We start from the raw sequence: 57,671 nt of genomic DNA, 5'->3' as shown, positions 1-57,671 counted from the left end.
TTCCAAGCCGAATTCGAAGCCGAGGTGCTTTCGAGCGGAGGTGATCGAAGAGCCGATGTGTTGTTGACATATGCCAGCGGCGCTAGAGTTGCGATAGAAGTTCAACATACACCAATTCTTTATGATGCAATCGAGCGGCGAACCAGCGCCTACATAGCGGCCGGTGTGCCAGTGATATGGGTTAGTATTTTGTCCAAGAAGATGAGGGAAAATGCCACCACAGTTTCCAGTGGTTTGCATATTAAGCAGCATGTTATTCGGCCTTGGGAAAAATGGGCGCACGCATTTTATTTCAAGAATCTTTGGTTTATTGACCCCGACGAGAAGACTTTATGGCGAGGTGTATTTTCCGACCACCATACCGAGGTGCCGGTTTCATCTTGGTATAATGAGTACGGCGAAGAGCAAACGGTCGGCGGATACTCGCGAATATCAAAAAAGTGGAAAACTTTGGACCTTAACGGACCAAAGTTGTTAAGCGATGTCGAAATTTCATTTAGCTTCCGTAACGCGTGGAAATCCAAAGCGTTCAGTCTACCGGAAGGACGACTTGCAAACTTCAGATAGGCTGACGGCATTCGCGGCCTTCAACCAGTCAAACCCCCGGACTAATCACCGAAATAGCTTCGGCGCTGTCAGGCCCGCCAGCATCAGCATCCTCGGCTTCATCACTCTCGTCAATCTTCGCTGCGCCGACAACATGTTCATTGTCGCCAACGTTGAACAAACGCACGCCTGCGGTGCCACGGCCTAGGACGCGCAAGCTGTCCAGTGGCATGCGGATCAGCTTTGCCTGGTCCGTGACGAGCATCAGCTGATCCCCCTTGGTTGCAGGGAAGCTGGCGACAACGGGGCCGTTGCGTTCGATATTGTCGATATTGGTGATACCCTGACCACCACGACCGGTGCGGCGATATCCATAAGCCGATGACAATTTGCCATAGCCATTGGCGCATACGGTTAGGATGAACTGTTCACGCTCCGCCATCTCCGCGATGCGTTCTGCCGACATTGTGGGCTCGCCTTCCTTTTCGGGCTTCCACGGCGCAAAACGCAGATAATCTTCGCGCTCTTCGGGCGAAGTGCCCACGCGCTGAAGGATGGATAGCGAGATAACCTCGTCACCCTTGGCGAGCTTCATGGCGCGAACACCTGTTGAAGCGCGGCTTTGGAATTCGCGAATGTCGTCCGCGGCAAAGCGGATCGCCTTGCCGTTGCGGCTTGCCAGCAAGACGTCGTCTTCGGCGCTTAACAACTCAACACCGATCAGCTTGTCATCGGCATCTTCGCCTTCGAACTTCATGGCGATTTTGCCGTTGCTTGGGACATTGGCAAATGCGTCCATGCTGTTACGGCGGGCATAGCCCTTGGCCGTGGCAAATACGACGCTGAGGCCGCCCCATTCGGCTTCGTCCTCAGGCAGCGTCAAAACGTTGGAAATGACTTCGCCTTCGCCCAATGGCAGCAGGTTGACCATGGGCCGACCGCGGGTCGACGGGCCGCCTTCGGGCAGCTTCCAAACCTTTAAGCGATAGACCTTACCAATGTTTGAGAAGAACAATACGGGTGTGTGCGTGCTGGTGACGAACAGTTCGGTGACGGCATCTTCATCCTTGGTCGCCATACCCGCGCGGCCCTTGCCGCCACGGTTTTGGGCGCGGAAAGCGGCCAGTGCGGTCCGTTTGATGTATCCGCCGTGGGTGACGGTGACGACCATTTCCTCACGCTCCATGAGGTCTTCGTCATCAAGACCGTCCCAACTTGCGGTGATTTCGCACAAGCGCGGCGTCGAAAATTCGGCGTCAATGGCGACCAGCTCTTCACGCAGAACCGCGTACAGCTTTACGCGGTCGCCCAAAATTGCGAGATATTCTGCGATACTCTCGGCAAGACCCTGAAGTTCCTTGCCAATTTCATCGCGGCCAAGCGCCGTTAGACGGTGCAGGCGCAGTTCAAGAATGGCGCGAACCTGAAGCTCTGACAATTGATAGCTGTCGCCGGAAATTTCGGTTTCGACCGCTTCCACCAATTTGATGTACGACGCGATTTCGGCGATTGGCCATTTGCGGGCGATCAACGCGGCGCGTGCCTCAGCCGGGCTGGCCGATCCGCGGATGATGCGGACGACTTCGTCCAAATTGGTGACGGCAACGACAAGTCCAAGCAACAAATGCGCACGTTCGCGCGCTTTGTTCAGTTCGAACTTGGTTCTGCGGGTGATAACCTCTTCACGGAAGCGGATGAATGCCTCGATGATGTCGCGCAGGTTGAGAACCTCAGGCCGTCCGCCGCGAATGGCGAGCATATTGGCGGGGAAGCTCGATTGCGCCTGTGTGTGGCGCCACAATTGGTTGAGCACCACATCGGTGGTCGCATCACGCTTCAGATCGATGACGATGCGCACGCCCTTGCGGCTGGATTCATCGCGAATGTCGGAAACACCCTCGATACGCTTGTCCTTCGCGGCTTCGGCGATTTTTTCGACCAGGGCGGATTTGCCGACCTGAAACGGAATGCTGGTCAGGACGATAGAGCGACGATCGCCTTTTCCTTCTTCAATCTCGTGGCGGGCGCGCTGCATGATGGAGCCCTTGCCTTCGCGATAGGCCGAACGTGCGCCGCCGGTGCCAAGGATTAATGGGCCAGTGGGAAAATCAGGGGCAGGGACGATCTCGATCAGCTCATCAATAGAAATGGCCGGATTATCGATATAGGCCAAGCAGGCCTTGATAACTTCGCCGAGATTATGTGGCGGGATGTTGGTGGCCATGCCGACGGCAATACCGCCAGCGCCATTTACCAACAGGTTGGGGAAGCGTGCAGGCAGAACCTGAGGCTCTTCGCGGCTGCCATCATAATTGGGTTGAAAATCGACGGTGTCTTTGTCGAGATCATCCAACAGCGCATTGGCGACCTTGTTCAACCGTGCTTCGGTGTACCGCATCGATGCGGGTGGATCCGGATCCATCGATCCAAAGTTACCCTGACCATCGATCAGCGGCACGCGCATCGACCAATCTTGCGTCATACGGGCAAGTGCGTCGTAAATCGCGCTGTCGCCATGCGGGTGATAGTTGCCCATGACGTCGCCGACAATCTTTGCCGATTTACGATATGGTCGGCCAGCGACAAAGCCGCCTTCCTGGCTTGCGAACAATATGCGGCGGTGAACGGGCTTCAGGCCGTCACGTACGTCCGGCAGGGCGCGGGATACAATGACCGACATCGCATAATCGAGGTAGCTCGACTTCATTTCATCGACGATGTCGACTGGCGAAATGTCCGATGGTTCCATTGTAACTATGTCGTCGCTCACAGCGCGAAAATCCTTATATTTTTTGGGTCACTAAGCCATAGACCCAAGTCGGTCATATGGCCACAAGCGACTGCCCAAATAGGGGTGTTTTCTACAGCTTATCCACAGATTCACGCCCACTGGGCTATCACGGGGCGACGACGCTGCCGTCATAAGCGAAAATCTGGCCGCTTTGCTCAGGCTTTAGGCCTGCAAGCACGCCAAGCATGTCCGCAGCAGCGCGGGCAGGGACGAAGCGTTCATGCGCCGGATTGCCCTTAAATGGCGCGCTCAACTGCGTCTCGACGGTGCCGGGATGCAGGGCAACCACAATAGATTGCGCATTTTTGCGCTGCCATTCGATCGCAATGTTCCGGATGAACATATTGAGCGCGGATTTCGACGCGCGATAGCTATGCCATCCGCCAAGGCGATTGTCCGAGATGCTGCCCACGCGGGCGGAGAGCGCCGCAAAGCAGATTGGGCCTTGCTTGGCCATGATCGGCAGAAAATGTTTCGCCACCAATGCGGGGCCAACCGCATTGATGCGGTAATTCTCCATCATCCATTCGGGATCAAGCTCGCGCAGGCTTTTTTCCGGCCCCTTATTGGCGGTATGCAGCAACCCTGTGGCCACGATGACCAATTGCAGCGCTGTGCCTGCCAAATCGCTTGCTGCGGCGGCTATGCTTGCCTCATCCAAAATGTCGATTGCTGGCGCGCTTGCGCGATGCAGCCGAATGACGCGGTCATATTGATCGCCCGCGTCCAAAGCATCGGCAAGTGCCGCACCAATGCCCCCACGTGCGCCAATTATCACTGCTGTGCGTTCTGGCACTTGAATTTTCCTCTGGTTCGTTCAACGGGAATTCATGCGACTGCGCTATGTCAATTGCACCGAAGATGGCAAGGTCCTATACACGACGTTAACCGAAGCACACGGCAATACATCTATAATCCCGGAGAGTTAAATGAAGCTGGTTTCAAAATTTGCCCTTGCACTTTCATTGTTCGCAGTAACCGCTGCGCCTGCTTTTGCGCAGTCTGATGAAAAGCCAAAGAAGGAAAAGAAAGAAAAGAAGGGGAAGGAAGCCACGCCTGCCGCTCCCAAGAGAAATTATTCCAAGCCGTTCATCGCGGCTTATATGCCCGTCGCCAATCTTTTGAACAAAACCAAGGATGCAGCGGCAGCGAAGGCTGAATTTCCGAAAATTCTGGCTGCCATTGCCAATGATGATGATCGTTATGAAGCCGGCATTTTGGCCGTCAACATCGGCGTTTCTGCAAAAGACACGGCTTTGCAGGATCAAGGTATCGATCTGTTGCTCGCATCCGCAACGACGCCTGTGGAAATGAAGCAGGCATATACGTTCCGCAAGGGCGCGATTGCTTATGATGGCAAGCGGTTTGCCGACGCTGAAAAGAGCATGATTGATGCGTACAACCTTGGTTACCGCGCCAACAATATCGAGTTTCTGATTTCCAACGCCATGTCGCAGCAGAATAAAGATGCTGACGCTATCGTTTGGATCGGCAAGGCGATTGCAGCGAGCAAGGCGGCCGGACCGGTCAACAAATCCTATGTCATTCGCGCCGCCAACCTTTCGGCAAAAGCGAGGGATTTTGCCGGTGCCGCGAATTTCTACAAGGATTTGGTAATCGCCGAAAATAACCCCGATTATTGGCATGATGCGCTTGCGTTCTTCAATCGTTCGCTCAACACGAACCCTGAAGAGTCCCTTGATCTCATGCGTTTGATGCGCGCGACCAATGGTTTGCGCTTTCAACAAGAATATGCCGAGTATCTCGACAGCTTGAGCTATATTGGTGTGCGTTATCCGGCAGAGGCTGTGTCTGTATTGGACGAAGGCTTTGCAAAGGGCGTCATCTCGCGGAACAACGTGACCTTCAGCGAGCGTTATAACGAGGCGAAGGCACGTTTGGCCGAAGATACCCGTACATTGGCGGGAACGATCGCTCCTGCAAAAGCGAGCCCTAGAGCGATGTTGGCGACGCTGACCGGTGACTCATTCTTCTCGCACAAGGATTATAAGACCGCCAAGGATCTGTACGAGACAGCCTTAAGCAAAGGTCCCGTGCTGGATAAGGATGGCGGAAACCAGACCGACCGCACCCGTTTCCGCCTCGCCATGTCGAAAGCCATGCTCGGTGATTATGCTGGCGCGAAAGCCGACTTTGCGCAGATTACCGGTGCAAACCGCAAGGCAATTGCCGAATATTGGGTGATATATATCAACCATTTGGAAAAGCCTGCACCAGCAGCGGCGCCTGCGGCAACGCCAGCGACTTAAGCTTTGCGATAATTGATTGAAAAAGGGCCTGAGCAATCGGGCCCTTTTTTTATGGCATCGGTATTGGCACGCCCGGTTCGTCTTTTGCGGTGCGAATGGTCAGCGACGTTTTGACGCTGCTCACATTTGGCGCGGACGTTAGCTGCGATGTCAGAAATTCCTGAAATGACTGCAGGTCGCGCGCGACGATTTTCAGGATGAAGTCAATTTCGCCATTCAGCATATGGCATTCGCGTACATCGGGGAGCGCCCGAACATGCTGCTCAAACGCCTTCAGATCCTCTTCGGCCTGACTTTTTAAGCTGACCATCGCAAATACGGTGATTGTGTAGCCCAACGCGCTGGCATCCACATCTGCGTGATAGGACTTAATCGTGCCCGATTGTTCCAACGCGCGCATACGCCGCAAGCAGGGCGGGGCTGTCAGCCCAACCTTGGATGCAAGCTCCACATTGGTAATGCGACCATCAGCCTGCAATTCCGCCAAAAGCTTCAAATCTATCGCATCTAGGTTCATATTGGCCATGATCTTGTTATTTCCATTTCGATTATGCCCCCGCTTTATAATATAATTATATTATATTGCAATTGTCCCAAAGTGTGACGCCCCAATTTTGTCGCTTTCGCACGTCCTGATATCTGGTTATCCGGCGGCCACAGCACGGATAACATCGCATTGGGAGTTGCCGAATTTGCGCTTTGACGACCGCCTTGAAACCACTTTGCGTCAGGCGGACGATGGCAGCGTTGGCTTATATGCCAAATGGCAACAACTCGTGGATATGTTAGCGGAAAATTCGTCGGACTTTGATCCGGTCACGGTGGAATCCGGATTACAAAAAGTACGGCAGTTGATGGACATCATTCCCGCAACGCTGCGCGAACAATGTGTGCGTGGCTTGTCCGGGCGACTGCGTTCTGCACCTTTGATGTTGCTGCTGTCGGGCGATGTCCCGGCGGTTGCCGCAGCGGCGGTCCGTGGTGCGCGGCTAAGTGACACGGAGTGGGCAGATATCGTCCCCCATATGTCCACCCGTGCGCGCGAATATGTGCGCAACCGCAGGGACATTGGCCCCATGACGCTGCGTGCGCTTCGGCTATTGTCTTCGGCAGATTCCGCGCCCGCTTGCGACAAAAGCGAGGCTGAGACGGTCGCGCCTGCACCACAGGTTTTGCAAATCCGGGACATTGTTGAGCGCATCGAAAAATTGCGGATTGCGCGGGAACAGCATGATCCGGCTGAAACATCTGTTGAACCTTTAATCGAACAGCCCGTTTCCTTTGCCGAACCTATTGACCAAATACGCTTCGAAACCGACCAACATGGCACGATAAGCTGGATTGAGGGCGCGCCTGCGGGGGCGGTTGTCGGCGTGAATATCGCGGAACCCGCTTTTGACGCGGGGGCCGGACCAGATGCGTATGGCGCCGCTGCCTTTCGCCAAAAAATGCCGCTTGAAAATGCGCGCATGCGCCTCTGCGGCGCGCCCGCGATTGCCGGGGACTGGCGGATCAATGCGGTACCGTTTTTTGAACCTGCCAGCGGACGGTTCAACGGCTATCGCGGGATATTGCGTCGCCCCAATCTCGCTGAAGTCGCGCACATACCGGAAGGCGACACGCATGATGCGGAAAACATCCAGCAATTGTTGCACGAACTACGTACGCCGTTGGGCGCCATTATTGGCTTTTCCGAAATTATTGAACAGCAACTCTTTGGACCCGTGACCGAAGAATATCGCACAATTGCGGGAAATATCCTGCACGATGCCCAGCGCCTGCTGTCGGGTTTTGATGATCTTTCAACCGCTGCAAAAATTGAGACCGGAACCTATGTTACGGAGGTCGGTTCAACCGATTGCGATTGGCTTTCGCTTCGGTTGGCAGAGCGGCTCCGCGCGCTGAGCAACGTTTTGCAGGTAACCCTCAATTTGGAGCAGGCGCATCCTGTCCAGCCATTTGCGTTGGATAACCATCTGGCGGAACGTCTTTTCTCACGGCTATTGTCTGCCGTCATCATCGGCTGCGCACCGGGCGAGATCCTGGATGGTCGTTTCCGGACGGAGCCCGGTTTGAATGCGGTTAACCGGTTCGTGCTGACCTTGCCTAAAAAGCTGATCGACATGGACGAGAGCGAACTGTTCGGTTCCGGTCCGCTCGATGATTCTCATGACGCGCCATTACTTGGACTCGGTTTTTCGTTACGCCTGGTGCGGAACCTTGCGCGAAATGTTGGCGGAGATTTGCGTTTTTACAATCAAGCGCTGATCGTGTCGCTTCCCGCCGTCCATGACGGGCTAACCGGATTAAAAGACGAAGAGGGATAATGATATGGCGGAACAGCGATGTTCGGCCGACAAATGATGGCGGAAATTGCAAATGCGCGCCGATTTAAATCTTTTTGGGTGAGATAAAGGCTTGCAAGCGCGCCCAAAGTTCGGCTATCGGCGCGCATGCAGTTGGCGAGCCGGTCAGGGCCTGTAGCTCAGTTGGTTAGAGCTGGCCGCTCATAACGGCTAGGTCGGGGGTTCGAGTCCCTCCGGGCCCACCAGTTTCACTTTTGTGGAATTAGGCAGGCAGCCAGCCGCGCGGACATTGTTATACCAGTGATCCCATGTCGGGGAGTAGCGCAGCCTGGTAGCGCATCTGGTTTGGGACCAGAGGGTCGCAGGTTCGAATCCTGTCTCCCCGACCATTTCTTCGGAAAACTTTCAGAATTTGGCCGTTTGGGCGACCGGTATCGCTTTGCGTTCCGTGTGCTGCGTTGCCCGCGATATGTTGCGATGATTTACTGCGCAGCGCCGCCACTTGAATTGGCCGCGTCAATTTCAGCCTTTGCATCCGCCTCGATAAGCTTCGTTGCTTCTTCCGCGGCTTGTTCGATGGTCAGCTTTTGCTCGGCCAGTTCCTCTTTCTGCGTGTTCGCTGCCGTATCCGCCTCACCCGCCTTGTCTGCTTCGGTTGGGGCCGTGTCACCACAGCCCGCAACCATAAGCATGATGCCTAAGAAAAAGGCGTGTTTCAACGCGCTGCCTCTGGCTTCAATTCGCCGTCATAATTTGCAACGAGCGCCAAGGTCGCAACCCATGCCGCGACGTTTTGGCGCAATTCGGCTTTGTCGATCTTGTCGAGCGTATCATCCGGCGTGTGATGCAGGTCAAAATATTTTGTGCCATCCTGCTGCAGGTCAATGATGCCCAGTTTCTGCGCGGCAATTATCGCGCCAATATCCGCGCCGCCGCCAGCCAGTTCCTTGCGCGGAACCACGCCCAACGGGGCCAATGCCGAAACAATCTGACCGCGAAGCGCCGACGCGCTTTCGGGCAGGCGGAAATCGACGGCCCAGACTTTGCCCGCGCCGAAATCCGATTCCATGGCGAGGGCATGCGGCTCATTGGCGTGCTTCTCGCCATAATCCCGGCCGCCCCAAATGCCGACTTCCTCAGCGCCGGCCCACAACAGGCGCACGGTGCGCTTTGGTTGGCCCATCGATTGCAAATGCTTGGCCGCCGCCCCGATGATCCCGCAACCTGCGGCGTCATCAATGGCGCCAGTCCCAAGGTCCCAGCTATCGAGATGGCAGGCGATGACAATCATGGGAAGTTCGGGGTTAGAACCCTTAACCTCGGCCAGAACATTGCCCGAGGTCTGCATCCCGACATTTTTTGGGGTCAGCTTCAGCTTCATCCGCACCGGCTTGCCGCGTGCGATCATACGCTCCAGATTTTCCGCGTCGGGTATCGACAATGCGCCTGCCGGAATGGGCGTGACGCCGGGATCAAAGTTGGTGTTCCCCGTGTGCGGGTTACGATGATAATCGGTTCCGATTGAACGGATGACGATGGCCGCCGCACCCTTTTTCGCGGCGATGTTCGGTCCGACAAAGCGGGCAGGGCCAAATGCGCCATAGCTGCTGCCGTCCTGCGTTGCTTTCATATTGTGACTGACAAAGGCAATTTTGCCTTTCAAGCTGCCATCGGGCGCTGCGCGCAGATCATCAATCGTCGGGAAATATACGATTTCGGCTTCGAGACCGGCTTCGCCTGTGCTGCCGCTATTGCCCAATGCGGCTATCGCGAGTTTCTGCGGAAAGGGCGCGACGATGGATGCGGCTTCTTCGCCGCGCACCCATGTGGGCATCTGATATTCTTCGATGCGGACATTATCAAATCCGAGTGCCTTCAGCTTGCTGACCGACCAAGTGCGCGCGCGCGCTTCGGCTTCGGTGCCACCCTGCCGCGGGCCGATTTCGGTGGTGAGTCCTTCGACGATTTCATAAGCGAAACTATCACTCTGCAGAGCCTTGTCGCGGATCGATGCGACTGAAGCGCTGTCCGGCGACGCAGGTGCGCCCAGTGCGAGTGATGGCGAAAGGAACAGCGTGGAGGCTGCGGCGAGCAATAGGATGTTTTTCTTCATGCTTGGCAGGCTTAATCGCATCGTGCGGATTTGCAATCCCACCTTGCGGCGAAACGCGCAGATAGCTAGGGAAGCGGCCAAATCAAAAGTAATGCAACACAGGAATTAAAGCCCATGGCAGCCCAATATAGCTTCGTAATGAAGGGAATGACGAAAACCTTCCCCGGCGCAAGCAAACCCGTCCTCAACAACATCAATCTGCAATTCTATCCGGATGCAAAGATTGGCATCGTTGGGCCAAACGGTACGGGTAAATCCACCCTGATGAAAATCATGGCCGGAATGGATACAGAGTTTACCGGCGAAGCATGGCCCGGCGAACATATCCGCGTCGGCTATCTGGCGCAGGAGCCAGAGCTTGACCCGACCAAAACGGTCAAGGAAAATGTCATGGACGGCGTTCGCGCGGTTGCCGACCTTGTGGATCGTTTCAACGAGATTTCGACCATCATGGGCGATCCGCCCGAAGATGCCGACTTTGACGCGCTCATGGAAGAAATGGGCACGCTTCAGGAAAAGATTGATGCCGTCGATGGTTGGTCGCTCGATAGCCAGTTGGAGCTCGCCATGGACGCGCTGCGTTGCCCTCCCGGTGACAGCCCTGTCACCAGCCTTTCGGGTGGTGAAAAGCGCCGTATCGCGCTGACGCGGCTCTTGCTGGAAAAGCCAGACATCCTGCTGCTCGACGAACCGACCAACCACTTGGACGCAGAGTCCGTTGCATGGCTGGAAAAGCATTTGGTCGATTATAAGGGCAACGTCATTCTCGTGACCCACGATCGCTATTTCTTGGATAATGTCGTCAGCTGGATCCTTGAGCTCGATCGCGGTCGTTACTTTGTTTATGAAGGCAATTATTCGACCTATCTCGAAAAGAAGGCGAAGCGTCTGGAGCAGGAATCGCGCGAAGACGCGGGTCGTCAAAAGGCGATTAAGGACGAGCTGGAGTGGATCAGGCAAAGTCCAAAGGCCCGGCAAACCAAATCGAAGGCGCGTATTAAATCGTTTGACCAGCTGGTCGAGGCGCAGGAAAACCGGGCACCCGGCAAGGCGCAGATCGTCATTCAAATCCCTGAGCGTTTGGGCAGCAAGGTTATTGAGGTCAAGAATGTGACCAAGGCCTATGGTGATAAATTGCTCTTTGAAAATCTGTCCTTCACCATTCCGCAGGGCGGCATTGTGGGCGTTATTGGCCCGAACGGTGCGGGTAAATCGACTTTGTTCCGTCTTATCACCGGTCAGGAAGTTCCGGATTCGGGTGAAATCGAAATCGGCGAAACCGTCCGGTTGGGCTTTGTTGACCAGAGCCGCGATGACCTCGACCCCAACAAGAATGTGTGGGAAGAAATTTCCGGCGGCGCCGACTTTATGAAATTGGGCAAGCATGAAACGCCGACCCGCGCTTATGTTGGTGCGTTCAATTTCAAGGGTACTGATCAGCAGAAAAAGGTTGGTCTATTGTCCGGCGGTGAACGCAACCGCGTGCACATGGCGAAGATGTTGAAAGAAGGCGGCAACGTGCTTCTGCTCGATGAACCTACCAACGACTTGGACGTTGAAACATTGTCGGCACTGGAAGAAGCGTTGGAAAGCTTCGCAGGTTGCGCCGTGGTCATCAGCCATGACCGCTTCTTCCTTGACCGTCTTGCAACGCACATTTTGGCGTTTGAAGGCGACAGCCATGTCGAATGGTTTGAAGGCAACTTTGAATCCTATGAAGAAGACAAAATCGCGCGCCTTGGCGACGAAGCCACCCGCCCACATCGTGCAACCTATAAGAAGATGACGCGTTAATGGTTACATGAAGCGCCCCTCCTCTGCAACGCCACTGCAGCAGAGGAGGGGCGCTTTAGCCATTAGGATAGCGTGGCGCGGTTTAGGGAACCAGCCAGCTCCCAAGCCATAGATTTTGGGCCTGATCCCACTGCCATCGTGCACGCCGGTGCCCGGCATTGGCCAGATATAGCCATTCCATGCTGTCGACTTGAAACATCAAAGCCGCAAAATTGCGCCGGTAATCGGCCAATTGTTCTTCTTCCGGTTGTTTGCCTTCAATCCATTCGGGCAAACCTGATGACGGTTGCGCGATTGGCGTGCCGGGCGCCGCTTCGGCCATGTAACAGCGGCGGGCAAATGGCGTTGAACCGGACCATGCCATATCTGCTACATCGCCTTGCGCGGCAATATGCGCTCGACCGGATAGACGGATTTGCGCCTTTGCGGCGGGGTTATAGACCATAACACTGGCGGCCGCCTCTTGCTGCAGTTGCGCGGTTTTGTCCGACCGCGCGTCGGTATGAAAGCGCAAGGTCCGAAGATCACGCGACACCGCGCGCAGGATCATGATGCGCAATTGCGGCGTGCCGTCTGCATCAACGGTCCCGACGGTCGGTGTGTGTGCGGGGCTGTTCCGGTCCTTTACACCGGCTTCAACGACATTCCACGCTTCGTCAAAACTCGCGTCAAGATCGTTATAATAGGCTGGCAAGGCGACCTGATGGGTCATTGTACCTCAAACTGGTCGGTTTGGACATTCAGCACGTGGAGGTTGCCGTCGGCGATACCGAAATAGGCACCATGTAGCTTCAGCTGCCCGGATTGTTCGCGCTCTGCAATGAATGGAAATGTGCGCAGGTTTTTCAAACTCACGCGAATGGCGTCCAGTTCCAAATCATGTTGGGGGTCGTCGGATGCCGAAGCTAAAATCTTTTCGCGGGCAGGGCGGATAATGTCGACCCAGCCATCAATGAAGCTGTGCCCGCCGTGGCCGATATTCGCACCTTCTAACGACGCTTTAATGCCGCCGCACTGGGCGTGACCAAGCACGACAATGTGCCGCACCTCCAGCCCCATTACCCCAAATTCAATCGCCGCCGACACACCATGCAAGCCGCCGCCAATTTCATAAGGCGGAACAAGGCTTGCCACATTGCGCAACGCAAAAACTTGGCCGGGCTTTGTGTCGAACACGGTGGCAGGGTCGACCCTGCTGTCGCAGCAGGAAATGATCATGATGGGCGGCGCCTGACCATCATTTGCGAGTTCGTCATAGCGCGCTTTTTGGCGGACATAGGCATCGGATTTGAAACGGCGATATCCGTCTACCAGCACAGCAAATTCCGGCATTAAAATCTTTCCCCGCGCACAACCTGCACATCGCCGATGGTCAGCAGCATTCCATAGCTGTCGAGCAAAGGCGCAATCGCTTCAATCAATCCGGACGTTTTGGTCTCTGACGCGATGGCCAGCACGATGGTTTTGGCACTCGCGCCCGTGACATCATCCTGCTGCCATGCACCAGCGCGACCACCGCCAGAGTCGACATGGATGACGCTCCAGCCAGATATGTCGACCGCTTTCAATTGCGCGACAACCCGCGGCACAAGCGGCGTATCCACCAGAATTTCGATCCGCTTACGGCTGACAGTTTGAATCATAAATCATCCTATTGCTTTGGCGAATGCCGCAAAAATGCTGATGCCAAAGATGATGTTGAAAGGGAAGGTCACGCCAAGTGACATGCTGAGGTAAATGCCGGGGTCGGCTTTCGGCAGGGCAAGCCGCATCGCTGCCGGCACGGCGATGTAAGAGGCACTGGCTGCCAAGATGCCAAGCGCAGCGGCCGACGCCACGTCAAGACCGACCAATGTTCCAACAATGGTACCAATCGCCCCGTTTAACAAAGGTATGACAATAGCAAGGCTAACCAAGCGAAGGTTCATCTTGCGCGACTGCATGAGCCGCCGTGCGGCGATCAGCCCCATGTCCAGCAGGAACAAGCAAAGCACCCCGCGGAAGCCGGTATCGAACAGTGGCTTGATCGGTGCGAAGCCATCGCTGCCGGCAACAACACCAATGATGAAGCTGCCGACCAAAATCATCACCGAGGCATTGGTGAGCACTTCGTGCCATGGCGTCGCTGATTTTTCGCCCGCGTCCTTGTCGCCACGCCGCGCGAGCATGAGGCCCGAAATAATGGCGGGGGTCTCCATCAATGCAAGAACGGCGACCATATAGCCAGCCGGGCCGAGACCTTGGCCGGTGAGAATTTCCTTTGCGGTCACAAACGTCACCACGCTGACCGAGCCATAATGTGCGGCCACCGCGCCGGCATCGACTTTCGAAAGCCCGCCAAATTGCCGAAGCAAGGCGAATGCGATGACCGGCAAAAGAAAGCTGAGGGCAAGGCCTGCCAAGGCAGCAGCGGCCACTTCGGCAGTGACCCCACTGTTCGCAACCTCAACGCCGCCCTTTAAACCAATGGCGGCCATGAGATAGATGGACATGGCTTTTGCGAAGGCTTCGGGAATGCTGAGGTCGGATTTAAGTGCGGCAGCAATGAAGCCGAGGACGAAAAAGAGAATTACCGGCGACGTCAGTGTGTCGATTATCATCATAACCTCTTTGCGAATTTTGCAACCCATAGCAGGCAAGTTGCAGTTGGCAAGTTGGGGTGCGGCGGCTATTCGCACAACATGAACGTTCCGATATCGATACCCGAGCGCCCCGTGCGCGAACGCAAGCCGGACTGGATCCGCGTCAAAGCGCCTACTGGCGCGGGTTTTAACGAGACCCGCAAATTGATGCGGGACTTGAATTTGAACACCGTGTGCGAAGAGGCGGCTTGCCCAAATATCGGCGAATGTTGGACCAAAAAGCACGCAACGGTGATGATCCTGGGCGATGTGTGCACGCGGGCATGTGCCTTTTGCAACGTCAAAACCGGAATGCCGCGCGCTGTCGATCCGTTAGAACCGGAGCATGTGGCGATTGCTGCCGCGAAAATGGGCCTAGAACATATCGTCATCACTTCGGTTGATCGTGACGATTTACCCGACGGTGGCGCGAGCCAATTTGTGAAGGTGATCGAAGCGCTGCGTCGCAACACGCCCAACACCACAATTGAAATTCTGACACCGGATTTCCGGAACAAGGCACAAGCTGCGGTCGAGGCCATCGTTACGGCGCGGCCCGATGTGTACAATCACAATCTGGAGACGGTTCCGCGGCTTTATCCAACTATCCGGCCAGGTGCGCGTTATTACGCATCGCTTCGCTTGCTGGAGACCGTAAAGCGCCACGACCCCTCCATTTTTACCAAGTCGGGCGTCATGCTTGGCTTAGGTGAAGAGCGGATGGAAGTGCATCAGGTCATGGATGACATGCGCAGCGCAGACATCGACTTCCTGACGATGGGCCAATATTTACAGCCAACGCCCAAGCACACCAAGGTGATGGATTTTGTAACGCCAGCGGCATTTGACGCTTATGCGGCCATTGCTCGTGCCAAGGGCTTCCTTCTGGTTGCAGCCAGCCCGCTCACACGGTCCAGCTATCACGCGGGCGATGATTTTGCGAAAATGCGCGATGCGCGCGCGGCGCAATTGGCCAAAAAGCGGTAACAGCCCCGATGCCGCATCATCACGAACGCCGCCATTTGCCGCATAGTGCGGAACAAATGTACAGTCTGGTGGCCGATGTGGCGCGCTATCCCGAATTTTTGCCGTGGGTCAGCGCCATCCGCATTCGCAAGGATGAAGAGGACGAAATGCTGGCGGACATGATTGTCGGTTTCAAATCGCTTCGGGAAACCTTCAGCAGCCGGGTCGTCAAAACGCCGCATTCGTCGATTGTCGTCGATTATCTTGATGGCCCCATGAAGCATTTGCACAACGCTTGGACCTTTGAAGATGTCGCGGGCGGCGGATCGATTGTGGATTTCACCGTCGATTTTTCATTCCGCAACCGTGTGTTTGAGGCACTAGCCGGACAGTTTTTTGATTCAGCCCTGCGCAAAATGACGACGGCATTCATTGACCGTGCGGACGAACTTTACGGGGCAGGCGGCAGCAAAAGCTCAAGCGCATAAAGCGTTGCAAAGGCGCGGATATCCGCGCGGCTTTTATCTTCGCCAAACGCTTTTTTATCGCCGACAACGTCTTCGGGATTTTGCCCTTTCAACGCGACTGCAAAAACGACCGTGCCCACGGGCTTGTTCACCGTTCCGCCGTCAGGACCAGCCACGCCGCTGATCGCCACGGCAATGTCTGCGCCACTTTTCTTTAACGCGCCCTGCGCCATCGCCCATGCGACCGCGACCGACACAGCGCCAAAGGTGTCGATGATATCTTCATTGACGCCCAGCATCGTCATTTTGGCTTCGTTGCTATATGTCACATAGCCAGAGCCCAATATGGCGCTGCTGCCGGGGACTTCGGTGATGGCTGCAGTCACCAGTCCACCCGTGCAGCTTTCAGCAACAGCCACAGTGCGGCCAGCGGCCTTGTTTTCGGCAACAACACGCGCCGCCATTTGCGCGATATCGGCGGGTAAAACGGTTTCCATAATCAATATTTCTCAAAAGTAGCTGTGGCTTGCGCAGCAATGCCTTCGCCGCGGCCTGTAAAACCCAAGTTTTCGGTGGTTGTTGCCTTTACCGATATACAATCAACATCAACAGCCATTATTTCGGCCAGCCGTTGCCGCATCTGTCCCCTGAAGGGGCCAACCTTCGGGCGTTCGCAAATGATGGTCACGTCAGCATTGGCGAGTGCATAGCCCTCGTCGCGGGCGAGCTGCATCGCATAGGCCAGAAACCTGTCTGATGATGCACCGCGCCATTGTGGGTCCGTCGGCGGAAAATGGTCGCCAATGTCGCCCTTGGCTATGGCGCCCAAGATTGCATCGGTGAGCGCATGCATGGCCACGTCCGCATCGCTGTGCCCCGCAAGACCCTTGTCATGCGGAATGAGCACGCCGCACAGCCACAGTTCCGCATCGGGAACAAGGCGATGCACGTCAAATCCATTGCCACTGCGAAATGACGGCATAGTCGATCCTGCAAAATCGGTTGAAAAGGTGAATTTGTTGAGCGCTTCTGATCCCGGAACAATGCGGACCTGCCCACCACGGGCCATAAGCATGCGGGCGTCATCGGTTGGCTCGTCGCCGGCCCAAATTTCGTGCGCGGCGAAAATATCGGCGAAGGCGAAGGCCTGCGGTGTTTGAATGCGCCACAAATGTTCGCGGTCAACGGTTTCGGACAGATTTTGGTCGCCTCTGGAAAGGCTATCGACAACGGGCAGGGCAGGAACAGCCCCGGGCGCTTCGTCGAGTGCTTTGATTAAATCGTCAATGACCGTGCCGGGCAGAAAGGGCCGCGCGGCGTCATGGATCAATATCTGGTCGGCACCCCCATCGGCTGCAATCGCCTTCAAGCCCAAATGCACGCTTTCCCGGCGTGTCGCGCCGCCCTGAACAAAGATTGCTGCGGGTAAGCCGCGCAGTGCTGCCGAAGCCTCTGCCTCTTGGCCCGCGCCAATGGCCACATATACCTTGGAAATCGACGGATGCGCGGACAGCGCTTCGTAGCTGTGCCGCAGCATGGGTTTGCCGCGTACCGGGCGAAATTGTTTGGGGATATCTCCGCCCACGCGACTTCCAGAGCCAGCGGCAACAATGAGCGCAACGGTGATGGGTTTAGATACCATAGCCGCGCTCTAGCGACAGCACACTTGCCCGCCAAGCCGAAAGCGGGTAACGGCCTGCCTAAATTTTAGGCAAGTTTTGAAAATGCAGCTGAAACCTATCCAAATCGGCAATATTGAAATCAATTGTCCCGTCATTTTGGCGCCGATGACGGGCGTCACCGACATGCCATTCCGCAAAATCGTCCGGCAATTTGGTTCAGGCTTAAACGTGACCGAGATGATTGCGAGCCAAGCAATGATCCGCGAAACGCGCCAGAGCATCCAAAAATGCGAATGGGATGCGATTGAAGAGCCTGTGTCGATGCAGTTGGCTGGCTGCGCGCCATATGAAATGGGTGAGGCGGCAAAACTGAACGAAGACCGCGGCGCAGCGATTATCGATATCAACATGGGTTGCCCCGTCAAAAAGGTGGTGAATGGCGATGCAGGCTCTGCATTGATGCGCGATTTGCCGCTGGCGGCCAGCCTTATCGAGGCAACGGTGAAGGCGGTGTCCGTGCCGGTTACCGTCAAGATGCGGATGGGCTGGGATCATGGCAGCCTGAACGCACCTGAACTTGCCCGTATCGCCGAAGACCTAGGCGCAAAGATGATCACCGTCCACGGCCGCACACGCAACCAGATGTACAAGGGCTCAGCTGATTGGGCATTTGTGCGCAAGGTGAAAGACGCAGTATCGCTACCGGTCATCGTCAATGGCGACATTTGCACCATCGAAGACGCGCGCAATGCGCTTGAACAAAGCGGTGCCGATGGCGTGATGGTCGGTCGCGGCGCTTATGGGAAACCCTGGCTCTTGGGCCAGATGATGCATTGGTTCCGGACGGGGCAGACGATTGCCGACCCCGACATTGATGCCCAGTTCCACCTGATCATGGACCATTATCGCGCCATGCTCGATCATTATGGCGGCGAAGTTGGCCTGCGCATCGCGCGCAAGCATATTGGTTGGTATACCAAGGGGCTGAATGGTTCTGCTGAGTTTCGCAATTTCGTGAACCGTATCGATGACCCAGATGTCGTTATTGACGAGTTGACACGCTTTTACGAACCGTTCCTGACGCGGTCGGCCGCCTGATAGATGTCGCAAAACGTGCATCGCCCCGAATATAGCCAAATGCTGGCAAGTATTGCGGTGCCGGTGCTTTTGATCTCGCCTGATCACCTCATCACTTATGCGAACGATGCGAGCGAAGCCTTTTTTGGCCGAAGCCGCAGAAGGCTTGAGGGGCACCGTATCGACGAAGCGCTGATCTTCGAAAGTGAACGGATGAATGCGGCTCTGCTCGCGCGTGAGGGCGACATTTCTGCGCAGGATATGGAGCTTAAAACACCTTATGGTGTGATCATGGTTGATATCAACATATCCGCCGTGGCTAAAGAGCCTGATTGGCGCATCGCCGTCATATCACCGCGCAATGGTGGCCGCGAACATATTGGGGACCAGCGCGACGCGGGTCAGCAACAGGCCATGGGCGCGCCTGCGATATTGGGGCATGAAATCAAAAACCCGTTGGCGGGCATAAAGGGCGCGGCACAATTGCTGGCACGTCAGGTCGATGAAAAAAGCCGCGCGTTGACCGAGCTTATTGTCAACGAGGTGGACCGCATCGCCCGCTTGCTGGACCAAATGCAAAAGCTTGGGCGGTCGGAGCGGCCTGAATTGGCGCCGGCGAATATCCATTTGTTGATTGAGCGCGCCATTCGTTCGCTGCGTGCGGCCAACCGCGCTATGCCCGAAATTTCCATCAATTATGACCCGTCGCTGCCCGATGTATATATCGATGCCGACGGGATGGTTCAGGTGCTCATCAACCTTTTGCAAAACGCGATTGATGCGCTGCACGGGCGTCTTGATGGCGTGATCGGCATTTCGACGCGCTATGTCATGAGCGGTGCGCTGCGCGACACAGACATTGACCGGCGCGCCATTAAATTGCCGGTTGAAATCGCGATATCCGACAATGGCGCGGGCGTGCCTGATCATATTGTCGACGAGCTGTTTTCGCCATTCGTAACGACGAAACGTGACGGGCAGGGGCTTGGCCTCGCCATCGTACGCAAGCTTGTGCAGCAAATGAACAGCCGGGTCTTGTTCGAACGCGATCATGCCATTGGGCAAACCACATTCCGGCTTTTGCTTCCGGTAGCTTCAGGGAAGGCAAGCGAATGAAGCCAGCTAAGGTTCTTATTGTCGAAGATGACGCGTCCATCGGGCTCGTCGTGTGTGCCGCGCTTGCGGCCGAGAATATCGAAACGCAAATATGCGATACCGTGGCGGCGCGCGATGCGGCACTTGCCAATGGCCATTTCGACCTGATGCTGACCGACGTCGTGTTGAAAGACAGCGATGGGCTGTCCACACTGAAAGAGATATTGGCGAATACGCCCGACATGCCCGTCATCATCATGTCAGCACAAAACACGTTGGAAACAGCCGTGCGCGCCAGCGAGATTGATGCGTTTGAATATTTTCCAAAGCCGTTTGATCTCAACGACCTTGTCCTGGCGGTGAAGCAAGGCATCGAAAAACGCCGCTCGACCGCGTCTGACCCGTTTGAGGCGTTAAGCGAAGCCAATCTGCCGATGATTGGACGCAGTGCCGCGATGCAGGATGTGTACCGCATGGTGGCGCGTCTGTTGCGGAATGACCTATCGGTCCTGATTTCGGGGGAAAGCGGCACGGGCAAGGAACTGGTGGCCGAAGCGATCCACAATCTGGGGCACCGCAAAACCGGCCCCTTTGTCGCGGTCAACATGGCGGCGATCCCGAGCGAGTTGATTGAGGCAGAGCTGTTTGGTCACGAAAAGGGCGCATTTACCGGGGCCGTTGGCCAATCCATTGGCCGGTTTGAACAGGCCCAGGGCGGCACATTATTCCTCGACGAAATTGGCGACATGCCGATGCACGCACAAACGCGGCTTTTGCGCGCGCTGCAAAGCGGTGTCATCAGCCGTATTGGCGGGAAAGCGAGCATTCGCCTTGATGTCCGCATTGTCGCGGCGACCAACCAGAACTTGGCCGCCTTGATTGAAAAGGGCGGGTTTCGTGAGGATCTGTTCTACCGCCTGAACGTCGTGCCCATTGAGATGCCCCCGCTGCGCGACCGCACCGAAGACATTGGCCTGCTTGCGCAGCATTTCTTGATGATGGCGGCAAAGGACGGTCTGCCCATGCGCAAAATTGACGATGGGGCTGTTGGGCAATTGATGGCAATGCCTTGGCGCGGGAATATCCGCGAGTTGAAGAACCTTATTTATCGCCTAGCATTGTTGTGCCGGGAAGATACGATCACCGAAAGCACGATCCACCAGTTCGTGGAGCCTGCGCATGATGTTGATCCGCCGATCCAAGGTGCCAGCTTCGAAGCCGCTGTTGCGCAATTCCTGCGCGACCAGAGGCAACGTGGGAATCTCCGCGAGAAACTATATCCGCGTGCTTTGGCCCAGTTTGAGATCCCGTTGCTCCAGCATGTGATGAAGCAAGTCAAAGGCAATCAGCTTAAGGCCGCAGCTTTGCTTGGCATCAATCGTAATACGTTGCGCAAAAAACTGACCGATTACGGGATTGGTCCCGCCGGGGGTCGCTAGAACGGTGTTTGGCCAAGATATATAGCAATTTTTGCGTAATTTTGTGCTTTTCAGGTAACGCAATGAGTGCCACAGTGTCTTTATGGCAACAATCGGATTAGCGGAGGATACAGGTTCACCTTCCGCTGTTCGTCGTCTTTTTGAATGGGTTGCCGATCTGCTGGGCAACAGCCAATCGATCAAATTTCTGGAAATCGCCAGTGGTATAATGCTCGTCGTTGCCGGCGTCGTGACCGCCATATTGCTCATCAGCCAAGGGCCGCAGTCGGAGCCTTTGGCACCGGCGGCCTCTGCAACGATGCTCGTGAGCAACCTGTTGCCAGCAACAATGCTTCTGGTTCTGTTCGGGCGGCGCGTTGCGCTCAAGCGCGCCGAAAATAGCAACATTGGCAGTAAGCCATTACTGCACGTACGCTTAGTGGCGATATTTTCCGCGATTACGGCGGTTCCAACGGTGCTGTTGGTTATCTTTGCCTCATTGCTGTTCCAAAGCGGTGTGCAATTCTGGTTTTCGGGTTCGGCACGCGGCATGCTCGAAAATGCGGGGGAGTTGGCGAAGGGCTATTATGATGAGAAGGTCCGCGATGTCGGGGCCGAAACGGTCACGATGGCGGGGGACATCCGCTACATTTTGTCGCAGGTGAAAATCGATAGCGCTGAATTTTTAGAGATTGCCTATCCTCAACAGGTTTTGAACCGCAAATTGAGTGAGTCCGCAATTGTCACGATTGGACCAAGCGGGCAACAAAACACAGAAGCGGTGCTGGCTGAAAAAGCACGTGGTGACTGGATTAGCGATGAAACGTTGCGAAAATTGGAATCCGGCGAAAATTTTGTTGTGACGGTTAGCCCCAATAACATCGATGCTGTTGTGGTCCTGTATGACAAGCCGCGAACCTATTTATACGTAAGGCGCGCGGAAACAGTGCCTTCATTTGCTTTGGGTTCGCGCGCACAGTCCGTTTTGCAAGATTATGACAAAATGGTCGCGCGCTCGCGGGCCTTGCAAATCCAGTTCAACCTCGCGCTCTATTTTGTGTCGCTGATGGTCATTGGCATCACGCTTTGGGTTGCGCTTCGCGTTGCGGACCGATTGGTGCGGCCAGTCAACAATTTGGTGGATGCTGCACAAAGAATTGCCGACGGCGATCTTTCCGCGCGGGTCAAGGAAGATCAGTTCAGCGATGATGAGGTCGGTTTCCTCTCGCAATCGTTCAACCGCATGACCGAGCGACTGCAAGAACAAACGGGCGCATTGCTGGCCACCAATCATCAATTGGGCGAACGGCGTTTGTTTATCGAGGCTGTGCTGGAATCGGTGTCGGCAGGGGTCGTTTCTGTCGATGGCGATGGCGTGGTCCAATTGGCGAATTCAACCGCCGAAAAATTGCTGAAGCATGAATCCGATACCATCGTTGGGCAAAAGTTCGACGTGGTTGCGCCCGCGCTCGCCGCTTTGGCCAGTGAAAGCCCGCGCGGTGTTGTGCAGCTTGACGGTGGCCCTGAACCGCTGACGGTCGCCGTCACGGTGTCTCCACGCGAGCAGGGCAGTGTGGTCACCTTTGAAGACATCAGTCAGCAGCTGGCCGATCAACGCCGCGCGGCATGGTCCGACGTCGCCCGCCGCATCGCGCACGAAATCAAAAACCCGCTCACGCCAATCCAATTGGCCGCAGAGCGTCTTCAGCGTCGCTTCGGCAAGAGCATTACCCAAGATGAAGCGATATTCACGCAGCTGACCAGCACCATCGTGCGCCAAGTCGGCGATTTGCGAAACATCGTCGATGAATTCTCCTCCTTCGCGCGGATGCCAAAGCCTTTGTTCCGGGCGGAAAATATGCACGATATTGTCGGGCATGCTGTGTTCATGTTTGAAGTCGCGCACCCCGACATCCGCTTCACATATAATCAGGATGGCCCATTCCCGACATTGATCTCCGACCGACGCCAATTGGGGCAGGCGATCACCAACATTCTGAAAAATGCCGTTGAATCGATTGAAGAGAAAAAGAAAACGGTCGAAGTCGATGGCGCGATAGTCATCGATCTGGTCGTCGAAGGCGATGGGTTGATCATCCGGATTGCGGACAACGGCATTGGTCTGCCGTCGGATCGGCAGCGCATCATGGAGCCTTATATCACCAACCGGGCAACGGGTTCGGGGCTTGGCCTCGCCATTGTTAAGAAGATTATAGAAGAGCATTTTGGAGAGATTTCTCTGTCAGACAACCAACCCGAAGGCGCGGTTGTGACGTTGAAGTTTAATCCGGAAATCGTGGCACTGCGGGTGGGGAAACTGAACGCGTCCCCGCCAGCAGTCAATTCAGATGAGGTTATGGGCTAATATGGCACTCGACATACTGATTGTAGACGACGAGCAAGACATTCGGGACCTGGTCTCCGGCGTCCTTGATGACGAAGGATATGGCACGAGAACCGCGGCCTCGGCCGATGAAGCCTTGGCCGCACTGGACGAGCGGTTACCGTCGCTTATCCTTCTGGACGTGTGGCTGCGCGGTTCGTCGATGGACGGCATTGAGCTGCTGCGCGCTATCAAGTTACGCGATCCGCAGATTCCCGTTATCGTCTTTTCGGGGCACGGCAATATCGACACCGCGGTTGCCGCCATTGGCCATGGCGCGGCGGACTTTATCGAAAAGCCATTTGAAGCGAGCAAGCTTTTGCACTTGGTTTCGAAAGCGACCGAGACCGAACGCCTTCGCGCTGAGAACGCGGCACTTAAGGCGCGGGTAGGGCATTCGGAAGAACTTACCGGATCGTCGGCCGCGATTAACGCCGTGCGCGCAACTTTGAAGAAGGTCGCGGGCACAGGCAGCCGGATGCTGATCACGGGTCCCGCTGGCGTGGGCAAAGAGGTTGCGGCGCGCTTGCTTCATAGCTGGAGCCCGCGTTCAGACTCCGCCTTTGTCTCGGTGAGTGCCGCCCGCTTGTCCCCAGAGCGCTTTGATGAAGAGCTGTTCGGTATCGAAAAAGATGGCCGCCTTGTGCAGGCTGGCATGTTGGAAAAAGCGCATGGGGGCACGTTGTTTCTCGACGAAGTTGCCGACATGCCGTGGACCACGCAGGGTAAGATTTTGCGTGTTTTAACCGACCAAAGCTTTGTGCGGGTAGGGGGCGACCGGCAGATTAGGGTCGATGTGCGCTTTGTCTCAGCCACCGCGTGTGATTTGGCGATTGAGATTGCGGAGGGGCGGTTTCGCGAGGATCTCTTCTATCGCCTCAATGTTGTTCCCGTTGAAATTCCGCCACTGTCGGGCCGTCGGGAGGATATTCCGGACCTCGCCAATCATTATGCGGCGCGCTTTGCTTCGGAACATCGCATTCCGCCGCCCTATTTTTCGGATGACGCCATGGCGGCGCTTCAGGCGTGTGAGTGGCCGGGAAATGTGCGCCAATTGCGCAACATCATAGAGCGGACAATCATATTGGCGCCCGCAAACCGGATACATATGATTGACGCGGATATGCTGCCGTCGGAAGTCATCAACAGCTATGAAGGCACCGAGCATAATGTCACGTCGTTGATGGGGGCGCCCTTACGTGAGGCGCGTGAAGCGTTTGAACGCGAATATCTGCGTGTTCAGATTAAGCGCTTTTCAGGCAATATTTCGAAAACGGCGGCCTTCGTCGGAATGGAGCGTTCTGCACTGCATCGCAAGCTCAAGCTGCTTGGCATTTCCGTGCGGAAAAACGGTCTAGAGGAGGGGGAAGATAGTGACGCATGAGCCCAATTGCGCCGTCTGCAGTCCTCGTGTATACGCCCTTTTGCCTCTGCTCATACCCTTTTAGGGTCTCCCGTTAAGCCGAGCACAACAAAAATATAATCGGATAATAATAATGACTGAAAAAAATAACGGACTGCAAGATCTGTTTCTGAACTCGCTCAGAAAATCAAAAACACCGGTGACCATGTTTTTGGTCAAAGGTGTAAAGCTTCAAGGCGTAGTCACCTGGTTTGACAACTTCTCCGTGCTCTTGCGCCGGGATGGTATGTCCCAGCTGGTTTATAAGCACAGCATTTCCACGATTATGCCATCTGTATCGCCCGATCGGTCGGTGTTTGATGATATGATGAGCCGTACCAGCCACCGTGCAGGCATGCTGCAGGATGTGTTTTTGCATGCGATGTGCGACAAGAAGGAGCCTGTCACGACGTTCCTCGTCAATGGTGTGATGCTTCAGGGTGGTATTGCCGCCTATGACCTGTTTTCGGTTCTACTGGAACGCGATGGCACGACGCAGCTGGTGTATAAGCATGCCATATCGACTATTCAGCCTGAACATCCCGTAAATCTCGCCGAGTATAATCAGGGCGTGGACGAGGATGATATTTGAGCGTTTTTGAACGTAGCGAAACCGACGAATTTGCGCGCGGTGCGCGTGCGTTGGTCATTTACCCCGAATTGCCCGGACGGGCTTCGGTGGGCCCAGAGGCGCGACTTGCCGAGGCAGAGGGACTTGCCTTGGCCATTGGCCTGAATGTCGTCCAGAAAAAGCATTTTCGCGTGCGTTCACCGCGCGCGGTTACCCTGCTTGGTGGCGGGCAGGTCGAAGAAATTGCGCAGATAGGCAAGGACTTGGAAATCGACCTGTTGATCGTCGATGCGTCTTTGACGGCCATTCAGCAGCGCAATCTCGAAGAACGGACGGGATTGAAAACCATTGACCGTACCGGGCTCATCCTCGAAATTTTTGGCGAGCGTGCGGCAACGGCCGAAGGACGGTTGCAGGTTGAGCTCGCGCATTTGGATTATCAGGCCGGTCGCTTGGTCCGCAGCTGGACCCACTTGGAACGGCAGCGCGGGGGCTTTGGCTTTTTGGGCGGTCCAGGCGAAACACAGATTGAGGCCGACCGCCGGATGATCCGCGACCGGATGGCGCGTTTGCGCCGCGAGCTTGAGGAAGTGAAACGGACGCGTTCGCTACACCGTGCGCGCCGCAAAAGGGCGCCTTGGCCAGTGATCGCTTTGGTTGGCTATACCAACGCCGGCAAATCGACCTTGTTCAACAGCCTGACCCGCGCGACGGTGTTGGCAGAGGATATGCTTTTTGCGACGCTGGACCCCACCATGCGGGAAATTTCCTTGCCGGGGGTGGAGAAGGCAATTTTGTCGGACACGGTGGGGTTTGTATCCGACCTGCCAACCCAATTGGTTGCGGCGTTCCGCGCAACGCTCGAAGAAGTGATCTCGGCGGATATCATTGTGCATGTCCGCGATATTTCGCACAGCGAAACCGATGCGCAGCGTGATGACGTCCTCCAAATCCTACGCGATTTGGGCGTTTTGGACGATGAAGATGCCGCAAACCAACCGCGCATGTTGGAGGTTTGGAACAAGATTGACCTGCTCGATGCTGAAAAGCGTGAGGATATGTCGGCGCTTGTTCAGCGTAATGATGATTTGCTGATGATCTCCGCGCAGACGGGGGAGGGCGTTGATGCCTTTAAGGCGCATCTGTCCGCGCTGATTGCCAAGGGCAATCTCGTGCGGGCGGTTCGATTGAAGGCCAGCGATGGCGCTGCGCTCGCATGGCTTCACGCGCGGGGAGCAATTAACAGCCAGATTGTCGATGAGGACCTCGTCACCGTCGAAGCCTCGCTCAGCCGCCAATTATGGGGTCAGTTCGATAAGCAATTCGCCCAAATAGAGGGCTAATTATTTCGCTTCCTTGGCCTTGGCCTGTTGCCAAAGACTTTCTTTTTCATCCAGCGATAGCGATGTGAACCGGTCGCCAGCGGAATGTTCCATATCGCGAAAGCGGCGTTCGAACTTTGCGTTTGCGGATTTGAGCGCGGTTTCGGCGTCAACGTCATGAAAGCGGGCGAAATTGACAACAGCGAACAACAAGTCACCAATTTCTTCGGCAACATGGTCAGCTGAGGTTGCTGCGCCAACTTCTTCTAATTCTTCAATAATTTTGTCGCGCGCGCCGGATTGGTCGGGCCAGTCGAAGCCGGTTCGGGCAGCGCGTTTTTGAATTTTTTGCGCACGTAACAATGCGGGGAGGGCGCGGGCCACGCCCGCTAATGCGCTGTTGTCCGAACCGGCTTCGCGTTCGGTGGCTTTGATGGCTTCCCAATTGTCGGGAATGCTGTCGGTTGGTGCATCTTGTTCGCCGAACACATGCGGATGGCGGCGGACCATTTTATCGCAAATGCTGCGGACGACATCGTTAAAATCGAATTGACCGATTTCAGACGCCATCTGGCTGTGGAATACGACTTGGAGGAGCAAATCGCCCAATTCGTCTTTTAACCCGTCGAGATCGTTGTTCTCGATGGCGTCAGCAACTTCATAAGCTTCTTCGATCGTATATGGCGCAATGGTCGAGAAATCTTGCTCGAGATCCCAAGGGCATCCGGTCTCCGGATCGCGCAAACGCGCCATGATATCTGTGAGTGGGGTAATATCAGCCTGCATCGGTCCAGCCATAAATAAGTTCGATAATATATATTATGTTAAGTAAAGTTGAACAATGACTGTTTAAGTGCGTTGTCTCGACTCATTATCATTGTTTCAACGTCATGACATTTCCCTCAACCCTCCAGCTTTGCATGCTGTCGAGAAAGTTCATGCCAAGCACATTGGTGTCGCCGAAACTTTCAGACACGACAACGTCATGTTGTCCCAATTCGCGCGATCCAATCTTCAACGATAGTATGACACCGCGCTGCGCCGTTACGCGGCCATTCGCTGTATTCAGGAATACCGGATATCCAGTTGTATCAACCTCTATGCCCGTTTCGCGCGCCGTGTTGCCGTTTACGGCTGTGGTCGTCGCGCCGCTATCGATCATGAACCGCACCGGCCTTCCATTGACGTCAAGCTGAAGCCAGTAATGGCCGTCATCCTGCCGCCTGATGGTGATGTCTTCGCCGCGCACGCTCTGGCCAGCGGTTCCGGAAATGTCCGCTTTTACGCGCTCCCAGACGGCTTTAAATTCAAACCGGAAACTGAATATTGCGAACAACGCCGCGAATATCGCTATCCATGCAAATGCCGCTTTGGCGATATATCCCAACGGCAAACGCCGCGCCGCAAGCGAGCTCAATAACAACAATATGCAAACGAAGCCCCAGATTAACGATGGGCCGTCTTCCATGATATTCATCGTGCGGCCTTGGAAAACAGACTGTAGAAATTGTCTGAAGTCTGTTTAGCCAGCGTTTCCACGTCAACACCGCGCAATTGCGCCACATAACGCGCGGTATCCGCGACAAATGCGGGCTCGCCCGTCTTGCCGCGATGCGGAATGGGTGCCAAAAACGGGGCGTCGGTTTCGACCAACAGCCGGTCCGCAGGCAGCCATTTGGCAACATCCTTAAGATCTTGGGCATTTTTGAACGTTACGATGCCTGACAGCGAAATATATAGGCCAAGGTCCAATGCCGTGCGCGCAAATTCTGCGCTTGCAGTGAAGCAATGAATGACGCCGGTGAATGCACCCTTGGACATTTCGTCGCGCAATATGTCGGCCGTTTCCGCCTCGGCATCGCGGGTGTGGATGATGATGGGAAGCCCGGTGTCCCGTGACGCCGTTATGTGTTCGCGAAATGAGAGGCCCTGTTGCGCCCGGTCACTGTGATCATAGTAAAAATCGAGCCCAGTTTCGCCAATGGCGACGACACGCGGGTGCGCCGCACGCTCGATAAGTTTGGCAGCATCAATGCCGGTATGTTGGTCCGCTTCATGCGGGTGAATGCCCACAGACGCCCATACGTCGGGTTCCTGTTCCGCAAGCCCGATAACCTCATCCCACTCGCGCTCACGCGTCGAAATGTTGAGCATGGCAGACACACCGCTGTTTCTTGCGCGCGCAAGAATCTCGCTTTGCTGCTCGACTAAGCCTTTATAATTCAGGTGGCAGTGGGAATCGACGAACATCAGGCCGCAGTCCCCTCCTCCGCTGGCATTTCCAATCGGGGGAATAGACCCACAGGCTGGGCAATTTGGTAATTGCTTTCGGCCAAAGGTGAATACCAATGCGATCCTGCCTCTTTGAAGTTCCGCACATTATGGGGAACGCCCATTTGGTCGAGAAGCTTGGTCGCCGATCCGGGAATGATCGGCAAAGCAGCGATGGCGAGCTGTGCGATGCAGATGAACAGCGTGGCGAGCACCGTTTCCATACGTTCCGGATCGGTTTTCTTGAGCGCCCACGGCGCCTGCACATCGACATAGGCGTTGCAGGCAAATACCGCCTGCATCCAGCTTTCAAGCCCCTGTGACATCGCCAAATCTTCGTAATGCGCAGGGATATGCTGGGAAACGGTTGCCCCGACCAAATCCAAAAGCGCACTGTCATCGTCATTATGGCCGCGAATGGCGGGTAAATAGCCTTCGCAATTTTTGAAGATAAGCGACAATGTCCGCTGCGCCAAATTGCCGAAGCTGTTGGCGAGATCAGCATTTACGCGCGTTACAATCGCTTCGGGGCTATAGCTGCCGTCCTGACCGAAGCTGACTTCGCGCAGCAGGAAATAGCGCAGCGCATCAACGCCAAACAATTCCGCAAGCTGCATCGGGTCAACGACATTGCCCAAGGACTTCGACATTTTCTCACCACGGGAAAGCAGGAATCCATGTCCAAACACCTGTTTAGGCAATGGCAAGCCAGCCGACATCAAAAATGCGGGCCAATATACGGTGTGAAAGCGGACGATGTCCTTGCCAATGATATGGATGTTGGCCGGCCAAAATTTGCGCCATTCCTCGGTATCTTCGGGAAAGCCAATCGCGGAAATATAGGTGGTTAGCGCGTCCAGCCAGACATACATGACATGATTTTCGCTGCCGGGAACTTTGACGCCCCAGTCAAAACTGGTGCGCGAAACGGACAGGTCTTTCAGGCCGCCTTCAACGAACTTTACCGTTTCATTTTTCCGGCTGTCGGGTCGGATAAAGTCAGGATGCGCGGCATAATATTGGAGCAATGGCTGTTCATATTTCGAAAGGCGGAAAAACCAGCTTTCTTCAACGGTCCATTCCACGGGTGTGCCCTGCGGCGAAAGCTTCTGGCCCCCCTCGCCCTCAGTTAGCTCGGTTTCGTCATAATAAGCTTCGTCGCGGACCGAATACCATCCTTCATACCGGTCAAGATATAGGTCGCCGGCGGCTTCGAGCCGTTTCCAAATCGCTTGGCTGGCCTTGTGGTGATGGTCCGACGTTGTGCGGCAAAAATGATCAAAGGAAATATCAAGAGTGCTGCACATTTCTTTGAAATAAGACGACATTTCGTCGGCAAGATCGCGCGTTGCCTTGCCCGCTGCGCGTGCCGTCTGGTCCATTTTCAGGCCATGCTCGTCGGTGCCAGTGACGAAGCGCACATCACGGCCCATTAACCGCTGAAACCTCGCAATCGCGTCGGTTGCGATCGCTTCATAGGCGTGACCGATATGCGGCTTGCCATTTGGATAGGCTATGGCGGTGGTAATATAAAAAGGTTCAGACATGTGGACTCTTGTATTTTTTGGCGAATTAGCTCGCCTTATGCGCTTGAACCGACGCCAGCAAGCTTCCCATTTGAAAGACGACGCTCTGCTTGTCCAAACTTAACGCGATGGCGCGTGCGGCCAGCCCGCTTGCGGCCTCCCACGCATCAATCCCGGCGCGCACCTGACCGACGCCGAGCATCCGCGTATGTTCCGCGATCAGCGCGGGCGCGCGGCGCAGAAAGGCTTCATATCGGGGCTGCGCGGCCTTGAGCGACAGTTTTTCTGCCAAAGCGACGCGAATGGCATTATCCCGGTCGCCTGAGCGCAAAATGGACGTCATGGCGTCTTCCAACTCGTCGAGCCTTAGCCCAAGGAAATCGAGCGCTTGGCCGGGTGCTCCGTTGCCCAGGCGCACCAGCGCATCGATATCGGGCTGGCTGGCCTCTGGCGCGGCGCGATGCAAGGCCTCGGCCATATCTGCGTCGCACAAGGGTTCAAAGCGCAATATCTGGCAGCGTGAGCGGATGGTTGGCAGCAACCGGTCGCTGGCATGGCTGACCAAAAAGAAATAGGTTCCGACCGGCGGTTCTTCCAAAGATTTCAGCAGTGCGTTGGCACCGCCACGTTCAAGGTCGTCCGCAGAATCGATAATGATGGCGCGCTTATCGCTGAGCCCGGGACGCGATGTCAGAGCCTGCTGCACGCTGCGGATCTGGTCGACCGTTATGCTGCGCTTAAACTCGGTTGCATCGGTGACGTCTTCATCGTCCTTGGGGGCATCCTTCGGAAGGCGTTTCACCCACAGTATATCGGGGTGAGAACCGCGGGCGATGAGATTTGCATGCACATTCGTCGGGTCAACAAGCGCGGACGCCGCTTTCAGGGCGAAAGCAGATTTGCCGAGCCCCCTCGCCCCGGCCAATATCCAGCCATGGTGCGTTTTCCCGCTGTCGCAGGCCTTGGAAAACTGGCGCCATGCCTTGTCATGGCCGACATAGTCCATCAGGCGGGTTCCACCAATAAATCGGATATCTGCGCCACAAGCCGCGCCGTCACGTCCTCAGCCGTTCCTGACGCGTCCACCAGACGCACTCTGGGTTCGCGCTCGGCATAGCCCACAAATGCCATATCAACGTCCGAATGGAAATCCTCTGCCCTGCCCTGAATACGGTCAGGACGGTTCTGGTCCCTGGCTGCTGCGCGTTGCGCGGCTTCCTTGGGATCGAGGCGCAACACCAATGTGCGATCGGGTAAAAGGCCGCGACTGCCGATGCCATGTAACGTCATGATGTCATCATCTGACAAGCCTGAGCCTGCACCTTGATAGGCACGGCTGCTGTCGATGAAGCGATCAGCAATCACCCATTTGCCGCTTGCCAAGGCGGGTTCGATTAAACGTTCAACATGGTCGCTGCGTGCGGCGGCAAATAGCAACGCTTCGGCGCGCGGGGCCCAGCGTTCTGCGCTTCCGCCCAGCAACAGTTGCCGGATGACCTCCGCACCCTCTGTTCCACCGGGTTCGCGCGTCAAAATGACGTCATGCCCATGTTTACGGATCACGTCCGCAAGCGCGTTGATCTGCGTAGACTTGCCCACGCCCTCCCCGCCTTCAATCGACAAAAACCGGCCGGGCGCGGTCATGCTGCCGCCAATGGCTGCATGCGTTTGATGGCGCGCATAAAAAAGCCTGCTGGGGTTAGCGATTCGTCAGCCAATAAGGGCATGATTTGCTCTGTTCCGTCCTCATATCTTGCGACAAGCCGTGCACGTGCACGCCCCGCTGAATAGGTGCCTTTAACAGCGCCGTATAGCGTGCGCACCTATCGAACAATAGCTGGCTTAATTCCGAACCGCATCAGCCAATAATCCCACCGACAGTGCATAAAAATTTGAACAATTATAGTCCAATATCACGCGGTAGTTTCCGCCCAGTAGATATGCGGTTCGGCCGACGCCATCGGGCTCAATCAAGGTCGCCATCATGCTGTCTTTTGGCCAAAATCCGCGCTCCGGCGTGATGCCCAGTTGCCGCCATTCCGCGATCGTTTTCCACTGACTGTGCCGTCCAAAAACGCGTGGGCAGCGCGGCGATGCCATGCGTGAGTTCAACGCGGCGCGGTTGAACGTCGCGGGTACATTGACCGCAAAGCCCCATTCCTCGCCGCGCCGCCAGCCTGTGTTGACGAAATAGTTGGCAATAGACGTCATGGCGTCAACTTCGCTACGCCAGATATCGGCATAACCGTCACCGTCCCCATCGCGCGCCAGCCTTAAATATACCGACGGCAAAAACTGCGGCTTTCCAAGTGCGCCGGCCCAGCTGCCGGTAATGGCATATTGCGGAACGCCCTTGTCGATCATCTTGAGCACCGCAATCAATTCGGCCTCAAACAAGGCACGCCTGCGGCCTTCATATGCGAGTGACGCCAAGGCTTCGGGCGCATTGAAGTTGCCCATGACCGATCCATAATTGGTTTCGTGGCCATAAATGGCGATCATGATTTCTTCCGGTACGCCGGTTTCATTTTCGATCCGCTGCAGCAGCGGGCGAAGCTCGGTATATTTCGCACGGCCCCGGCTAATCCGCGATGCATCGACATGGCGGGCTTTATAGGGCGCAAAATTGGGCACCGGCGCATTCGAAGCACCCTCGGGCTGTTGCCGGTCAAGCCGAACAACGCGCGCGTTAAAGCTTATCGAAGGCAGCACCCGGTCGAGGGTTGTGGCCGAGACGCCTTCGGTCAGCGCCTTTTGCCGCACTTGGCCAAGATACGCGCGAAATCCAGCCTCATGCGCATCATTCGCGCTTTCGGTGGTTGGCGTGGCAATATCCTGGGCGGCGCTTGTGGGCCCAAACAAGCACGCGCTGGTGCAGATTAGCGTTGATAGCCAAAACTTCCGGTTAATGCGCACGGAGCCCCCATTTCAGTTCAAGGACATATATTGGCACATTGTACCCATAGTGTGAAATGCTTTGGTCCCAGCCAGCCCACATCCGGTCGCGAGCAGAAGCCCACTTAGTCCGTATCTGCCCTTGCCATCGCTTTGCGGGATGGCTAGGGGCACTTCGTAAGCGGACAGGTGGCCGAGTGGTTTAAGGCAACGGTCTTGAAAACCGTCGTGGGTGGAAGCTCACCGTGGGTTCGAATCCCACCCTGTCCGCCAATTTCCCACCCGACCTTATCGCACCCACAACGCCCAGATTATTTCTCGGGCGTCAGCTTTGCCCCGTTTTCGATATTCTCGTTGAAGCTGGTAACGATTGAGTCGACAATCATCTGTATTTCTTCCGCTGCAAATTTGTCGGCATCAGCAGCGCTTGCGCCATATGAGCGTTCCGATTTGACCAGAATTTCCTTATATGCGGCGCGCTCTGTTGGGCAGGCTGCATCGCTGGTTTTGATGAAATCGCTTGGGCTCGCTTTTGCGTCAACCGCGGTGTTGTGCGTTTCAATCATGCAATTGTTGAATGCCTTGCGGGCATTGTCCATTGGGTCGCCTTTCATGGCGGCCATGCTGAGCAACGTTGCTGCAACCAAAGAAATCATAGTTCAAACCCCCCGGATGTTCATCATATCGGTTCTATTTATCACAGTGTGCGGTTCGCAATCAATGCAACATCGCACAGCATCATATTGGCGTCAGTTGACGATTTTGCCACCTTTAACGACGACATCGACCGATTCCAGTTCACGAACATTGGCCAACGGATCGCCATCCACTGCAATGATATCTGCGAAGCGGCCGACGGCGATTGCGCCAACATCCTTTTCACGGCCCAAAGCCTGCGCAGCATTGCGCGTGGCCGCTTGGATCGCCTCTAGCGGCGTCATGCCATATTCGACCATGACCTTGAACTGCCCGCCGACCAATGCGTGCGGCATCACGCCGGCATCGGACGCGAAGACCATTTTGACGCCCGCTTTATGTGCTTTGCGGAAGTTATCGCGTTGGATTTGCGCGACTTCGCGGTCTTTCCGAAGATTATCTTCGAGCACGCCATTCTTCGCGCCTTCCGACTGGGTGTAGTCAGTGTTGAAGATATCCATCGAGAACCAGACGGGCCGTGGCCGCGCTGCTGCAAGCTTGATGCCTTCATCATCGACGAGGCTGGCATGTTCGATCGTGTCGATGCCCGCCTTGATCGCGGCTTTGATCCCGTCGCCGCCATGGGCATGAGCTGCGACGCGAAGACCCCATTGATGCGCCTCATCCGCAATCACGCGAAGCTCGCGTTCGGAAAGCTGCTGCTGGCCGGGTTCGGTATTACGCGAGAATACGCCGCCCGTTGCGCAAACCTTGATGACCTCTGCGCCATATTTGCGCTGACGCCGCACTTGGTAGCGCAGTTCGTCTTCGCTGTCGGCGATGCCTTCTTCCTTGCCGGATTTCTCAAGGCTGGGCGGCAGGAATGTCGAGTCGCAATGGCCGCCCGTTGCGCCAAGCGCATAGCCCGCCGGAACAATGCGTGGCCCGGTTGCGTAGGCATTTTCAATGGCTTGTTTCAGGCCGATGTCGTTGCGGTTGCCCGAACCAACGTTGCGCACCGTGGTAAAGCCAGCTTTTAGCATCGCTTGCGCCGATCCTACGGCGGTCATGCCCCAAAAACTGTCGGTGAATTCCAGTCCACGATAGCCGCCAATATCCGCGGGACCATCGAGATGGACATGCATGTCGATCAAACCAGGCAATATCGTTTTACCGCTGAGGTTGATATGTGTGACGTCGCTGCCCGATTTCACGGTGCGCGCATCAGCAATGCTGGTAATGCGGCCATCGGCGCCAACAAAGACGGCGGGATAATCGACGGTCTTGCCCGTGAGGACGTCGATCATTTTGTCCGCGGTGATGACCGTGTTTTGCGCATTGGCAGCGGTCGCACAAAATGCTGTGCCGATCAGTGCCAGCACTTTTAAATTTTTCGCAAAGTTCACGGTCAAATGCATGTTTCTCGCCCCTTATATATTTCAATATTTCGTTAGATGACAAATTCCACGCGCGGTGGACAGCAAAAAGCGCGTTGGCAAATTTATGGGGCCAGCACTGACGGAAACGCAGCCTGTCGCTGATGCTGGCCATAAGCAATGACACCGCCCGCCATAAGCGCGAAGGACGCCCCCAGCATCCATCCACCAAGCACGTCGGTTGGCCAATGGACCCCAAGCATGATCCGTGAAATTCCGGTCAATAGGATCATCATCGCGGCCGCCAACTGCCACACAGGATGCCGCGCCTGCGGCACCAGCATGATGAACAATATGTAGACAACGGCCGCATTGTTGGCATGGCCGCTGGGGAACGCCGGGCTGGTAATGGGATCAAGCTGCGCCACGATATCGGGGCGCACACGGGCGAAAAAATATTTCATGACGTCCGACGTCAATGCCGCAATCAGCGTCGTTACGCCCATGGCTAGCGCAGAGCCCCATCCCCACCAACGCCATAAGGCCAACGTCAGGATGGCCACGATGATGTAGCGTTGGGCGCCGCCGCCGATCCAGCTGATGCCTTGCATAAGCACGATCAGCCAATCAGGGGAAACCCCGCGCTGCATATTGAGTGCGTGCGAAATGGCGAGGTCAAATGCGCGGAAATGTCCTGCCGTAACAGCATGTCCCAATGCGACCACGAGGATGAACAGTACCGCCGCCCCCGTTAAAAGACGAAACGGCAAAATCACATGTGCAACATTTTGCCATAAGCGCCGAGCACGCTTTCGTGCATCATCTCGCTTAATGTTGGATGCGGGAAAACGGTGTGCATGAAATCCGCCTCAACCAGCTCCGCCGTTTTGCCGATTGTATAGCCTTGGATAAGCTCCGTCACTTCCGCGCCCACCATATGCGCGCCGAGCAGTTCACCGGTTTTGGCGTCGAACACGGTTTTAATGAAGCCCTCGGCCTCACCCAGCGCAATCGCTTTGCCGTTGCCGAGGAACGGGAAGTTGCCGACTTTAACCTCATAACCGGCCTCTTTCGCCTTGGCTTCGGTCAGGCCGACGCTCGCGACCTGCGGATGGCAATAGGTGCAGCCGGGAATGTTCTTGGGGTCCATCGCGTGCGGATGCCCGCCAGCAATCGCTTCGGCGGCAATCACGCCTTCATGGCTGGCCTTGTGCGCCAACCATGGCGGCGCGGTGATGTCACCGATGGCCCACAGGCCGGGCACATTGGTGCGGCACATTGGATCGGTTTTCAGGAAACCGCGGTCCATTTCGACGCCAAGCGCCGCTAGCCCGATATTTTCGGTGTTGGGCACAATGCCAATGGCAACGATGCAATGGGTAAATTCGGACGCAATTACTTTGCCGTCCTTGCCCTTAATCTTCGCAGAAACGCCCGTCGCGGTGGCCTTGAGCTCTTCAACCCCTGCCCCGGTCATGATCGTCATGCCCTGCTTTGTCAGCGCCTTTTCAAGGAACGTAGACACATCGGCGTCCTCAACGGGCACGATGCGGTCCATCATTTCGACGACGGTCACTTCGGCGCCCATATCATTGTAGAAGCTCGCAAATTCGATGCCAATTGCGCCCGATCCGATGACCAGCAGCTTTTTCGGCATTTCGGGCGGCACCATCGCGTGGCGATAGGTCCAGACGCGCTTTCCATCGGCAGGCGCAAATGGCAGATCGCGGGCGCGCGCACCGGTGGCGAGGATGATGTTCTTCGCGGTCAGCTCTTCGGTTTTGCCGTCTTTGGTGACTGTCAGCTTGTTGGCGGCGGTCAACTTGCCGTCGCCCATATGGACGGTGATCTTGTTCTTCTTCATCAGATGCGTGACGCCCTGATTAAGCTGCTTGGCCACACCGCGCGACCGCTTCACCACCGCGTCGATATCCGCGCTGATATTCGCCGCCGTCAGGCCATAATCGCCCGCATGCTGCATATAATGATAGATTTCGGCCGAACGCAGCAACGCCTTGGTCGGGATACAGCCCCAGTTGAGGCAGATCCCGCCAAGATTTTCCCGCTCGACAATCGCGACTTTCAGCCCAAGCTGCGCCGCGCGGATGGCGGCCACATAACCACCGGGGCCGGAACCGAGGACGATGAGGTCGTAATCAGACATCTTACGCCACTAACCCCAAAGGCTTCTCGACCAATTCCTTGAACACCTTCATCAACTGCGCGCCGTCTGCGCCGTCGATGGCGCGGTGGTCGAAGCTGCCGGTGGCCGACATGACTGTGGCAATGGCGAGTGCGTCATCGACGATATAGGGCCGCTTCTCGCCTGCGCCGATCGCCATGATCATCGCTTGTGGCGGGTTGATGACGGCTTCAAACTGCTTGATGCCCATCATGCCCATGTTGGAAATTGACGCGGTGCCGCCCTGATACTCATGGGGCTGCAACTTGCCTTCCTTCGCGCACGCAGCGAGCTCGGCAATTTCGGTCGATATTTTCGACAGCGACTTGTTTGCGGCGTCCGTAACGATGGGCGTAATCAGGCCGGTAGGCACCGATACCGCAACGCTGATGTCTGCGCGGCTGTACTGCAACATATTGTCGCCGGCGAAGCTGACATTGCATTTGGGCACCTGAATAAGCGCAAGGCCAAGCGCTTTTATGAGCATGTCGTTGACCGAAAGCTTGATGCCGCGTGGTTCCAGCGAGGCGTTGAGCTCGCCGCGTAGCTTGAGCAAAGCATCGAGGCGGACATCAACGGTGAGGTAGATGTGCGGGACCTGCTGCTTAGACTCGGTCAGACGGCGCGCAATGGTTTTGCGCATGTTGGAGAGTTTGACGACCTCGTGCGGGATGTCGACACCATCCACCGTAAGCCCTGAGCCTGTCGAAGGGTGGCTGTCGGCTGTGGGGCGTGCTCCGAAAAGCTCAGCACTGACGGTATTTTTAGTGGAGCGTTCAACGTCAGCTTTAACAATGCGGCCATTGGGGCCCGTTCCGCTAATGCCAGCCAGATCAATGCCCGAGTTCGTCGCGATGCGTTTCGCCAACGGACTGGCCTTTACCCGGTCACCTGAGGAATGCGATACCGCGGCAACGGGGGCTGTGACTGGCGCTGGCGCAGCAGCCACTTCAGTAGGCTTTGGCGCTTGCGCGGCTGCAGGCGCGGCCGCCTTTGGCGCAGCGATTGCACCGTCATCTTCACCCTGAATAATCGCGATGACCGTGCCGACTTTCACGCCGTCGGTGCCTTCGGCAACGAGCAACTGTGTAATCACACCTTCGTCGACCGCCTCAAACTCCATCGTCGCCTTGTCGGTTTCGATCTCTGCAATCAAATCACCTGACGAAACGGTATCCCCTTCCTTCACCAGCCATCTGGCAAGCGTGCCTTCTTCCATGGTCGGGGAAAGTGCGGGCATTTTGAGTTCGATCGACATCGGGTTTGGCCTTTTTTGGTCGCAATTTGAAATAATCGCATAGCCAAGCTTTCCCAAGCGTCAAGCGCGATAAGGTTGCCAAGGATGCAAATTTCGCGCAGGCTATACGAATTCATAAAGGCTGGCCGCAGGGGACCATGCCGGGGGAAGCGCATGCGGACGTACCTTGTTGTCATTGATGAGACCGAAGAAGCGCGGCTTGCGCTGCGGTTTGCGTCGCGTCGTGCCGCAAAAACGGGTGGAACGGTGCACATCCTTGCGCTCGTTGAACAGGCGGATTTTGTCGCCTGGGGCGGTGTGCAAGCGACGATGGAAGAAGAGGCGCGCGACCGGGCTGAACAGCTTGTGACCGCCGCCGCGGGTTCCATTTTTGACGAAATGGGTGTTCGTCCTGCAATCACCGTGAAGCCCGGCGAAGCCATTGACGTGGTCAAGGTCATGCTGGAGGAACATCCAGGTATCGCCGCACTTGTGCTCGGTGCCGCAGCCCAGGGCGCTCCAGGCCCACTTATTGCGCACTTTACCGGTATTAATGCAGGGACACTGCCCTGCCCGGTTATGGTGATCCCCGGGTCGCTAACTGATGCGCAGCTGGATGAATTGAGCTAGCGCCGCTTGCCCTGATGCCGAATGTTCCCGGGGCGTCCGCGTTTGCCCGCGTCATATTTACCGGCCTTTGGCTTACCCTTATGTTTGAACCGATCCGGCGCATAGCTGCCGCCTTCCGGCAATTCGAAGCGAAGTGATCCGGAAATGGGGTTGGCCTCTGCCAACCGGAGTTCCAGACGCATGCCCGGGCGATATTCCTGCCGCGTTTTCTCGCCAATGAGCACTTGGCTCGCCTCATCATAATGGAAATAATCTTTTCCAAGTGTTGAGACCGGAACTAAGCCGTCGCCACCAACGCCCTCAACTGTTGCGAAAAAGCCAAAATTCTGAACGCCCGTGATGCGGGCCTGAACCACTTGTCCGACCTGCGCCGACAGATATGCCGCGATATAGCGATCTGTGGTCTCCCGCTCTGCTTCCATCGCGCGGCGTTCGGTGCGGCTAATCGCTTCGGCGGTCGCTGGTAATCTTGCAATCGCGGCCTCGGTCAAACCGGTAATTGGTTCGACATCCTTGATCTTTGGCTTGGGCATTTCCAGCCCATAGGCACTCACCAGAGCGCGATGCACGATAAGGTCGGCATAACGGCGAATGGGTGAGGTAAAGTGCGCGTAGCTGCCCAAGGACAGGCCGAAATGTCCCACATTGGTGGGGCCGTAATAAGCCTGAGTCTGGCTACGGAGCACCGCTTCCATGATTTGCGGGCGGATTTCTTCGTCGATGACTTTTGCCAGAATCCCGTTGAAGGTTTCCGGCTTAACCACCTGCCCCAGCGCAAAATCAATGTCGAAGGTTTTGAGATATTCCTTCAACGCGACCAGCTTTTCGCGGCTCGGCGGTTCATGGGCGCGGTAAATCAGCGACGACTTTTTGGCTTCTAATGCTTTGGCGGCCGCCACGTTCGCCGCGATCATAAAGTCTTCGACCAAACGATGCGCTTCAAGTTGCTCGCGTTCGGCAACGCCGGTCACACGGCCTTGCGCATCCAGCGTGATACGCTTTTCAGGTAAGTTCAATTCCAATGGCGCACGTTTGGCACGCGCTTTCGACAGCAAACGCCAACATGCCCATAATGGCTTTAGCGCGCTTTCCAGCAACGGGTTTTCCATAGTCCCGTCAATCGCGGCTTGCGCGTCGGGATAGGGAATATTGGCGGCTATCCGCGCCACTGCGCGCGTGAACCGCCATGACGTCACTTGGCCCGTCTTGCCAATGGCAAGGTGGCAGGCAAGTACCGCACGGTCTTCCCCTGCCCGCAACGAGCATTTGTCCGATGACAATGCGTGCGGTAGCATGGGCACGACCAAGTCAGGGAAATAGACGCTGTTGCCGCGCTTCGACGCCTCATGATCAAGCGCGCTGCCCGGACGGACATAATAGCTGACATCGGCAATCGCGACGATGGCGTCAAACCCGCCCGTATCCGCATTTGGCGTTGCCCAAATCGCGTCATCAAAATCACGCGCATCGCGGGGGTCAATTGCTATAATCGGCAGATGGCGCAGGTCTTCGCGGTGGTCGTCGGTGACGGGCAGATCGCGTACACGTTCCGCCTCACGCTCCACGGCTTCTGGCATCTCAAACGGAATGCCGAATTTATGAATGGCAATGAGGCTGAAACTTTTCGGCGCAAAGGGATCGCCCAGAACCTGCGTTACCCGCGCAGATTTTTTGTGTGAGTTTCCGGTGAGTTCCGCAAGGACCAGCTCGCCAGCCTTTGCGTCGCCAACATCACCGATTTGGGTGTCGAACCGTGATTTCTTGTCAACGGATTTTAGCCAAAAACGGCCATTGTCGCCGCCCTCAACAACGCCCAATATCTGTTCGCTGCCCTTGGCGAGTTTCTTCATGACATGCGCGGCCCAGCCATTGCCGCGTTCTTCGGTGCGCGCCAAAATGCGGTCGCCAATGCCCAACGCACCGTTGCGCTTGCCTTTGGTCTCGATCACCCGGATTTTGGGCGCCGGAATGCCTTCGGCTTCCCAATGCTCCGGAATGGCCACAGGTTGGTTGCCGTCAATCGCGACGATTTTCAGCACCGTGACTTTTGGCACGCCACCCATTTTGTGAAAGGCACGGCCCGGCGCCATGTCGATCAGCCCTTCGTCGGTCATGTCCTTCAACAGCGCCTTCAGCGCGATCTTTTCATGCCCGCGCAAGCCGAATTCCCGCGCAATCTCTCGCTTTCCCGCAGGGTCGTTAGACGATTGGATAAAGGCGAGTATCTGTTCGCGGGACGGAAGACCTTCAAACTGCACTTTTTTGATCGTCATGAGCCACTTCCATTTTGGTTCGCACGAAGACACGAAGACACAGAAGACGGTCGGTCGTTCAACAAGCGTTTTATTCCATCTTTGAACATGGGGGTGCCAAAATTGATAACGAACCCATGGGTTAAATTGGTCAGGCGAAGATAGGTGATTACTTGCTTCGCATGAACTGGCAGTGTTTTTTCGACCGATTTGATCTCAATTATTACGCGTTTTTCGACCAATAAATCGACACGAAATGCTGAGGGCAGATGAACTTGCTCATATTGGATGTCGATCGGCACTTGCCGGTCAACAACCAACCCGATGTCTTCCAGCTTGGCTGCCAAAATTGTCTCATACGCACTTTCAAGCAATCCGGGGCCGATATCCTTGTGAAGCTTGAAAGCCGCATCGACAACGAGAGAGCAGATGTGTTCAATTTCCATTCTACCCTCTTCGTGCCTTTGTGCCTTCGTGCGAAACCCTTAATACGTCCGGCCAATAAGTATTCGTTCCACGGCGGGTTCGCCGGTAAAAAAGCATGCGCCGTCGACCGCAGCTGCATCAATTGGGCTGTTCCGCATCGTCAGCTTGAGCGCTTTTAACTGCTCAACGATTTTATCGAGTGCAGCGCCGGTTGGGCGTGCCCACTGAACCTCGACCCAGCCAGCAAACTTCGCCTCGTCACCGGCAAAATGCGATGCAAGGTCGGTGACGTCACGGCGGATGTTGGCATCAAGCCGTTCTTTTGCTTCGGCGTATAGGGTGGACTGGATATCCTCAAGCAAACCAGCTGCCGCCGCGACAAATTCACCGCGTGGGGTAAATGCAGTCGCAAGCTTGCCGTCGTCCTTGTACAGGCGATCGCGGCGCAAAACCGCGGCTTTGCCCTCACCCACATCGCGGGGGCCGACTTCAACGATAATTGGCGCGCCCTTTTTAACCCAAGACCAACGCTTGTTTGATGCTTTCGCCGCTTTGGTATCCAGTAGCACACGCAATGGTTCGCCAAAAGCACTCAGCGCGAGCAATTCGAGCCGCAGGCTACGGCAATATTCCAACACGGCTTCGTCTTCGTCATTGTCCCGCAACATCGGTATGATAACAATCTGGTGCGGGGCGATTTGCGGCGGACAGCGAAGCCCGTCATCGTCGCCATGCGTCATGATAACGCCGCCAATCATCCGCGTTGAAACACCCCAGCTGGTGGTGTGCGCAAATTGCTGGCTGCCGTCCTTATCCTGATATTTGATGCCCGATGCTTCGGCGAAACCCGTGCCCAGATAATGCGATGTTCCCGCTTGCAGCGCTTTGCCATCCTGCATCATCGCTTCGATGCTATATGTTGCGACAGCGCCCGGAAAACGTTCATTCTCGGGCTTTTCACCCGCCACCACCGGCATAGCCAGCGGGCCTTCGGCGAAGGCGCGGTACATTTCAAGCGCGCGCATCGTTTCCTGCATCGCATCTGCGCGATCGGCGTGGGCGGTGTGCCCTTCCTGCCATAGAAACTCACTGGTACGCAGAAACATACGCGTGCGCATTTCCCAACGCACAACATTTGCCCATTGATTGACCATCAACGGCAAATCACGCCAGCTTTGCACCCAGCGGCTCATGGCCGCACCAATAACGGTTTCCGACGTTGGGCGCACAACCAGCGGCTCTTCCAACTTGGAATCCGGATCGGGGACCAACTTACCTTTGCCATCACCAATCAAGCGGTGGTGGGTGACAACGGCCATTTCCTTGGCAAAGCCCTCCACATGGTCGGCTTCTTTTTCAAAAAACGACAAGGGAATGAATAACGGGAAATAACAATTTTCCACGCCAGCAGCTTTGATTTCCGCATCCATCAGCTTTTGGATGCGTTCCCACATGCCATAGCCCCATGGCCGGATAACCATGCATCCGCGGACACCCGATTCTTCGGCGAGGTCGGCCTCCGAAATGACTTCCTGATACCAGCCCGCGAAATTTTGCGCGCGCGTGACGCTTAAAGCATGTTTTATCAAAATCTTACCCGTTACTTTGTAGTGAATATGACCGCGGAATTATTCTGCGGCAATTTTATCGAGCTTCGCCTGCAAATCTGCAATTTGCCGTTTGAGGTCGGCAATCGTCTCCGTCTCGGCTGTCTTGGCACCGGCCAAGCCACCAAGATTGGGGATCAACGCCTCGCGCGCCGAGCGCAAGAATTCGATATTCTGCTTTGCAATATGCCCAAATGGACCGGAGGTGATTGCGGTTTCAATCACATCCTGCACTTGTTTCTGGTTCTTGCGGAAATTGTCCATTGAGCTTTCCAAAAACTGCGGAACCATTCCCTGCATGGAATCCCCATACATGGCGATCAATTGCTTCAGGAACCCGACGGGCAACATCTGCTGGCCGCTATTTTCTTCCTCCATGATGATTTGCGTGAGCACACCATGGGTGATGTCATCATTCGTTTTGGCATCAACAACCTTGAAGTCGATATCCTTACGAGTCAGGTCCGCGAGGAAGTCCAACGTAATATATTTGGACGAATGCGTGTTGTAGAGCCGCCGGTTCGCGTATTTTTTGATGATGATGGGCCCATCACCATTTCTGCTGGCTGCACGTGCCATTCATGTTCCTTTCACGGATGATAGACGCCCGATAGCACCAAGCTGTGGTGCACTGCAACATCGGCGCGCCGTGGAACGAAAATTGCCCTCGGTTCAGCGCCTTTCGGGATAGCATTGCAGAGGAAATTGCCTGCCGTCCTCTGACATTTTGTTGTCTAAACCTGTCCGCTACAGCGGTTTGCCCTATGTGGCCTGACAGCAACAATATCTCAAAAAGCATCTTTTTTCTGCGGGAGCTATTGCACATGTTGTCCGTCTGCGCTTTACTGGTTCATTAATTGAAAATGAACAAACAAGCTGGGGATCTTTTTAATGAAGAAGTCACGTTTATTGGTCGCAGGTTCCGCTATCAGCCTCGCGCTGTTTAGCGCCATTCCATCTTTTGCCCAGGATGCGCAAGCTGATGAGGCCAACGCGCAGGTAGAAGAAGCCGAGGAAGAAGTCGAAGAGGAAGGCGTTGGCCAACCGATTTTGGTGACCGGCTCGCGCATTGCGCGTCCAACGGTTCAATCTGCGGTTCCATTGACATCGGTTACGGTTGAAGACCTTACCGGTACCGGCGAGCTCTCGCTCGGTGACGCATTGAACGATCTTCCTTCGCTCCGTTCGACATTCAGCTCGGGTAACTCGAGCCGCTTCATCGGAACCGCGGGCCTCAGCCTTCTCGACCTTCGTGGCCTTGGCACCGACCGTACGCTGGTTCTGGTCAACGGCCGTCGTCACGTTACATCGACGCCAGGCGACAACGGTTTTGACGTCAACACCGTCCCAACCGATTTGGTTGAGCGTATCGACATTGTTACTGGCGGTAACTCGGCTATTTACGGTTCGGATGCTGTTGCTGGCGTTGTCAACTTCATCATGAAGCGCGACTATGACGGCGTTGCTGTCCGCGCACAGGGCGGCCTTTCGTCGCGCGGTGACCGTGGAACATATTTCGTAAGCGCACTTGCTGGTCAAAACTTCGCAGATGGCCGCGGTAACGTCGCTATTTCGGCAGAATATACCCGCCAGCAGCCATTGTACTTCAACCAGCGCGACGGCTTGAGCGGCGCGGCCAGCGGCCGTTGCCAGTTCCAGCTTACGGACCTTCAAGGCACAGCTGGCGGTGAAGTTGGCTTCAGCGCAACTGACGGTATCCCAGATAACACGTTCCTTTGTGGTATCCGCAACGGTACGATCTCTGACGCGGGTACTGTCGGCGGCCTTTCCGGCGGTCGCTTCTTGCGCTTTGACGATTTCGGCAATCTTTTTGTCGATACGCCAACCCAAAACTTTGCAGGCGTAGGCTCAGGCAACACCCAGGGTGGCTTTGGTTCGACGCTGCGGAACACCGGTAGCCTTTTGGCCGAAGTTGACCGTTATGCGACAAACATCTTGGCGCATTATGACGTATCTGACGCGTTCAAGCCATTCATCGAAGCCAAATATGTCCGTACCGATGTATCGGGCGAAGGACAGCCTAGCTTCTTCTCCGGCGTGCCGCAGACCCTCGGTGGTCCAGCATTCCGTTGCAACAACGGCTTCCTGACGGCGCAGAACCTGACTGTACTTCAACAGAATGGCCTCTGCTCGAACGTGGCAACCGGTACATTCGGTCTGAACCGCTTCAACATCGACCTCGGTGGTCGTCGCTTTGAAGGTACACGCGAGACCTATCGTGCAGTTGGTGGCGTTGAAGGAACGTTCAACGAAGATTGGAACTACGAACTCGCAGTGAACTACGGCCGCTTTAAGGCTGTTGGCTTCAACACGAATAACCTTGTGATTTTTACGCAGGATGGTTCGGGATATGACGGCTTTAACCTTGCGGCTGACGCGGTTGTTGCGCCATCAACCTTTACCGGTACCAACTTCGTAACCAATTCTGCAGGTCAAAAGGTTATCTGCCGCGTCAACGCGGTATCGAACGTAAACACAGCCTGTATCCCGGTTAACGTATTTGGTCAGAACGTTGCTGATCCGCGTGCACTCGACTTCATCAACACCGAAGGGCGCACGGACGAGTTCGCAAGCCAGTTCGTTGCATCGGCATTTGTCGGTGGTGACCTTTCGCAATTGTTCGAACTGCCCGGTGGCCCAGTCGCATTCGCATTTGGTGCTGAATACCGTCAGGAAAAAGCAAGCATCGATTATGATGAACTGACATCAAGCGGCGCAACCTTCCTCAACGCATTGCAGGACTTCCGTCCACCAGCATTTGCCGTCAGGGAAGCTTACGGCGAAGTCCAGGTTCCATTGTTGAAAGATGTGCCTTTTGCCAGGGAACTGTCGGTAAACTTCGCTGGTCGCGTATCCGACTATAACACCTCGACGGGTACGGTTTATGCGTACAACGTTCAGGGTGTATATGCTCCGATCGAAGATGTCCGTTTCCGTGCTGCATATGCAACGTCGGTTCGTGCACCAACGCAGGGCGACCTGTTCTCGACAGCTTCTGAGAACTTTGCGTTCATCGGTGACCCATGCGATCTGGTTTCACCAGGAAGCACAACGGCCGCTAACTGCTTGGCCGCTGGCGTTCCAGCCACTGCCAACGCAGCATTGGTCGCAGCTTGTGCAACCACCGCATTTCCAGTTGCCTTGGGCGCACCATTTATCAATTGTACGGCGCGTACGGCTTCGACCGGCTTCCTTTCGGGTGGTAACCCCACTTTGATCGAAGAAAAGGGCAAGAGCTTGACGCTTGGTGTTGTTGTTGAGCCAAGCTTCATTCCTGGCCTCAGCCTGACGGTCGACTATTACAAGATCAAGGTTGAAGACCTGATTGCCGCATTGAGCGCGCAAACCATCATCAACCTGTGCTACACCAACGCTTCGGGCATCAACAATCCGTTCTGCGCCACTGTGCAGCGTGATCCTTCGTCCGGTCTTTTCGTCGAGCCTGCGGTGATTTCGGGCGGCGTTAACTTCGCTGCGCAACGTACCAAGGGTATCGACTTCGACCTCGCTTACCGTAAGACCTTTGACAATGGTGATCGTTTTTCGGCGCGTTTGATCGCAACCAAGGTTCTTCAGCTGAATAACTTCACTGATCCAACAAACCCTGCAAACCCAAATCGTCAGTTGAGCGAATTGGGCGATCCTGAATTGTCCGCCAGCTTCTCAATGAGTTACGACTTCGGTGATTTCGACATTCTGTACGCTGCACGTTATATCGGCAAGCAGACGATCGGCACCTATGAGGCGCAGCACAGCTACATGGGCCAATGCCCATTGACAGGTACGTTCCGTGGTCAAACCGGCATCAACGGCGGCACTTGCGATCCAGTGCTGGGTAACATTGTGCGGGTTGCTCCAGCTAACGCTGACCAGTTCCCGCAGATTTACTATCCAGACGTTCTGTATCACGACATCCGTGTCGGCTTTGACATCGGCAACGACTTCCGTTTCTACGCCGGCGTCAACAACTTGCTCGATAAGCAGCCACCACTTGGTTTGCTTGGTACAGCCGGTGGCGATCCGTTCGACAGCTTCGGCCGTAACTTCTTCTTCGGAATCAATGCTGATTTCTAAGTCGAAATATCTTCGAGACAAAAAGAAGGGCGCCCATGTGGCGCCCTTTTTTATTGGGTCATGCCCAATGCGCTAAAACGGGCGAGCGAACTACCGCCAAATACGTTCGAAGCGCGTCCCCAAATTGGTGAGCAATTCATATTGCGAAAGTCCCGTCAGCGCTGACGCTGTGGGCAGGTCATACTCCACTTCCACCCAATCGCCTTCGCGAAGCTCAGGCGCGGAACTGATGTCGAGTGTCACGAGGTCCATCGATACGCGCCCCAAAACCGGCAATGTGGCCGAGCCATAATGGGCTGTTCCCTTGCTAGAGAAGGCGCGCAGATAACCATCCGCATATCCGATAGAAATCGTCCCGATTGTCGTATCGTTCCCACAAATGTGCGTCGCGTTATAGCCAATAGGCGCGCCTGCAGGCTGCGTCCTTACCTGAAGCAGGCGTGCGGAAAGGCGCGCGACGGGTTTGATAAACGCCTCCATCTCGGGCCGCGCAATGCCGCCATAAAGGCTGAGCCCGGGACGCGTCAGATCATAATGATAATCCGCGCCGAGCATGATGCCCGCACTGTTGGCAAGGCTCAACCGTTTTGCGCCCGAAGCCGCCGCTTGTTCATGGAATGCGCGCTGCTGCGCCTCGTTCTGAGCGCTATCCTCATCCGCCGATGCCAAATGGGACAGCAATAAATCGATATCCATGCTTCCCAGGTCGCATTGAGATATTTGCTCTGGCCCGATGCCAAGCCGATTGATGCCGCTATCAAACATGACGTGGCACCGCCCGCCTCCCGATGATTGCCACATTGCCACCTGATCTGGTGTGTTCAGCACGGGCACGGCGCCTAAAGCGCGTATGTGGGGAATATCGGCGGCCTGAATGCCATTTAAGACCGAAATCCAAGCCGGCGGGATGATATCCGCGATCGCAGCGGCTTCCCCCCAATGGGCAACGAAAAAGTCGCGGCACCCGGCATCGCGTAACCGCGCCGCCACTTCGCGCGCGCCAAGACCATAGCCATTGGCCTTTACTGCAGCGCCAGCCTGCGCCGATCCGCTGCGTGCGTTGAGCGCTTTCCAATTCGACGCGAGGGCTTCGCCATCAAGGATCAAACGCAGCGGGGGTTCAAAATCGGTCATCGGCGGCCTTTTGCCCCTACCCCATTGCGTGTCAATCCAGCTTGGTCTTTCCAGATGTTTCCGGCAGCCAAATCAACGCAACGACAAAGGCCAATGCTGTGACGCCAACCGTATACCAAAGTCCGGAGAAAGGCTGTCCTGTCTGCGCGACAATATATTGCGAGATATACGGCAGAAAGCCGCCGAAATAGCCTGCGCCAATATGATAGGGTATAGACATGGAGGTGTAGCGAATTTTCGCGGGAAACATCTCGACCAAAATGGCCGCTACCTGTCCATATGTCATACCCGACAACGCGACCATCAGGAACACCGCCAGAATGATTTTCCATGGCTGCCGCTGGGCAGGATCAGATTTATCGGGATAGCCCGCCTTTTCCAAGGCGGCGACATAGGCTTTTTCGTCAAAGCCCTGAAGCTGCGATTCCCCGACCGTCAACGCCAGTGTTTCGGACGGCTGCTTGCTGTACGCAATCCCGCGCTTGGTTAGGAAATTCAGCGCCTGCGCACATTCGGTCTCATGCGTGCGGTTGAGCACGTTGAAATCACATTCCGGCAGGGAAAGCGTGACGGGGTTGCTGACCGTCGCGCGCGCAAGTGCGGGATTGGCGGCATCCGCCATCATCCAGAAAATGGGAAACACGCCGATGATGGAAAGGCCATAGCCCAACAAAAGCATCCGCTTGCGACCCCATTTGTCGGAAAGCCAACCGCATGCAACATAAGTTGGCGCAGCGAGCGCGGCACCGACGGCCATATACAGCAAGGCATCGGTCTCCGGCACACGCGCGGTACCTGTCAGAAAATAGAGCGTTCCAAACTGCGATGTATAATAGATCACCGTCAGACCCGCGGCGACGCCAAATAGCGCAACGAACAGGCGGCCGATATTGCCGGGATATTTAAAGCTTTCAACGAAAGGATTTTTGGACGTCGTTCCCGCGGCCTTCATGGCCTTGAAAACGGGGCTTTCCGACAATTTTAGTCGCATGAACAGCGATATGGCGAGCAACAAGATCGACGTCAAAAACGGCACGCGCCAACCCCAAGCTTCAAACGCTTCGTTACTCATCGACTGACGTGTGATCAGCACAACGACGACTGCCAACAGAAACCCTCCTGCCACCGATGCTTGGATCCAACTGGTATATTGGCCGCGTTTTCCATCAGGCGCATGCTCGGCGACATATATAGCCGCGCCGCCATATTCACCGCCCAATGCCAGCCCCTGAAGACAGCGCATCAACAACAACAGCCCTGCGGCCCACACGCCTGCGGTCTCAAATGTCGGTAACAAACCAATCGCGGCGGTTGCGACACCCATCAATGTGATGGTCACGAGGAACGTATATTTCCGCCCAATCTTGTCACCAAAATAGCCAAATAATATTGCCCCAAGCGGCCGAACGCCAAAGCCGGCACCGAATATAGCCAGTGAAGCCAGCGTTGCCGCCGTGGGGTTATCTGCAGGGAAGAACAGCTTACCGATCAGTGCCGCAAGGATGCCGTAGACAAAGAAGTCATACCATTCGAACACGGTGCCAAGCGATGACGCCGTTATGACCAGACGGTCGCGTTTCGGATCAAGTGTGATTTCGTTCTCGGCAGCAGCGGCCATGATGTTCCCCTAAAAACTCTCTTCCTTGTCTTAATCGCTATGTCGTCCCTTTCAAGCGGCTTGTTGCGCTTATCCACAAGGGCGATTATCGATTTGGGAGAGGAGAAGAGCATGACGCAATTTATTGATCTGTCGATCCCGATTACCAACGACGTCATTTCCGATCCGCCCGTCATGCGGCCGCAGATTTCCTATATGACGCACGAAAACACGTGGGAACAGATTGCGATGTTTTTCCCAGGGCTCACGAAGGATGATCTTCCCGATGGCGAGGGTTGGGCCGTCGAAAGCCTCACGCTGTCCACCCACAATGGAACGCATATGGACGCACCGTGGCACTTCCATTCGACAACCGACGCCGGTGCACGCCCTGCCCCATCGATTGATGAAGCGCCGTTGGATCTGTTTTTTGCACCGGGCGTGAAGTTGGATTTTTCCCATTTGCCCGCTGGCCATGTTGTCAGTGCTGCGGAAGTCGAGGCGGAACTCAAACGCATCGGCTATACGCTGCAACCACGCGACATTGTTCTGGTGCAGTCTGGTGCGGTTTACGGAACGGATAACTTCACCGACCAAGGCGTTGGTATGGGCGCGGAAGCAACGCTTTATTTGACCTCGCAAGGTGTCGAGGTCGTCGGCACCGACGCATGGAGCTGGGATGCGCCGTTCAGCCACACCGCAAAGCGTTGGGCCGAAAAGCGCGACCCGTCGATCATTTGGGAAGGGCATAAGGCCGGGCGTATCCAGCCTTATTACCAGATTGAAAAGCTTACCAATTTGGAAGCGCTGCCAGCATTTGGTTTTACGCTGTCATGCTTCCCCGTAAAGATTGAGCGTGCGAGTGCGGGATGGATACGGGCGGTGGCGATTTTGGATTAAGCCACCGCGCGCATATTATTCCATTTCCAGGATGACGGCATCCACAGCAAGGCTGTCACCTGCCTTGGCGTTGACGATCTTCACCGTTCCGGATTTCTCGGCGCGCAGGATATTCTCCATCTTCATGGCTTCCACCACGGCGAGCGGTTGCCCGGCTTCCACGGCATCGCCCACATTGACGTGCAATGTCGTCAACAGCCCGGGCATCGGGCAAATGAGGAACCTGGAGAGATCGGGCGCGATCTTTTCGATCATATGATCGGCCAAATGCGCGATATGCCCCGGCAGGACACGTGCGACATGTGTTGCGCCGCGCGTGGTTAGCTTAAAGCCGGTCCGCATCTTCGAAATTTTGACCGCCAGCTCTTCATCACCGACTTCAGCCTCAATCAAACGATCACCCGGATCATATTCCATCGAAAGATCGAAATGTTCTCCGTCGACGTGCATGTCGCCATCGATCATTTCGATGTCATGGACAGCGTCACCGATCTTCACTTGCCAGCGCGCAGGCGGCTCAAGCGTATCGCCCAATTGGCCATCAACATGACGTGCGCGGTCGGCTTCCGCCGTCGCAACGAACCCTGCGATAGCGGCGAGTGATTTGACCAGCTCGGGCGTTGATGCTGCGCCATGGAAACCGTCCGGATACTCCTCGGCGATGAAGCCAGTGGTCAATTCGCCGGAACGGAAACGCGGATGCTGCATGATGGCGCTGACGAAATCGATATTGTGGCCAAGGCCTTCGATTTCAAAGCGGTCCAGCGCGGCGATCTGCAAGTCTGCTGCCTCGTCGCGGGATTTACCCCATGTGATCAGCTTGGCGATCATCGGGTCGTAGAACATTGAAACTTCGCCGCCATCATAGACGCCGTCGTCAACGCGAACGCCTTCGACACCGCGACGGCCATTAGCGTCTTCGTCCTCGGTCCAGCCTGCGACTGGTGGGCGATAGCGCGTGAGGCGGCCTGTTGAGGGCAAGAAACCGCGATAGGGATCTTCGGCATAGACGCGGTTTTCGATGGACCAACCGTCGATTTTGATGTCGTCCTGCGTCATGGCAAGCTTCTCGCCAGCGGCAACGCGGATCATCTGTTCGACCAAATCGATGCCGGTGATGCATTCGGTCACCGGATGCTCAACCTGCAAACGGGTGTTCATTTCGAGGAAGTAAAAGCTCTCGCCGCTCGGGTCCGCGCCCGATACGATCAACTCAACCGTACCCGCCGAATAATAGCCCACCGCGCGCGACAATGCGACGCATTGCTCACCCATCGCCTTGCGCATCTTGGGTGTGACGAAGGGCGAAGGTGCCTCTTCCACGACCTTCTGGTGCCGCCGCTGGATCGAACATTCGCGTTCGTTGAGGTATAAAATATTGCCGTGCTGATCGCCCAGTATCTGGATTTCGATATGGCGCGGGTTGAGGATGAATTTTTCGATGAAAACGCGGTCGTCGCCGAAGGAATTCAGCCCTTCGCGCTTGGTCGCTTCAAAGCCTTCGCGTACGTCCTGCTCATTATAAGCAAGCCGCATCCCCTTGCCACCGCCGCCGGCGCTGGCTTTCATCATCACCGGATAGCCGATTTCTTCCGAAATCCGCACGGCGTGCTCTGTATCGTCAATCTCGCCAACAAAGCCGGGAACGACATTCACGCCCGCTTTCATCGCCAGTTTCTTGGACTCAATCTTGTCGCCCATCGCCGCAATTGCATTCACTGGCGGTCCGATGAACGCGATGTTTTCCTTGGCCAAAGCCTCGGCAAAGCTGGTGCGTTCGGACAGGAAGCCATAGCCGGGGTGGACGGCCTCAGCGCCGGTTTGCTTGCACGCGGCAATGATCTTGTCGGCAATCAAATAAGACTGCGCGGCAGGCGAAGGCCCGATATGCACCGCCTCGTCGGCCATCTGCACAAATGGCGCTCGCGCATCAGCATCCGAATAGACCGCGACAGTTGCGATCCCCATCCGGCGTGCGGTCTTGATGATACGGCAAGCGATTTCGCCACGGTTGGCGATCAGGATTTTCTTGAACATATTAGTTGCCTCTCAACTTGGCGAGTATCGTTTTGAACTTTGCTTCGAGCTCTTGCGAACCTTCGCCAAAATGCGCTTCGCGGTGGTGGTTGGGACACAATGCAATGACGTTTTCAAGGGTATCCGGTCCCTGTTTTGCTAAGCTGATGATGTGATGGGCTTCAAGATAATATGCACCACCGTATTTCTTAAAGCCGAGACTTCCACAATATTCACATTTGCCTTTGGCTCGCTTGATGACCTTATCCCGCACCTTGCTATCGCGAACGAAAAAAGTGCCAGAAAATGCCCATCGGTCTGGTGTAGCGTTGCCGGGCGGATCTCCGTCGAGGTCGTCTATTGCCGACAGACCCATCGTTTGGGCTAGAGATTCCGTGCGCCTAATGGAATTTGAGGCGACCTTGCCTTGAAATCGTCCTGTGATTCCGGTGGGTGTGTGTCGCAGGTGGACGACCAACAGCTCATTCTCGACGTATGATTCCCGGCTTCTTGGACTAGTGAGCGGGTAACGCGGCGTGCAGCGAATGCCCAAAGTTTGATAGCCATTATCCATAGCTTCCAGCAAAATCTGCCTCATCTCTTCGAGATTTCTTGTCTTTCTTCGATCTGGGTTAGAAAGGCGTGCATTATCAACTTCGTCGTTCCAAAACTCATATTCATTTTTGTCATGGTCTATTTCGTCATCCCAAACCGTAAAGATGGCTTGTTGCTTTTCACGATTGATCGCGCACCAAGAATAAGCACTTCTGAGCGGAAGCCCTAAATCGGCGCAAAACCTACCGAAAGCCAAGCTCACTCCGCCGCCTCCAGTGCCTTGCACGCCCGCAGCGGCTCCTCGGCCTCCATTGGCACAAGCCCCAGCTTGGCCAGCATTGCGGCGTCCTTGTCGTCGCCCGCGTTGGCCGCGGTCAGCAATTTGTCGCCGGTGAAGATGCTGTTCGCACCCGCCATGAAGCACAAAGCCTGTGTCGCCTCGGACATGGACTCACGCCCCGCGCTTAACCGCACCATGCTCATAGGCATAGTGATGCGGGCAACCGCGATCGTGCGGACGAATTCGATGTCGTCGATCTTCGCCAGCGGCGTGTCGGCAAGCATATCGCCCAGCACGGTGCCCTTGACTGGCACCAGTGCATTGACGGGCACACTTTCGGGGTGGGCCGGCAGGGTCGCAAGTGTGTGGATGAAGCCGACGCGGTCGGTGCGGGTCTCGCCCAAACCGACAATGCCGCCACTGCACACATTGATGCCCGCACGGCGGACCTCGGCCAGCGTGTCGAGCCGGTCGTCCATCGTCCGCGTGGTGATGATCTCATTATACCGCTCGGGGCTGGTGTCGATATTATGGTTATAATAATCGAGCCCCGCCTCGGCCAGCATATCGGCCTGCTTGGGCGTTAGCATGCCAAGCGTCATGCAGGTTTCCATGCCCATGGCGCGCACGCCCTGAACAATCTGGACAATTGCGGGCATGTCCCGATCTTTGGGATTGCGCCACGCAGCGCCCATGCAGAAGCGACGCGAACCGGCGTCTGCTGCCTCTGCTGCCTTTTGCAGCACGGCCTGCACGTCCATCAACTTGGTTGCCTCAACGCCGCTGTCTGCTTTTACGGATTGTGAGCAATAGCCGCAGTCTTCCGGGCAACCGCCGGTCTTGATCGATAGCAATGTGCAAAGCTGGATCTGTCCCGCCGCATGATGCGCGCGGTGGACGGTTTGCGCCTGATAGACCAACTCGTCGAACGGCAGGTCAAACAGTGCCGCGATTTCTGCGCGGGTCCAATCGGTGCGGACGGTCACGTGGATTCTCCCAAAGGCGGCATGTTGTGGCCGAGCAAAGTCAAAACATCGGCTGCGCACTCAACAACATTGCTGCCTGGGCCATAAATACCCTGAACGCCGGCTTCACGCAGATAATCATAATCCTGCGGCGGAATGACGCCACCGGCAATGACCTTGATATCGCCGCGCCCTGCTTCACGCAGACCCTTTATCAGCTCTGGGATCAGCGTTTTGTGACCCGCGGCGAGGCTTGAGGCCCCCACGGCATCCACATCATGCTGAAGCGCCAACACAACGGTTTCTTCGGGTGTCTGGAACAACGGCCCGCTGATAACGTCAAAGCCCATGTCAGAAAATGCAGAGGCAATGACGTTTGCTCCGCGGTCGTGGCCGTCCTGGCCCATTTTGGCGACGAGCAATTTCGGTTTGCGGCCCAAGCGGCGGCCAACCGATGCGACGCCGTCGAGCACTTGTGCCCAGCGTTTGTCGAATTCATGCGCGCTGCCATAAATACCCTGCACAGGCACAGGCGTGGTCGCATAGCGGCCAAACACAGCCTCCATTGCGTCGGATATCTCGCCCAAAGTCGCGCGTGCGCGGGCGGCGTCTACTGCAAGCGCGAGGAGGTTTGTGTTCCCCTGCGCAGGCAGGGGTCCAGTCCCGGACGTTGCGTTGTGCGGCGCTGGACCCCGGCCTTCGCCGGGGAACACACGCGCGCCTTCGGTCAGCGCATTCAACGCGGCCTGACACGCTGCTTCATCACGCGACGCGCGCGTGGCGGCAAGCCGTGCAATCTGGCCCTGACGGACAAAGTCGTTATCGACCTCCAGCGTATCGAGCTGGTCTTCTGTTTCCAGCCGATATTTGTTGACGCCGACGATGACGTCCTCGCCCTTGTCCACTCGTGCCTGACGCGCGGCGGCGGCTTCTTCGATCAAACGTTTGGGCATGCCCGATGCGACAGCCTTGGTCATGCCGCCAAGTTCGTCGATTTCACCGATGATCTTCCACGCCTGATCAACCAGCTCTGCGGTCAGGGCCTCGACATAATAGCTGCCACCCAAAGGATCGACGACCTTGGTGATGCCGGTTTCTTCGGTCAGGATGATCTGTGTGTTGCGGGCGATGCGGGCAGAGAATTCCGTCGGCAACGCAATGGCTTCGTCCAACGCATTGGTGTGCAGGCTCTGCGTCCCGCCAAAGGTCGCCGCCATCGCTTCCACGGTGGTGCGGATGACGTTGTTGTAAGGATCCTGCTCTTGCAAGCTGACGCCCGATGTCTGGCAATGTGTGCGCAGCATTTTGGAGCGTTCATCCTTTGCGCCGAGCTCATCCATGACGCGGTGCCACAAAGTCCGCGCGGCGCGCAGCTTTGACACTTCCATGAAGAAGTTCATGCCGATGCCAAAGAAGAAGGACAACCGGCCGGCGAACGCATCGATATCCAAGCCGGAAGCCATCGCGCGCTGCACATATTCCTTGCCGTCGGCGATGGTGAAGGCAAGCTCCTGCACTGCGGTCGCGCCGGCTTCATGCATGTGATAGCCGGAGATCGAAATGCTGTTGAACTTGGGCATATTGGCGCTGGTGTACGCGATAATGTCCGAAACGATCCGCATCGATGGTTCGGGCGGGTAAATATAGGTGTTGCGGACCATGAACTCTTTAAGGATGTCGTTCTGGATGGTGCCGTCGAGTTGCGCCTGCGATACGCCCTGCTCTTCACCAGCGACGATGAAGAACGCAAGGATCGGAATGACTGCGCCGTTCATCGTCATCGACACCGACATTTGGTCTAACGGAATGCCGTCGAACAGGATCTTCATGTCCTCAACGCTATCGATAGCAACGCCCGCCTTACCGACATCGCCGACTACGCGCGGATGGTCGCTGTCATAGCCGCGATGGGTGGCGAGATCGAACGCAACCGAAAGACCCTTTTGCCCGGCGGCAAGGTTGCGGCGATAAAAGGCGTTGGATTCCTCGGCGGTCGAAAAACCCGCATATTGACGGATGGTCCATGGACGACCTGCATACATCGACGCACGCACACCGCGTGTGAACGGCGCAAATCCGGGAAGCCCGGGGTCACCAGCGTCCTCACTGGTATAAAGCGGCTTGACGGCAATGCCCTCGGGCGTGTGCCAGGTCAGGTCTTTGCCCTTAACCTCTTTGTCAGCCGCTTTTTTCCACTCGTCGATATTCGCCATTACAAACTCACATTTGAATCCCGTCATGCTGAACTTGTTTCAGCATCTTACTTTCACCGTTGCCAATTAAGAACCAGAAACAAGTTCAGGGTGACGGCCTTGGTAGACAGTTAC

Annotated in this window: 50 protein-coding genes and 3 tRNA genes (2 of these 53 cut by a window edge); 19 read left to right on the top strand and 34 right to left on the bottom strand. The window is 55.8% G+C overall.

The features are described 5' to 3' along the window. Positions 1–567, top strand: the 3' portion of a protein-coding gene (locus ACIQZK_RS01860) for a competence protein CoiA (protein ID WP_397574650.1). The gene continues 228 nt to the left of window position 1, outside the view; the window shows 567 of its 795 coding nt (coding positions 229–795); its start codon lies off the left edge, out of view; the stop codon is at positions 565–567. 28 nt (positions 568–595) lie between these two features. On the opposite strand, the gene gyrA is transcribed toward ACIQZK_RS01860, so the two are convergent. Both gyrA and ACIQZK_RS01850 read right to left on the bottom strand, forming a co-directional pair. Then, complete coding sequence (gene gyrA / locus ACIQZK_RS01855; RefSeq protein ID WP_397574681.1) at positions 596–3,295, bottom strand: DNA gyrase subunit A; 2,700 nt, start codon at positions 3,293–3,295, stop codon at positions 596–598. Between the two features lie 148 nt (positions 3,296–3,443). Then, on the bottom strand, positions 3,444–4,139 hold the full coding sequence (locus ACIQZK_RS01850) for an SDR family NAD(P)-dependent oxidoreductase (RefSeq protein WP_397574680.1): 696 nt from the start codon (positions 4,137–4,139) through the stop codon (positions 3,444–3,446). Positions 4,140–4,266: 127 nt separating this feature from the next. Here ACIQZK_RS01850 and ACIQZK_RS01845 point away from each other — a divergent pair, with 127 nt between their 5' ends. After that, positions 4,267–5,607, top strand: a complete 1,341-nt coding sequence (locus tag ACIQZK_RS01845) for a hypothetical protein (RefSeq protein WP_397574649.1) — start codon at positions 4,267–4,269, stop codon at positions 5,605–5,607. Positions 5,608–5,656: 49 nt separating this feature from the next. Here the strand turns inward: ACIQZK_RS01845 and ACIQZK_RS01840 are convergent, their stop codons facing one another. Then, the gene (locus tag ACIQZK_RS01840; protein WP_397574648.1) at positions 5,657–6,133 is read right to left on the bottom strand and encodes an Lrp/AsnC family transcriptional regulator; all 477 of its coding nucleotides are present in this window, start codon (positions 6,131–6,133) and stop codon (positions 5,657–5,659) included. A gap of 166 nt (positions 6,134–6,299) precedes the next feature. Between ACIQZK_RS01840 and ACIQZK_RS01835 the strand changes: the two genes are divergently transcribed. From ACIQZK_RS01835 to ACIQZK_RS01825, 3 genes are all read left to right on the top strand, one after another. Beyond that, positions 6,300–7,934, top strand: coding sequence for a histidine kinase dimerization/phospho-acceptor domain-containing protein (locus tag ACIQZK_RS01835; RefSeq protein ID WP_397574647.1), 1,635 nt, complete (start codon positions 6,300–6,302; stop codon positions 7,932–7,934). Positions 7,935–8,081: 147 nt separating this feature from the next. Then, a tRNA-Ile gene (locus ACIQZK_RS01830) sits at positions 8,082–8,158 on the top strand. Between the two features lie 67 nt (positions 8,159–8,225). Then, positions 8,226–8,302, top strand: a tRNA-Pro gene (locus ACIQZK_RS01825). A gap of 93 nt (positions 8,303–8,395) precedes the next feature. Here the strand turns inward: ACIQZK_RS01825 and ACIQZK_RS01820 are convergent. Next, on the bottom strand, positions 8,396–8,605 hold the full coding sequence (locus ACIQZK_RS01820) for a hypothetical protein (protein ID WP_397574646.1): 210 nt from the start codon (positions 8,603–8,605) through the stop codon (positions 8,396–8,398). Between the two features lie 23 nt (positions 8,606–8,628). Next, positions 8,629–10,026 carry a M28 family peptidase gene (locus tag ACIQZK_RS01815; RefSeq protein WP_397574645.1) on the bottom strand — a complete coding sequence of 466 codons (1,398 nt, stop codon included), beginning with the start codon at positions 10,024–10,026 and terminating at the stop codon, positions 8,629–8,631. Positions 10,027–10,140: 114 nt separating this feature from the next. Between ACIQZK_RS01815 and ettA the strand changes: the two genes are divergently transcribed. Then, positions 10,141–11,820 carry an energy-dependent translational throttle protein EttA gene (ettA, locus tag ACIQZK_RS01810; RefSeq protein WP_397574644.1) on the top strand — a complete coding sequence of 560 codons (1,680 nt, stop codon included), beginning with the start codon at positions 10,141–10,143 and terminating at the stop codon, positions 11,818–11,820. A gap of 82 nt (positions 11,821–11,902) precedes the next feature. Here ettA and ACIQZK_RS01805 read toward each other — a convergent pair whose 3' ends face one another. Genes ACIQZK_RS01805 through ACIQZK_RS01790 form a run of 4 tightly spaced genes read right to left on the bottom strand, consistent with a single transcriptional unit; the run spans position 11,903 to position 14,423 of the window. Beyond that, positions 11,903–12,532: a pyridoxamine 5'-phosphate oxidase family protein gene (locus ACIQZK_RS01805; RefSeq protein WP_397574643.1), complete on the bottom strand. Its 630-nt coding sequence runs from the start codon at positions 12,530–12,532 to the stop codon at positions 11,903–11,905. Next, the gene (locus ACIQZK_RS01800; protein ID WP_397574642.1) at positions 12,529–13,152 is read right to left on the bottom strand and encodes a carbonic anhydrase; all 624 of its coding nucleotides are present in this window, start codon (positions 13,150–13,152) and stop codon (positions 12,529–12,531) included. The genes ACIQZK_RS01805 and ACIQZK_RS01800 overlap by 4 nt, the downstream gene beginning before the upstream one ends. Next, a complete protein-coding gene (locus tag ACIQZK_RS01795; RefSeq protein ID WP_395635751.1) occupies positions 13,152–13,463 on the bottom strand; it encodes a P-II family nitrogen regulator in 312 nt (103 codons plus the stop codon). The genes ACIQZK_RS01800 and ACIQZK_RS01795 overlap by 1 nt, the downstream gene beginning before the upstream one ends. Positions 13,464–13,466: 3 nt before the next feature. Further along, complete coding sequence (locus ACIQZK_RS01790; protein WP_397574641.1) at positions 13,467–14,423, bottom strand: sodium-dependent bicarbonate transport family permease; 957 nt, start codon at positions 14,421–14,423, stop codon at positions 13,467–13,469. A gap of 78 nt (positions 14,424–14,501) precedes the next feature. Here ACIQZK_RS01790 and lipA point away from each other — a divergent pair, with 78 nt between their 5' ends. After that, positions 14,502–15,428 carry a lipoyl synthase gene (lipA, locus tag ACIQZK_RS01785; RefSeq protein WP_183940818.1) on the top strand — a complete coding sequence of 309 codons (927 nt, stop codon included), beginning with the start codon at positions 14,502–14,504 and terminating at the stop codon, positions 15,426–15,428. A gap of 8 nt (positions 15,429–15,436) precedes the next feature. Next, positions 15,437–15,895 (top strand): type II toxin-antitoxin system RatA family toxin, encoded by a 459-nt coding sequence (locus ACIQZK_RS01780; RefSeq protein ID WP_397574640.1) that lies wholly within the window; start codon positions 15,437–15,439, stop codon positions 15,893–15,895. On the opposite strand, the gene ACIQZK_RS01775 is transcribed toward ACIQZK_RS01780, so the two are convergent. After that, a complete protein-coding gene (locus ACIQZK_RS01775) occupies positions 15,859–16,371 on the bottom strand; it encodes a CinA family protein (RefSeq protein WP_397574639.1) in 513 nt (170 codons plus the stop codon). The genes ACIQZK_RS01780 and ACIQZK_RS01775 overlap by 37 nt on opposite strands. 2 nt (positions 16,372–16,373) lie before the next feature. Then, positions 16,374–17,516: a bifunctional 2-C-methyl-D-erythritol 4-phosphate cytidylyltransferase/2-C-methyl-D-erythritol 2,4-cyclodiphosphate synthase gene (locus ACIQZK_RS01770; protein WP_397574638.1), complete on the bottom strand. Its 1,143-nt coding sequence runs from the start codon at positions 17,514–17,516 to the stop codon at positions 16,374–16,376. An 82-nt stretch (positions 17,517–17,598) separates the two neighbouring features. On the opposite strand from ACIQZK_RS01770, the gene dusB reads away from it, so the two are divergent. The 7 genes from dusB to hflX all read left to right on the top strand — a co-directional run bounded on the left by dusB (position 17,599) and on the right by hflX (position 26,785). Further along, the gene (gene dusB / locus ACIQZK_RS01765) at positions 17,599–18,594 is read left to right on the top strand and encodes a tRNA dihydrouridine synthase DusB (RefSeq protein WP_324476654.1); all 996 of its coding nucleotides are present in this window, start codon (positions 17,599–17,601) and stop codon (positions 18,592–18,594) included. 3 nt (positions 18,595–18,597) lie between these two features. After that, positions 18,598–19,689 (top strand): nitrogen regulation protein NR(II), encoded by a 1,092-nt coding sequence (locus ACIQZK_RS01760; protein ID WP_397574637.1) that lies wholly within the window; start codon positions 18,598–18,600, stop codon positions 19,687–19,689. Beyond that, a complete protein-coding gene (locus ACIQZK_RS01755) occupies positions 19,686–21,107 on the top strand; it encodes a sigma 54-interacting transcriptional regulator (RefSeq protein WP_397574636.1) in 1,422 nt (473 codons plus the stop codon). The genes ACIQZK_RS01760 and ACIQZK_RS01755 overlap by 4 nt, the downstream gene beginning before the upstream one ends. Before the next feature lie 82 nt (positions 21,108–21,189). Continuing rightward, the gene (locus ACIQZK_RS01750) at positions 21,190–23,451 is read left to right on the top strand and encodes an ATP-binding protein (protein ID WP_397574635.1); all 2,262 of its coding nucleotides are present in this window, start codon (positions 21,190–21,192) and stop codon (positions 23,449–23,451) included. A 1-nt stretch (position 23,452) separates the two neighbouring features. Further along, the gene (locus tag ACIQZK_RS01745) at positions 23,453–24,853 is read left to right on the top strand and encodes a sigma-54-dependent transcriptional regulator (RefSeq protein WP_397574634.1); all 1,401 of its coding nucleotides are present in this window, start codon (positions 23,453–23,455) and stop codon (positions 24,851–24,853) included. A gap of 112 nt (positions 24,854–24,965) precedes the next feature. Further along, positions 24,966–25,463, top strand: coding sequence for an RNA chaperone Hfq (hfq, locus tag ACIQZK_RS01740; RefSeq protein WP_395637574.1), 498 nt, complete (start codon positions 24,966–24,968; stop codon positions 25,461–25,463). After that, on the top strand, positions 25,460–26,785 hold the full coding sequence (gene hflX, locus ACIQZK_RS01735; RefSeq protein WP_397574633.1) for a GTPase HflX: 1,326 nt from the start codon (positions 25,460–25,462) through the stop codon (positions 26,783–26,785). Before hfq ends, hflX begins: the two co-directional genes overlap by 4 nt. Here hflX and mazG read toward each other — a convergent pair whose 3' ends face one another. The 7 genes from mazG to ACIQZK_RS01700 all read right to left on the bottom strand — a co-directional run bounded on the left by mazG (position 26,786) and on the right by ACIQZK_RS01700 (position 33,423). Then, a complete protein-coding gene (gene mazG / locus ACIQZK_RS01730) occupies positions 26,786–27,562 on the bottom strand; it encodes a nucleoside triphosphate pyrophosphohydrolase (protein ID WP_397574632.1) in 777 nt (258 codons plus the stop codon). Positions 27,563–27,638: 76 nt separating this feature from the next. Beyond that, on the bottom strand, positions 27,639–28,241 hold the full coding sequence (locus ACIQZK_RS01725) for a TIGR02281 family clan AA aspartic protease (RefSeq protein WP_397574631.1): 603 nt from the start codon (positions 28,239–28,241) through the stop codon (positions 27,639–27,641). Next, on the bottom strand, positions 28,238–29,014 hold the full coding sequence (locus tag ACIQZK_RS01720; RefSeq protein ID WP_397574630.1) for a TatD family hydrolase: 777 nt from the start codon (positions 29,012–29,014) through the stop codon (positions 28,238–28,240). Before ACIQZK_RS01720 ends, ACIQZK_RS01725 begins: the two co-directional genes overlap by 4 nt. Beyond that, positions 29,014–30,582, bottom strand: a complete 1,569-nt coding sequence (metG, locus tag ACIQZK_RS01715; protein ID WP_397574629.1) for a methionine--tRNA ligase — start codon at positions 30,580–30,582, stop codon at positions 29,014–29,016. The genes ACIQZK_RS01720 and metG overlap by 1 nt, the downstream gene beginning before the upstream one ends. Positions 30,583–30,607: 25 nt before the next feature. Next, positions 30,608–31,567 carry a DNA polymerase III subunit delta' gene (locus ACIQZK_RS01710; protein ID WP_397574628.1) on the bottom strand — a complete coding sequence of 320 codons (960 nt, stop codon included), beginning with the start codon at positions 31,565–31,567 and terminating at the stop codon, positions 30,608–30,610. Next, positions 31,567–32,205 (bottom strand): dTMP kinase, encoded by a 639-nt coding sequence (gene tmk, locus ACIQZK_RS01705; protein ID WP_397574627.1) that lies wholly within the window; start codon positions 32,203–32,205, stop codon positions 31,567–31,569. Before tmk ends, ACIQZK_RS01710 begins: the two co-directional genes overlap by 1 nt. Before the next feature lie 198 nt (positions 32,206–32,403). Continuing rightward, positions 32,404–33,423 carry a lytic transglycosylase domain-containing protein gene (locus ACIQZK_RS01700; RefSeq protein WP_397574626.1) on the bottom strand — a complete coding sequence of 340 codons (1,020 nt, stop codon included), beginning with the start codon at positions 33,421–33,423 and terminating at the stop codon, positions 32,404–32,406. Positions 33,424–33,639: 216 nt separating this feature from the next. Between ACIQZK_RS01700 and ACIQZK_RS01695 the strand changes: the two genes are divergently transcribed. After that, positions 33,640–33,729, top strand: a tRNA-Ser gene (locus tag ACIQZK_RS01695). 38 nt (positions 33,730–33,767) lie between these two features. Here ACIQZK_RS01695 and ACIQZK_RS01690 read toward each other — a convergent pair. The 5 genes from ACIQZK_RS01690 to ACIQZK_RS01670 all read right to left on the bottom strand — a co-directional run bounded on the left by ACIQZK_RS01690 (position 33,768) and on the right by ACIQZK_RS01670 (position 38,908). Next, on the bottom strand, positions 33,768–34,112 hold the full coding sequence (locus tag ACIQZK_RS01690) for a hypothetical protein (protein WP_397574625.1): 345 nt from the start codon (positions 34,110–34,112) through the stop codon (positions 33,768–33,770). A 93-nt stretch (positions 34,113–34,205) separates the two neighbouring features. Beyond that, entirely contained in the window at positions 34,206–35,510 is a 1,305-nt protein-coding gene (locus ACIQZK_RS01685) for an amidohydrolase family protein (protein WP_397574624.1), read from the bottom strand. An 83-nt stretch (positions 35,511–35,593) separates the two neighbouring features. After that, a complete protein-coding gene (locus tag ACIQZK_RS01680) occupies positions 35,594–36,238 on the bottom strand; it encodes a phosphatase PAP2 family protein (RefSeq protein WP_397574623.1) in 645 nt (214 codons plus the stop codon). 2 nt (positions 36,239–36,240) lie between these two features. After that, a complete protein-coding gene (lpdA, locus tag ACIQZK_RS01675; RefSeq protein ID WP_397574622.1) occupies positions 36,241–37,632 on the bottom strand; it encodes a dihydrolipoyl dehydrogenase in 1,392 nt (463 codons plus the stop codon). A 1-nt stretch (position 37,633) separates the two neighbouring features. Continuing rightward, complete coding sequence (locus tag ACIQZK_RS01670) at positions 37,634–38,908, bottom strand: pyruvate dehydrogenase complex dihydrolipoamide acetyltransferase (RefSeq protein WP_397574621.1); 1,275 nt, start codon at positions 38,906–38,908, stop codon at positions 37,634–37,636. A 153-nt stretch (positions 38,909–39,061) separates the two neighbouring features. Here ACIQZK_RS01670 and ACIQZK_RS01665 point away from each other — a divergent pair, with 153 nt between their 5' ends. Continuing rightward, the gene (locus tag ACIQZK_RS01665) at positions 39,062–39,517 is read left to right on the top strand and encodes a universal stress protein (protein WP_395636843.1); all 456 of its coding nucleotides are present in this window, start codon (positions 39,062–39,064) and stop codon (positions 39,515–39,517) included. Here ACIQZK_RS01665 and rnr read toward each other — a convergent pair. The 4 genes from rnr to phaR are packed head-to-tail and all read right to left on the bottom strand — an operon-like array spanning position 39,514 to position 44,381. Continuing rightward, complete coding sequence (gene rnr, locus ACIQZK_RS01660) at positions 39,514–41,790, bottom strand: ribonuclease R (RefSeq protein WP_397574620.1); 2,277 nt, start codon at positions 41,788–41,790, stop codon at positions 39,514–39,516. The two genes, ACIQZK_RS01665 and rnr, sit on opposite strands and share 4 nt — an antisense overlap. Beyond that, a complete protein-coding gene (locus ACIQZK_RS01655) occupies positions 41,787–42,215 on the bottom strand; it encodes a GxxExxY protein (RefSeq protein ID WP_397574619.1) in 429 nt (142 codons plus the stop codon). Before ACIQZK_RS01655 ends, rnr begins: the two co-directional genes overlap by 4 nt. A gap of 39 nt (positions 42,216–42,254) precedes the next feature. Next, positions 42,255–43,784: a proline--tRNA ligase gene (gene proS / locus ACIQZK_RS01650; protein ID WP_397574618.1), complete on the bottom strand. Its 1,530-nt coding sequence runs from the start codon at positions 43,782–43,784 to the stop codon at positions 42,255–42,257. A 39-nt stretch (positions 43,785–43,823) separates the two neighbouring features. Then, a complete protein-coding gene (phaR, locus tag ACIQZK_RS01645; RefSeq protein ID WP_397574617.1) occupies positions 43,824–44,381 on the bottom strand; it encodes a polyhydroxyalkanoate synthesis repressor PhaR in 558 nt (185 codons plus the stop codon). A gap of 312 nt (positions 44,382–44,693) precedes the next feature. Here phaR and ACIQZK_RS01640 point away from each other — a divergent pair, with 312 nt between their 5' ends. Next, positions 44,694–47,897 carry a TonB-dependent receptor domain-containing protein gene (locus tag ACIQZK_RS01640; protein WP_397574616.1) on the top strand — a complete coding sequence of 1,068 codons (3,204 nt, stop codon included), beginning with the start codon at positions 44,694–44,696 and terminating at the stop codon, positions 47,895–47,897. Positions 47,898–47,987: 90 nt separating this feature from the next. Here the strand turns inward: ACIQZK_RS01640 and alr are convergent, their stop codons facing one another. Next, entirely contained in the window at positions 47,988–49,031 is a 1,044-nt protein-coding gene (alr, locus tag ACIQZK_RS01635; protein ID WP_397574615.1) for an alanine racemase, read from the bottom strand. Positions 49,032–49,062: 31 nt separating this feature from the next. Beyond that, entirely contained in the window at positions 49,063–50,649 is a 1,587-nt protein-coding gene (locus tag ACIQZK_RS01630; protein WP_397574614.1) for an MFS transporter, read from the bottom strand. Between the two features lie 111 nt (positions 50,650–50,760). Here ACIQZK_RS01630 and ACIQZK_RS01625 point away from each other — a divergent pair, with 111 nt between their 5' ends. Continuing rightward, positions 50,761–51,528 (top strand): cyclase family protein, encoded by a 768-nt coding sequence (locus tag ACIQZK_RS01625; protein WP_397574613.1) that lies wholly within the window; start codon positions 50,761–50,763, stop codon positions 51,526–51,528. A 15-nt stretch (positions 51,529–51,543) separates the two neighbouring features. Here ACIQZK_RS01625 and ACIQZK_RS01620 read toward each other — a convergent pair whose 3' ends face one another. The 5 genes from ACIQZK_RS01620 to ACIQZK_RS01600 all read right to left on the bottom strand — a co-directional run. Then, entirely contained in the window at positions 51,544–53,565 is a 2,022-nt protein-coding gene (locus ACIQZK_RS01620) for a biotin carboxylase N-terminal domain-containing protein (RefSeq protein WP_397574612.1), read from the bottom strand. Position 53,566: 1 nt separating this feature from the next. Beyond that, positions 53,567–54,361: an HNH endonuclease gene (locus ACIQZK_RS01615; protein ID WP_397574611.1), complete on the bottom strand. Its 795-nt coding sequence runs from the start codon at positions 54,359–54,361 to the stop codon at positions 53,567–53,569. Next, positions 54,358–55,365: a biotin synthase BioB gene (bioB, locus tag ACIQZK_RS01610; protein WP_397574610.1), complete on the bottom strand. Its 1,008-nt coding sequence runs from the start codon at positions 55,363–55,365 to the stop codon at positions 54,358–54,360. The genes ACIQZK_RS01615 and bioB overlap by 4 nt, the downstream gene beginning before the upstream one ends. Beyond that, complete coding sequence (gene scpA / locus ACIQZK_RS01605; RefSeq protein WP_397574679.1) at positions 55,362–57,557, bottom strand: methylmalonyl-CoA mutase; 2,196 nt, start codon at positions 57,555–57,557, stop codon at positions 55,362–55,364. The genes bioB and scpA overlap by 4 nt, the downstream gene beginning before the upstream one ends. Before the next feature lie 110 nt (positions 57,558–57,667). Further along, a protein-coding gene (locus tag ACIQZK_RS01600) for an enoyl-CoA hydratase-related protein (RefSeq protein ID WP_397574678.1) crosses the window boundary here: on the bottom strand, positions 57,668–57,671 show its 3' end. 755 nt of this gene lie beyond the right edge of the window; the window shows 4 of its 759 coding nt (coding positions 756–759); the start codon falls outside the window, past its right edge; it ends in the stop codon at positions 57,668–57,670.

Source organism: Sphingorhabdus sp. (assembly GCF_044338195.1).
Taxonomy (GTDB): domain Bacteria; phylum Pseudomonadota; class Alphaproteobacteria; order Sphingomonadales; family Sphingomonadaceae; genus Sphingorhabdus_B.
The sequence above is the reverse complement of the archived record's forward strand: the minus strand, read 5'-3'. Positions and strand labels throughout refer to the sequence as shown.

What these genes read in the sequence shown, in the direction of transcription:
- ACIQZK_RS01640 (WP_397574616.1), top strand. Translation starts at nt 44,694, where the DNA reads ATGAAGAAGTCACGTTTATTGGTCGCAGGTTCCGCTATCAGCCTCGCG.
- ACIQZK_RS01655 (WP_397574619.1), bottom strand. Translation starts at nt 42,215, where the DNA reads ATGGAAATTGAACACATCTGCTCTCTCGTTGTCGATGCGGCTTTCAAG.
- ACIQZK_RS01625 (WP_397574613.1), top strand. Translation starts at nt 50,761, where the DNA reads ATGACGCAATTTATTGATCTGTCGATCCCGATTACCAACGACGTCATT.
- ACIQZK_RS01790 (WP_397574641.1), bottom strand. Translation starts at nt 14,423, where the DNA reads ATGATGATAATCGACACACTGACGTCGCCGGTAATTCTCTTTTTCGTC.
- ACIQZK_RS01710 (WP_397574628.1), bottom strand. Translation starts at nt 31,567, where the DNA reads ATGGACTATGTCGGCCATGACAAGGCATGGCGCCAGTTTTCCAAGGCC.
- ACIQZK_RS01755 (WP_397574636.1), top strand. Translation starts at nt 19,686, where the DNA reads ATGAAGCCAGCTAAGGTTCTTATTGTCGAAGATGACGCGTCCATCGGG.
- ACIQZK_RS01720 (WP_397574630.1), bottom strand. Translation starts at nt 29,014, where the DNA reads ATGTTCGTCGATTCCCACTGCCACCTGAATTATAAAGGCTTAGTCGAG.
- gyrA (WP_397574681.1), bottom strand. Translation starts at nt 3,295, where the DNA reads ATGGAACCATCGGACATTTCGCCAGTCGACATCGTCGATGAAATGAAG.
- ACIQZK_RS01815 (WP_397574645.1), bottom strand. Translation starts at nt 10,026, where the DNA reads ATGAAGAAAAACATCCTATTGCTCGCCGCAGCCTCCACGCTGTTCCTT.
- lipA (WP_183940818.1), top strand. Translation starts at nt 14,502, where the DNA reads ATGAACGTTCCGATATCGATACCCGAGCGCCCCGTGCGCGAACGCAAG.
- metG (WP_397574629.1), bottom strand. Translation starts at nt 30,582, where the DNA reads ATGTCTGAACCTTTTTATATTACCACCGCCATAGCCTATCCAAATGGC.
- ACIQZK_RS01820 (WP_397574646.1), bottom strand. Translation starts at nt 8,605, where the DNA reads ATGCTTATGGTTGCGGGCTGTGGTGACACGGCCCCAACCGAAGCAGAC.
- phaR (WP_397574617.1), bottom strand. Translation starts at nt 44,381, where the DNA reads ATGGCACGTGCAGCCAGCAGAAATGGTGATGGGCCCATCATCATCAAA.
- ACIQZK_RS01620 (WP_397574612.1), bottom strand. Translation starts at nt 53,565, where the DNA reads ATGTTCAAGAAAATCCTGATCGCCAACCGTGGCGAAATCGCTTGCCGT.
- ACIQZK_RS01725 (WP_397574631.1), bottom strand. Translation starts at nt 28,241, where the DNA reads ATGAATATCATGGAAGACGGCCCATCGTTAATCTGGGGCTTCGTTTGC.
- tmk (WP_397574627.1), bottom strand. Translation starts at nt 32,205, where the DNA reads ATGACCGCGCCCGGCCGGTTTTTGTCGATTGAAGGCGGGGAGGGCGTG.
- ACIQZK_RS01780 (WP_397574640.1), top strand. Translation starts at nt 15,437, where the DNA reads ATGCCGCATCATCACGAACGCCGCCATTTGCCGCATAGTGCGGAACAA.
- ACIQZK_RS01795 (WP_395635751.1), bottom strand. Translation starts at nt 13,463, where the DNA reads ATGATTCAAACTGTCAGCCGTAAGCGGATCGAAATTCTGGTGGATACG.
- ACIQZK_RS01690 (WP_397574625.1), bottom strand. Translation starts at nt 34,112, where the DNA reads ATGATTTCTTTGGTTGCAGCAACGTTGCTCAGCATGGCCGCCATGAAA.
- ACIQZK_RS01805 (WP_397574643.1), bottom strand. Translation starts at nt 12,532, where the DNA reads ATGACCCATCAGGTCGCCTTGCCAGCCTATTATAACGATCTTGACGCG.
- ettA (WP_397574644.1), top strand. Translation starts at nt 10,141, where the DNA reads ATGGCAGCCCAATATAGCTTCGTAATGAAGGGAATGACGAAAACCTTC.
- ACIQZK_RS01800 (WP_397574642.1), bottom strand. Translation starts at nt 13,152, where the DNA reads ATGCCGGAATTTGCTGTGCTGGTAGACGGATATCGCCGTTTCAAATCC.
- ACIQZK_RS01630 (WP_397574614.1), bottom strand. Translation starts at nt 50,649, where the DNA reads ATGGCCGCTGCTGCCGAGAACGAAATCACACTTGATCCGAAACGCGAC.
- ACIQZK_RS01750 (WP_397574635.1), top strand. Translation starts at nt 21,190, where the DNA reads ATGGCAACAATCGGATTAGCGGAGGATACAGGTTCACCTTCCGCTGTT.
- lpdA (WP_397574622.1), bottom strand. Translation starts at nt 37,632, where the DNA reads ATGTCTGATTACGACCTCATCGTCCTCGGTTCCGGCCCCGGTGGTTAT.
- ACIQZK_RS01845 (WP_397574649.1), top strand. Translation starts at nt 4,267, where the DNA reads ATGAAGCTGGTTTCAAAATTTGCCCTTGCACTTTCATTGTTCGCAGTA.
- rnr (WP_397574620.1), bottom strand. Translation starts at nt 41,790, where the DNA reads ATGACGATCAAAAAAGTGCAGTTTGAAGGTCTTCCGTCCCGCGAACAG.
- scpA (WP_397574679.1), bottom strand. Translation starts at nt 57,557, where the DNA reads ATGGCGAATATCGACGAGTGGAAAAAAGCGGCTGACAAAGAGGTTAAG.
- dusB (WP_324476654.1), top strand. Translation starts at nt 17,599, where the DNA reads ATGCAGCTGAAACCTATCCAAATCGGCAATATTGAAATCAATTGTCCC.
- ACIQZK_RS01685 (WP_397574624.1), bottom strand. Translation starts at nt 35,510, where the DNA reads ATGCATTTGACCGTGAACTTTGCGAAAAATTTAAAAGTGCTGGCACTG.
- alr (WP_397574615.1), bottom strand. Translation starts at nt 49,031, where the DNA reads ATGACCGATTTTGAACCCCCGCTGCGTTTGATCCTTGATGGCGAAGCC.
- ACIQZK_RS01770 (WP_397574638.1), bottom strand. Translation starts at nt 17,516, where the DNA reads ATGGTATCTAAACCCATCACCGTTGCGCTCATTGTTGCCGCTGGCTCT.
- ACIQZK_RS01775 (WP_397574639.1), bottom strand. Translation starts at nt 16,371, where the DNA reads ATGGAAACCGTTTTACCCGCCGATATCGCGCAAATGGCGGCGCGTGTT.
- mazG (WP_397574632.1), bottom strand. Translation starts at nt 27,562, where the DNA reads ATGGCTGGACCGATGCAGGCTGATATTACCCCACTCACAGATATCATG.
- ACIQZK_RS01670 (WP_397574621.1), bottom strand. Translation starts at nt 38,908, where the DNA reads ATGTCGATCGAACTCAAAATGCCCGCACTTTCCCCGACCATGGAAGAA.
- ACIQZK_RS01665 (WP_395636843.1), top strand. Translation starts at nt 39,062, where the DNA reads ATGCGGACGTACCTTGTTGTCATTGATGAGACCGAAGAAGCGCGGCTT.
- ACIQZK_RS01760 (WP_397574637.1), top strand. Translation starts at nt 18,598, where the DNA reads ATGTCGCAAAACGTGCATCGCCCCGAATATAGCCAAATGCTGGCAAGT.
- hfq (WP_395637574.1), top strand. Translation starts at nt 24,966, where the DNA reads ATGACTGAAAAAAATAACGGACTGCAAGATCTGTTTCTGAACTCGCTC.
- ACIQZK_RS01840 (WP_397574648.1), bottom strand. Translation starts at nt 6,133, where the DNA reads ATGGCCAATATGAACCTAGATGCGATAGATTTGAAGCTTTTGGCGGAA.
- ACIQZK_RS01745 (WP_397574634.1), top strand. Translation starts at nt 23,453, where the DNA reads ATGGCACTCGACATACTGATTGTAGACGACGAGCAAGACATTCGGGAC.